This is a genomic window from Antricoccus suffuscus (assembly GCF_003003235.1).
Lineage (GTDB): Bacteria > Actinomycetota > Actinomycetes > Mycobacteriales > Antricoccaceae > Antricoccus > Antricoccus suffuscus.
Map to the genome: position 1 here is coordinate 1 of NZ_PVUE01000013.1, position 57,671 is coordinate 57,671.

52 protein-coding genes and 1 pseudogene (1 of these 53 running past the window's edge) are annotated in these 57,671 nt (G+C 61.7%); 23 read left to right on the plus strand and 30 right to left on the minus strand.

Going from position 1 to position 57,671, the window contains the following annotated elements; all coding sequences use genetic code 11:
- The 4 genes and pseudogenes from CLV47_RS14465 to CLV47_RS14480 all read right to left on the minus strand — a co-directional run.
- Positions 1 to 371 (minus strand): annotated as a pseudogene (locus tag CLV47_RS14465) (hypothetical protein); the annotation flags it as partial.
- A 284-nt stretch (positions 372 to 655) separates the two neighbouring features.
- On the minus strand, positions 656 to 1,927 hold the full coding sequence (locus tag CLV47_RS14470) for an acyl-CoA dehydrogenase family protein (protein WP_106349776.1): 1,272 nt from the start codon (positions 1,925 to 1,927) through the stop codon (positions 656 to 658).
- A gap of 19 nt (positions 1,928 to 1,946) precedes the next feature.
- Complete coding sequence (locus CLV47_RS14475; RefSeq protein WP_106349777.1) at positions 1,947 to 3,530, minus strand: acetate--CoA ligase; 1,584 nt, start codon at positions 3,528 to 3,530, stop codon at positions 1,947 to 1,949.
- Positions 3,531 to 3,640: 110 nt separating this feature from the next.
- Positions 3,641 to 4,651: a phosphotransferase family protein gene (locus tag CLV47_RS14480; protein WP_170111085.1), complete on the minus strand. Its 1,011-nt coding sequence runs from the start codon at positions 4,649 to 4,651 to the stop codon at positions 3,641 to 3,643.
- 240 nt (positions 4,652 to 4,891) lie between these two features.
- On the opposite strand from CLV47_RS14480, the gene CLV47_RS14485 reads away from it, so the two are divergent.
- Positions 4,892 to 5,413 carry a helix-turn-helix domain-containing protein gene (locus CLV47_RS14485; RefSeq protein WP_106349779.1) on the plus strand — a complete coding sequence of 174 codons (522 nt, stop codon included), beginning with the start codon at positions 4,892 to 4,894 and terminating at the stop codon, positions 5,411 to 5,413.
- Positions 5,413 to 5,622 carry a hypothetical protein gene (locus CLV47_RS14490; protein WP_106349780.1) on the plus strand — a complete coding sequence of 70 codons (210 nt, stop codon included), beginning with the start codon at positions 5,413 to 5,415 and terminating at the stop codon, positions 5,620 to 5,622. Before CLV47_RS14485 ends, CLV47_RS14490 begins: the two co-directional genes overlap by 1 nt.
- Positions 5,623 to 5,645: 23 nt before the next feature.
- On the opposite strand, the gene CLV47_RS22075 is transcribed toward CLV47_RS14490, so the two are convergent.
- Positions 5,646 to 5,894 (minus strand): hypothetical protein, encoded by a 249-nt coding sequence (locus CLV47_RS22075; RefSeq protein WP_170111086.1) that lies wholly within the window; start codon positions 5,892 to 5,894, stop codon positions 5,646 to 5,648.
- Between the two features lie 448 nt (positions 5,895 to 6,342).
- Here CLV47_RS22075 and CLV47_RS14500 point away from each other — a divergent pair, with 448 nt between their 5' ends.
- The 4 genes from CLV47_RS14500 to CLV47_RS14515 all read left to right on the plus strand — a co-directional run bounded on the left by CLV47_RS14500 (position 6,343) and on the right by CLV47_RS14515 (position 9,960).
- On the plus strand, positions 6,343 to 7,596 hold the full coding sequence (locus CLV47_RS14500) for a cytochrome P450 (RefSeq protein WP_106349782.1): 1,254 nt from the start codon (positions 6,343 to 6,345) through the stop codon (positions 7,594 to 7,596).
- 41 nt (positions 7,597 to 7,637) lie between these two features.
- Positions 7,638 to 8,048: a VOC family protein gene (locus CLV47_RS14505; RefSeq protein ID WP_170111087.1), complete on the plus strand. Its 411-nt coding sequence runs from the start codon at positions 7,638 to 7,640 to the stop codon at positions 8,046 to 8,048.
- A 34-nt stretch (positions 8,049 to 8,082) separates the two neighbouring features.
- Entirely contained in the window at positions 8,083 to 8,784 is a 702-nt protein-coding gene (locus CLV47_RS14510) for a DUF1707 SHOCT-like domain-containing protein (protein WP_106349784.1), read from the plus strand.
- 99 nt (positions 8,785 to 8,883) lie between these two features.
- Complete coding sequence (locus CLV47_RS14515; RefSeq protein ID WP_106349785.1) at positions 8,884 to 9,960, plus strand: alpha/beta hydrolase; 1,077 nt, start codon at positions 8,884 to 8,886, stop codon at positions 9,958 to 9,960.
- 103 nt (positions 9,961 to 10,063) lie between these two features.
- Here the strand turns inward: CLV47_RS14515 and CLV47_RS14520 are convergent, their stop codons facing one another.
- The 12 genes from CLV47_RS14520 to CLV47_RS14575 form a co-directional block, all read right to left on the minus strand.
- Positions 10,064 to 10,606, minus strand: coding sequence for a cysteine dioxygenase family protein (locus tag CLV47_RS14520; RefSeq protein WP_106349786.1), 543 nt, complete (start codon positions 10,604 to 10,606; stop codon positions 10,064 to 10,066).
- Between the two features lie 25 nt (positions 10,607 to 10,631).
- Positions 10,632 to 11,702: a molybdopterin-dependent oxidoreductase gene (locus CLV47_RS14525; protein ID WP_106349787.1), complete on the minus strand. Its 1,071-nt coding sequence runs from the start codon at positions 11,700 to 11,702 to the stop codon at positions 10,632 to 10,634.
- A gap of 22 nt (positions 11,703 to 11,724) precedes the next feature.
- Positions 11,725 to 12,513 carry an enoyl-CoA hydratase/isomerase family protein gene (locus CLV47_RS14530; protein WP_170111088.1) on the minus strand — a complete coding sequence of 263 codons (789 nt, stop codon included), beginning with the start codon at positions 12,511 to 12,513 and terminating at the stop codon, positions 11,725 to 11,727.
- Positions 12,510 to 13,709 carry a CaiB/BaiF CoA transferase family protein gene (locus CLV47_RS14535; RefSeq protein WP_202862601.1) on the minus strand — a complete coding sequence of 400 codons (1,200 nt, stop codon included), beginning with the start codon at positions 13,707 to 13,709 and terminating at the stop codon, positions 12,510 to 12,512. Before CLV47_RS14535 ends, CLV47_RS14530 begins: the two co-directional genes overlap by 4 nt.
- Positions 13,706 to 14,596: a MaoC/PaaZ C-terminal domain-containing protein gene (locus CLV47_RS14540; protein ID WP_106349790.1), complete on the minus strand. Its 891-nt coding sequence runs from the start codon at positions 14,594 to 14,596 to the stop codon at positions 13,706 to 13,708. The genes CLV47_RS14535 and CLV47_RS14540 overlap by 4 nt, the downstream gene beginning before the upstream one ends.
- Positions 14,596 to 15,510 carry an ABC transporter substrate-binding protein gene (locus CLV47_RS14545; protein ID WP_170111089.1) on the minus strand — a complete coding sequence of 305 codons (915 nt, stop codon included), beginning with the start codon at positions 15,508 to 15,510 and terminating at the stop codon, positions 14,596 to 14,598. The genes CLV47_RS14540 and CLV47_RS14545 overlap by 1 nt, the downstream gene beginning before the upstream one ends.
- Positions 15,511 to 15,732: 222 nt before the next feature.
- Complete coding sequence (locus CLV47_RS14550; protein ID WP_106349792.1) at positions 15,733 to 16,473, minus strand: enoyl-CoA hydratase/isomerase family protein; 741 nt, start codon at positions 16,471 to 16,473, stop codon at positions 15,733 to 15,735.
- Between the two features lie 43 nt (positions 16,474 to 16,516).
- Positions 16,517 to 17,776 (minus strand): CaiB/BaiF CoA transferase family protein, encoded by a 1,260-nt coding sequence (locus CLV47_RS14555; RefSeq protein ID WP_146135394.1) that lies wholly within the window; start codon positions 17,774 to 17,776, stop codon positions 16,517 to 16,519.
- On the minus strand, positions 17,773 to 18,795 hold the full coding sequence (locus tag CLV47_RS14560; RefSeq protein ID WP_106349794.1) for a CoA transferase: 1,023 nt from the start codon (positions 18,793 to 18,795) through the stop codon (positions 17,773 to 17,775). The genes CLV47_RS14555 and CLV47_RS14560 overlap by 4 nt, the downstream gene beginning before the upstream one ends.
- A gap of 13 nt (positions 18,796 to 18,808) precedes the next feature.
- The gene (locus CLV47_RS14565) at positions 18,809 to 19,681 is read right to left on the minus strand and encodes an ABC transporter permease (protein ID WP_106349795.1); all 873 of its coding nucleotides are present in this window, start codon (positions 19,679 to 19,681) and stop codon (positions 18,809 to 18,811) included.
- The gene (locus CLV47_RS14570) at positions 19,678 to 20,472 is read right to left on the minus strand and encodes an ABC transporter ATP-binding protein (protein ID WP_106349796.1); all 795 of its coding nucleotides are present in this window, start codon (positions 20,470 to 20,472) and stop codon (positions 19,678 to 19,680) included. The genes CLV47_RS14565 and CLV47_RS14570 overlap by 4 nt, the downstream gene beginning before the upstream one ends.
- Positions 20,473 to 20,572: 100 nt before the next feature.
- Entirely contained in the window at positions 20,573 to 21,286 is a 714-nt protein-coding gene (locus tag CLV47_RS14575; protein ID WP_146135395.1) for an IclR family transcriptional regulator, read from the minus strand.
- 425 nt (positions 21,287 to 21,711) lie between these two features.
- Between CLV47_RS14575 and CLV47_RS14580 the strand changes: the two genes are divergently transcribed.
- Positions 21,712 to 22,656: a CaiB/BaiF CoA transferase family protein gene (locus CLV47_RS14580; RefSeq protein ID WP_170111090.1), complete on the plus strand. Its 945-nt coding sequence runs from the start codon at positions 21,712 to 21,714 to the stop codon at positions 22,654 to 22,656.
- Positions 22,646 to 22,984, plus strand: a complete 339-nt coding sequence (locus CLV47_RS22615; RefSeq protein ID WP_272946799.1) for a CoA transferase — start codon at positions 22,646 to 22,648, stop codon at positions 22,982 to 22,984. Before CLV47_RS14580 ends, CLV47_RS22615 begins: the two co-directional genes overlap by 11 nt.
- A 118-nt stretch (positions 22,985 to 23,102) precedes the next feature.
- Here the strand turns inward: CLV47_RS22615 and CLV47_RS14590 are convergent, their stop codons facing one another.
- From CLV47_RS14590 to CLV47_RS14610, 5 genes are read right to left on the minus strand one after another with little or no spacing between them, the layout of a single operon-like run.
- The gene (locus tag CLV47_RS14590) at positions 23,103 to 23,810 is read right to left on the minus strand and encodes an ABC transporter ATP-binding protein (RefSeq protein WP_106349800.1); all 708 of its coding nucleotides are present in this window, start codon (positions 23,808 to 23,810) and stop codon (positions 23,103 to 23,105) included.
- A complete protein-coding gene (locus CLV47_RS14595; RefSeq protein ID WP_170111092.1) occupies positions 23,807 to 24,526 on the minus strand; it encodes an ABC transporter ATP-binding protein in 720 nt (239 codons plus the stop codon). The genes CLV47_RS14590 and CLV47_RS14595 overlap by 4 nt, the downstream gene beginning before the upstream one ends.
- Complete coding sequence (locus CLV47_RS14600) at positions 24,510 to 25,637, minus strand: branched-chain amino acid ABC transporter permease (protein WP_106349801.1); 1,128 nt, start codon at positions 25,635 to 25,637, stop codon at positions 24,510 to 24,512. The genes CLV47_RS14595 and CLV47_RS14600 overlap by 17 nt, the downstream gene beginning before the upstream one ends.
- Positions 25,634 to 26,515, minus strand: a complete 882-nt coding sequence (locus CLV47_RS14605; RefSeq protein WP_106349802.1) for a branched-chain amino acid ABC transporter permease — start codon at positions 26,513 to 26,515, stop codon at positions 25,634 to 25,636. The genes CLV47_RS14600 and CLV47_RS14605 overlap by 4 nt, the downstream gene beginning before the upstream one ends.
- 54 nt (positions 26,516 to 26,569) lie before the next feature.
- The gene (locus CLV47_RS14610; protein ID WP_106349803.1) at positions 26,570 to 27,769 is read right to left on the minus strand and encodes an ABC transporter substrate-binding protein; all 1,200 of its coding nucleotides are present in this window, start codon (positions 27,767 to 27,769) and stop codon (positions 26,570 to 26,572) included.
- Positions 27,770 to 28,002: 233 nt separating this feature from the next.
- Between CLV47_RS14610 and CLV47_RS14615 the strand changes: the two genes are divergently transcribed.
- The 3 genes from CLV47_RS14615 to CLV47_RS14625 are packed head-to-tail and all read left to right on the plus strand — an operon-like array spanning position 28,003 to position 33,375.
- Complete coding sequence (locus tag CLV47_RS14615) at positions 28,003 to 29,613, plus strand: AMP-binding protein (protein ID WP_106349804.1); 1,611 nt, start codon at positions 28,003 to 28,005, stop codon at positions 29,611 to 29,613.
- Positions 29,606 to 32,818 carry an acetyl-CoA carboxylase family protein gene (locus CLV47_RS14620; protein WP_106349805.1) on the plus strand — a complete coding sequence of 1,071 codons (3,213 nt, stop codon included), beginning with the start codon at positions 29,606 to 29,608 and terminating at the stop codon, positions 32,816 to 32,818. The genes CLV47_RS14615 and CLV47_RS14620 overlap by 8 nt, the downstream gene beginning before the upstream one ends.
- Positions 32,815 to 33,375, plus strand: coding sequence for a TetR/AcrR family transcriptional regulator (locus CLV47_RS14625; RefSeq protein WP_106349806.1), 561 nt, complete (start codon positions 32,815 to 32,817; stop codon positions 33,373 to 33,375). Before CLV47_RS14620 ends, CLV47_RS14625 begins: the two co-directional genes overlap by 4 nt.
- Before the next feature lie 60 nt (positions 33,376 to 33,435).
- Here CLV47_RS14625 and CLV47_RS14630 read toward each other — a convergent pair whose 3' ends face one another.
- Together CLV47_RS14630 and CLV47_RS14635 are read right to left on the minus strand one after the other, a co-directional pair.
- Complete coding sequence (locus CLV47_RS14630) at positions 33,436 to 34,068, minus strand: NAD(P)-dependent oxidoreductase (protein WP_106349807.1); 633 nt, start codon at positions 34,066 to 34,068, stop codon at positions 33,436 to 33,438.
- Between the two features lie 350 nt (positions 34,069 to 34,418).
- Entirely contained in the window at positions 34,419 to 34,862 is a 444-nt protein-coding gene (locus tag CLV47_RS14635) for a MarR family winged helix-turn-helix transcriptional regulator (protein WP_106349808.1), read from the minus strand.
- Between the two features lie 394 nt (positions 34,863 to 35,256).
- On the opposite strand from CLV47_RS14635, the gene CLV47_RS14640 reads away from it, so the two are divergent.
- Complete coding sequence (locus tag CLV47_RS14640) at positions 35,257 to 35,679, plus strand: PAS domain S-box protein (protein WP_106349877.1); 423 nt, start codon at positions 35,257 to 35,259, stop codon at positions 35,677 to 35,679.
- A 12-nt stretch (positions 35,680 to 35,691) separates the two neighbouring features.
- Here the strand turns inward: CLV47_RS14640 and CLV47_RS14645 are convergent, their stop codons facing one another.
- Positions 35,692 to 37,476 (minus strand): AMP-dependent synthetase/ligase, encoded by a 1,785-nt coding sequence (locus CLV47_RS14645; protein WP_106349809.1) that lies wholly within the window; start codon positions 37,474 to 37,476, stop codon positions 35,692 to 35,694.
- 136 nt (positions 37,477 to 37,612) lie between these two features.
- Between CLV47_RS14645 and CLV47_RS14650 the strand changes: the two genes are divergently transcribed.
- On the plus strand, positions 37,613 to 38,830 hold the full coding sequence (locus tag CLV47_RS14650; protein WP_106349810.1) for an MFS transporter: 1,218 nt from the start codon (positions 37,613 to 37,615) through the stop codon (positions 38,828 to 38,830).
- A gap of 108 nt (positions 38,831 to 38,938) precedes the next feature.
- Here CLV47_RS14650 and CLV47_RS14655 read toward each other — a convergent pair whose 3' ends face one another.
- The gene (locus CLV47_RS14655; protein WP_106349811.1) at positions 38,939 to 40,582 is read right to left on the minus strand and encodes an AMP-binding protein; all 1,644 of its coding nucleotides are present in this window, start codon (positions 40,580 to 40,582) and stop codon (positions 38,939 to 38,941) included.
- A 285-nt stretch (positions 40,583 to 40,867) separates the two neighbouring features.
- Here CLV47_RS14655 and CLV47_RS14660 point away from each other — a divergent pair, with 285 nt between their 5' ends.
- A complete protein-coding gene (locus CLV47_RS14660; RefSeq protein WP_202862602.1) occupies positions 40,868 to 41,791 on the plus strand; it encodes an SMP-30/gluconolactonase/LRE family protein in 924 nt (307 codons plus the stop codon).
- A 108-nt stretch (positions 41,792 to 41,899) separates the two neighbouring features.
- On the opposite strand, the gene CLV47_RS14665 is transcribed toward CLV47_RS14660, so the two are convergent.
- Positions 41,900 to 43,168, minus strand: coding sequence for an acyl-CoA dehydrogenase family protein (locus CLV47_RS14665; protein ID WP_106349813.1), 1,269 nt, complete (start codon positions 43,166 to 43,168; stop codon positions 41,900 to 41,902).
- Positions 43,169 to 43,580: 412 nt separating this feature from the next.
- Here CLV47_RS14665 and CLV47_RS22790 point away from each other — a divergent pair, with 412 nt between their 5' ends.
- Together CLV47_RS22790 and CLV47_RS14675 are read left to right on the plus strand one after the other, a co-directional pair.
- The gene (locus CLV47_RS22790; protein WP_420313797.1) at positions 43,581 to 44,207 is read left to right on the plus strand and encodes a TetR/AcrR family transcriptional regulator; all 627 of its coding nucleotides are present in this window, start codon (positions 43,581 to 43,583) and stop codon (positions 44,205 to 44,207) included.
- A gap of 186 nt (positions 44,208 to 44,393) precedes the next feature.
- On the plus strand, positions 44,394 to 44,792 hold the full coding sequence (locus CLV47_RS14675) for an MFS transporter (protein WP_106349815.1): 399 nt from the start codon (positions 44,394 to 44,396) through the stop codon (positions 44,790 to 44,792).
- A 285-nt stretch (positions 44,793 to 45,077) separates the two neighbouring features.
- Here CLV47_RS14675 and CLV47_RS14680 read toward each other — a convergent pair whose 3' ends face one another.
- Genes CLV47_RS14680 through CLV47_RS14690 form a run of 3 tightly spaced genes read right to left on the minus strand, consistent with a single transcriptional unit; the run spans position 45,078 to position 48,271 of the window.
- Positions 45,078 to 45,290: a biotin/lipoyl-binding carrier protein gene (locus tag CLV47_RS14680; RefSeq protein ID WP_238145450.1), complete on the minus strand. Its 213-nt coding sequence runs from the start codon at positions 45,288 to 45,290 to the stop codon at positions 45,078 to 45,080.
- A gap of 28 nt (positions 45,291 to 45,318) precedes the next feature.
- Positions 45,319 to 46,662 carry an acetyl-CoA carboxylase biotin carboxylase subunit gene (locus CLV47_RS14685; protein WP_106349817.1) on the minus strand — a complete coding sequence of 448 codons (1,344 nt, stop codon included), beginning with the start codon at positions 46,660 to 46,662 and terminating at the stop codon, positions 45,319 to 45,321.
- Positions 46,663 to 46,717: 55 nt separating this feature from the next.
- On the minus strand, positions 46,718 to 48,271 hold the full coding sequence (locus tag CLV47_RS14690) for an acyl-CoA carboxylase subunit beta (RefSeq protein ID WP_170111094.1): 1,554 nt from the start codon (positions 48,269 to 48,271) through the stop codon (positions 46,718 to 46,720).
- A 413-nt stretch (positions 48,272 to 48,684) separates the two neighbouring features.
- Between CLV47_RS14690 and CLV47_RS14695 the strand changes: the two genes are divergently transcribed.
- The 7 genes from CLV47_RS14695 to CLV47_RS14725 all read left to right on the plus strand — a co-directional run.
- Positions 48,685 to 49,845: a CaiB/BaiF CoA transferase family protein gene (locus CLV47_RS14695; protein ID WP_170111095.1), complete on the plus strand. Its 1,161-nt coding sequence runs from the start codon at positions 48,685 to 48,687 to the stop codon at positions 49,843 to 49,845.
- Positions 49,820 to 50,896 carry an ABC transporter ATP-binding protein gene (locus tag CLV47_RS14700; RefSeq protein ID WP_202862603.1) on the plus strand — a complete coding sequence of 359 codons (1,077 nt, stop codon included), beginning with the start codon at positions 49,820 to 49,822 and terminating at the stop codon, positions 50,894 to 50,896. The genes CLV47_RS14695 and CLV47_RS14700 overlap by 26 nt, the downstream gene beginning before the upstream one ends.
- Positions 50,889 to 51,905, plus strand: coding sequence for an ABC transporter ATP-binding protein (locus CLV47_RS14705; protein ID WP_202862604.1), 1,017 nt, complete (start codon positions 50,889 to 50,891; stop codon positions 51,903 to 51,905). Before CLV47_RS14700 ends, CLV47_RS14705 begins: the two co-directional genes overlap by 8 nt.
- Before the next feature lie 2 nt (positions 51,906 to 51,907).
- Entirely contained in the window at positions 51,908 to 53,491 is a 1,584-nt protein-coding gene (locus CLV47_RS14710) for an ABC transporter substrate-binding protein (protein WP_170111096.1), read from the plus strand.
- Positions 53,492 to 53,528: 37 nt separating this feature from the next.
- Complete coding sequence (locus CLV47_RS14715) at positions 53,529 to 54,467, plus strand: ABC transporter permease (protein ID WP_106349822.1); 939 nt, start codon at positions 53,529 to 53,531, stop codon at positions 54,465 to 54,467.
- A 1-nt stretch (position 54,468) separates the two neighbouring features.
- Complete coding sequence (locus tag CLV47_RS14720; RefSeq protein ID WP_106349823.1) at positions 54,469 to 55,389, plus strand: ABC transporter permease; 921 nt, start codon at positions 54,469 to 54,471, stop codon at positions 55,387 to 55,389.
- A gap of 127 nt (positions 55,390 to 55,516) precedes the next feature.
- A protein-coding gene (locus tag CLV47_RS14725; protein WP_106349824.1) for a helix-turn-helix transcriptional regulator crosses the window boundary here: on the plus strand, positions 55,517 to 57,671 show its 5' portion. 686 nt of this gene lie beyond the right edge of the window; the window shows 2,155 of its 2,841 coding nt (coding positions 1-2,155); the start codon lies at positions 55,517 to 55,519; its stop codon lies off the right edge, out of view.

The following is a 57,671-nucleotide window of genomic DNA, read 5'->3' on the forward strand; positions in this document are numbered from 1 at the left end:
GGCGCCGAGCAGTTCATCGCCTCCGACGCGAGCGGGTTCTTGCCCAACTCGACGGCGATATATGCATAATCGAGGTTGGACAGACCCTCACCGGTATCTGCATCAGGCAGGAAGAAGTTCCACAGCCCTTCCTCCTTAGCCTTATCCTTTGCCGTCTGCAGCACTTCGAGCTGTCCCGGCGCATACGTCCAGCGGTCGGCGTGTCCCTCGCCTAGACGCACGAACTCCTCATACATCGGCTCCACGGTCTCGGCGATGAATTTCTTGACGTGCTCGAGCAGCGGTTGCGCCTTCTCGGACATCCGCAGGTCGTTCATCGCATCAAATGGATCCATCGTGCCGATCGACGCGGACGTCGTAGTTTCGGTCATCTTGTGCTCCGCTCTATCGTGCGTTGGGGTCTGTTACTCGCCAAACTACATCCATAGCTCCATGAGCAGCCCAGTCAGGTGGAACGGTAATTTTGCCCAGATCGTAGCGCTACAAACATCGAACTCTCTCTGGCACTGCAATTCCAGCGGCGTCCAGGAGCTACCCGAACTCCGGGCCGTGGATGTTGTGCTGAGGAGGTCGCTCAGGTGACCCTGAAATTTCTGCCCGTCATCGCCACACTTGAGCGCCCGATCTCTTTAACGCAAAGTATCCGGACGTTCTGTTAGCCGCTGATGCCGAACTTCTCACGCGCCGCCGCCGCAAGGTCGTCGCGCATGTACGACGGGAACTTCGCGTCTGTCGCGGCGTACTCGCCGAGCACCTCGCGCGCGACGACGCCTTTGTGTACCTCGGTCGGCCCGTCCGCCAGCCCGACGTGGAAAGAGTTGATCACCCACTCCGCGAACGGCATGTCATGGGTGATGCCGAGGGAACCGTGCAGGTGCAGCGCGCGAGAAGCGATACTCTGCAGCAATCCCGGCATGATCGCCTTGACGGCGGACACGTTCTTGCGGATCGCCTTCCAGTCCTTGTTCTCATCGGCGAGCCACGCCGTCTCGAGGACCAGCAGCCGGAATTGCCGCAACTCAATCCAGCTGTCCGCGATCTGCTCCTGCACCATCTGCTTGCGGCCGAGGACCTCGCCCTTGGTGGTGCGCGAGTTGACTCGCTCGCACATCAGCTCAAACGCTCGAGTGGCTTGCGCGATGGTGCGCATCGCGTGATGCATCCGCCCGCCACTGAGGCGCGTCTGTGCGACGACGAACGCGTCGCCACGGCCGCCCAGCATGTTTTCCTCGGGCACCCGGACATCATTGAGCTTTAGGTGGGCATGCGTGTCATCGGGTTCGCCGTAGAACCCGTAGTTCTTGACGATCTCGATCCCCGGGGTCTCCGCCGGCAGGATGAACATCGACATCCGGCGATGCGGGTTAGGTTCGTCCGGTTCGGTCACGACCATCATGATGTAGAACGCCGCATAGCGCGCCTCCGAGGCAAACCACTTCTCGCCGTTGATGACCCACTCGTCGCCATCCTGAACAGCGGAGGTCGTAAACACGGTCGGATCCGCGCCGCCCTGCGGCTCGGTCATCGAGAAGCAGGACACGATCTCGTTATCCAACAGCGGACGAAGGTAGCGCTCCTTCTGCTCCGCGGTCCCGTAATGCGCCAGGATCTCGGAGTTGCCGGTGTCCGGTGCCTGCGCACCAAACACAATCGGCCCGAAACGCGACATGCCGAACTTCTCGTTCATCAGTGCCAGCTTGACCTGCCCGTAGCCCTGCCCACCTAACTCCGGCCCGAGATGGCACGCCCACAGCCCCCGTTCCTTCACCTGCTTTTGCAACGGGCGAACGAGACGCTCGAATTCCGGATCGTGGATGTTGTGCTGGCTGCCCAGCACGTAGTCCAGTGGCTGCACCTCCTCCCGGACGAACGTGTCGATCCATTCGAGCTCTTTCTGAAACTCCGGTTCAGTACCAAAACTCCACATATTGCTGCCCTTCGTACGGTTATTGATGGTCGTTGTCAGACTGCGTAAGAGCCGCGCGGAGGTCGAGGCGCCGCAGTTTGCCGCTCGCCGTACGCGGCAACTCGTCCCACACTTGGATCCGTCGGGGCGCTGCGTGGCGGCCTACCCGTTCGCTCACCCAGGCACGTAGTTCGTCGGCGAGGCCTTCTGGTTCGGGACCGTTGAGTACGACGTGCGCCGTGACGATCGAGCCCTTTACCGGATCGGGAAGGCCCGCACAGCCGGCATCATCGATCAACGGATGCTCGAGGAGTGCGCTTTCGACCTCGGACGGGCCGACGTTCATGCCGGAGGCAACGATGACGTCGTCACTGCGCGACTCGAACCAGTACCGGCCGTCAGCATCACGTCGTACGACGTCCTCGGTGATGAACCAGTCACCATCGAAACGTGCCTTCCAGTCCGCTTCCCGGTTCCAGTAGCCGGCCGTCGCGAAGTATCCGTTCTGCCTAATCGCGAGCCTGCCGGATCCTTCGCCGTCGACGGTGGTGCCGTCCTCGGCGCGCAGCGCGACCTCCCAGCCCGGTACCGGCGTACCCATCGATCCGGGAATCGGCGGCTCTGCTGAGGTACGCAAATTGCCCACGACCATCGCGACTTCGGACAGCCCGTAACAGTCGTAGATCGTCACGCCTGCGTGTTGCTCGAACCAGCGCGCGATCGTGGCGTCGAGGGGTTCGCCGGCGCTGGACGCTCCCGTGAACACCGCGGGGATCTTGTCCGCCCCGGCAGCCGCCAATTGGCGAAATGCCGTGGGCGCGACGGCCATAACGCTCGCGCCGCTTTGCTCCATCGCGCGCCACCAGCCTTCTGGGCTGAACCGGCCCTCGAAGATCACTCGCGGGTTCTTGCGCGAGAGCGGACCGACACCCGTTGTGAAAAGGCCGAATGACCAGCCGGCGTCGGATCCGGCGAACAGCACCTCGCCCTCGCCCAGCCCGAGACAATTATCCATATATGGCCGCAAGTTGGCGATGATCCGATGACTCATCATGCAGCCCTTCGGCTTCCCCGTCGTACCCGAGGTGTACATGATCGTGGCGAGATCATCGACGTGTGAGTCGAAGGGCTGATAGCCCGCCGGGTCCTTCGTGAGATCGCCGAAAAGCTGTCCGCTTGGATCGACGACCACCATCTTCAGGCCCGGAAACTCGTCCTTGACGGTGTCGAGACCAGACAGGTTCGCCCCATCGGTGACGACCGCGCTCGCGCCACTGTCCTGCATCCGGACCCGAATGCCGTCCCCGCTGAACCCAGAGAACAGCGGCACGTAGACGCCGCCGATGTACCACGTCGCGAGAGCCGCGGTGAACGACTCCGGGCGCTTGCTTAGCAGACCGGCCACACGATCCCCCGGCCGTACGCCGAGCCGCTCAAGCTCGGCGGCAAGCTGCATCACCTGCGCACGGACCTCCTTCTTGCTCAGCTCGATCATCGAGCCGTCGTCCCGGCACCAGATCAGCGCGCGTTCTTCGGGCAGGTCGATCCCGGCAATATTAAACCGGCCGTTGGCGTCCACCCCGGCCTCGCGCGCGGCTTGGTCCCATGAAAACTGTTCAGGCACTAACTCTCCTTCGTTCGGCGTAAGTGACGGACGCTCCGGGCGTCGTACTCAAGTAGACAAATCGCGTCTGCACGGCGGTCATCTCACCGCCGGTTGTCGGCTGTGAGCGTTCAGGAATCGACGACCTCGAGGCCGCGCTGGAACAACACCGGGACCGAACTGGCCATCGTCTCGTAGACCGGATCGGGTCGCCGCCCGGTGCGGTGCAGCCGCACGTTGTACGCCGCGATCGTGCCGAACCGGTACGCCGCATAGGCGCGGTACCAGCCAAAGTGCGGCAATTCGACCCCGGCGTACTGCTCGTACCAGCCGTGGATCAACGCCGGGTCAACATCGATCTGCACGACCTCCCGGTACTCCGGTCCCCAGAAGCTCTTGTCCAGCATGAACGACAGCCAGCCCACGTCCATCCCAGTGCGGCCGACGCCCGCGATCTCCCAGTCCACGATCGCCAGCACATCGCCGCTCGCGTCGTACAGCACGTTGTTGGGTTGGAAGTCGCCGTGGAACAGTCCCCGCCGATCGCCGGTTGGCTGCGACTCGATCAACTTCGCGCGCACCCGGCCGGCAAGCTCCAACACCTGCGGATCAGCGGCCTTGTCCAACAGCCGCTGCCAATAGGCCAGATCGTCCTCCACTGAAACCGGCGTACCCCAGCCCGGAAGCAACGCCTCCCAGTCCACCGCGTGCACGCGAGTCAACGCCTCGACCGCGCGTTCCACATAGTCGTCCGCGGTGCGACCGGGCGCCAGCGTCCCCACCGCATTCCGGCTCAGCGACCGGCCTTCAAGCCGCCGTTGGGCGATCGCATCCGTGCCGAACGGGCTGGACTCATCGCCATGCCACAGCAGCGGCGCGACCGGCACGTCGGTCTGGCCCAGCGCCTGCAACAGCGGCACCTGACGCAGTACGTCGGTATTGCCGCTGCGTCGTACCCCAGGCGGCGCCAACCGCACCACCACCGACTCGAGCACCGACTCGCCGGACGAGTAAATGTCGAATCCGAAGCTCAGCCCGGAGTTCCCAGGCATAGGTCCAAAGTTGCGTACGCCGGCGCCCTCGCCGTACCGCTGCGTGACCCACTGCTTGGCCCGGGCCTCGAAGTCAATCGGTTCATCCATCGGTGGCGCGTTCCTCTCAGAGTGCTGCTCGTTATTGCTCAGTGGACTGCATGGGACCTGGGTCATTCCTGGGTCGCGTCCTCGATGCGGTCTCGAAGAATCAATGCACCTTCGATCCTCGGTCACATAGACGATCCCATTTTCTGCGGCACTCGGTATCGCCCGACGCGCGCTAAGAACGACAAGTTCTTCACAATCCTGCCCTTTTGCAGACAGTATCTGATCGGATACGATGGGGCGATGGGTGCCAGACGTCTACTTGTGCAGGCCCGCGAGGCGGCGGGGCTGTCTCGGGCTGCCCTGGCTGTTGCTGCGGCGACGTCGCGGCCCACCTTGTCGGCCTACGAGCACGGTCGTAAGTCGCCGACTCTGGATACCGCATCGCGGATCTTGCGGGCGGCGGGATACGAGCTGGCGTTGGCTCCGGCTGTGGAATTCGTCGAGATCGCGGCGGATCGGGGGAGGCGGATCGTGGTGCCTAAGGTGCTGCCACGGCTCCCGGTTGAGGATGCTTTGGCGACCGTGAAGTTGCCGGTGCATTTGAACTGGTCCGACCGTGGTCGACAGTTCGACATGCGTGACCGGCGCCAGCGTGCCCGGGTCTACGAGATCGTGCTCAGAGAGGGCGGACCTGAGGATGTGCTGCGGTACGTCGACGGCGCGCTGTTGGTCGACCTGTGGGATGAATTGGTGCTTCCGGCGGCTGTCCGTAGCTCGTGGAACGCCGTGGTAAGCGGCGGAGCCGATAAGGTTGTGGCGTAGTGGAGGGCGAGAACCGTCCCACGACCTTCCAGGTCCACATCGGACGCATCTTCTTCGGCCTCAAAGACTCGCACGGGTTCCTTGTGGCTGGCGGTGCCGGACTCCTGGCATCGGCGCTGATCAGCCGCTCGACGCAAGACATCGACCTGTTCGCTTCGACTCCGGTGACGTCTGTGCTGAGGCGAAGACGTCCTTCCTTCGCGCTTTGAAACGACGTGGCTATGACGTCGAGTTAATTCACGACAGCCCGACGTTCTGCCGCCTCCTCATCACCAATCGGGATGACCAACTCCTGATCGATCTGGAAATCGACTCGCCACCACACGATCTGCCGACTGTCACAGTGCTCGGGCCGACCATGGGACCGCGAGAACTTGCGGGGCGCAAACTGCTGGCTTTGTTCGGCCGGGCAGAGGCGCGTGATTTCGCTGATGCGTATGTCCTGGCGCAAAGGTTCGGCAAAGACCTCCTGCTCGGTCAAGCGGCTGAGTTGGACGCGGGTTTTGACCGCGGTGTACTAGGACAGATGCTGGGAACTATCGGACGCTTCACCGACGACGAAATCCCACTCCCGGGTGCAGATGTGTCGGCGGCTCGCGCGTATTTCGCCGCCTGGGCAAGCGAGCTCCAAGAGTACGACGGATGACCGCTTTCCCAACCATGCCTGAACTTTCGGGCATTTGAGGGCGACGTAGTTATCCAGGATCAGGTACATATCCAAGCCGTCGGGACGTGCGTGGCACCTTTGTGCGGAGCTCGCAACAGCGATCGTGTGCTCACTGGGTTGCCGGATTGCCAACCGTCACAGTAGATTTCGCGGGGCAGGTCCGGACTCGAATGGTCCCACTGTCATTCGGAGCCGCGCACCAAGTCATCGTTGGCGTTTCACCAGCCGCGACGTCAACGACCCACCTTGAAGGAGTACGACGATGACGACCAGCACTCGAATCCCGATCGATCTGTGGCATTCCTCGTCGTACCGTCAGGGGCATCCCATCGACCAATATCATTGGCTTCTGGACAACGCGCCGGTCTACTGGCATGAGGCACCCGAGGAGATTGGCGGCGGCTTCTGGGCGGTCACCAGCCACAAGCTGGTCAAGGAGATCAGCCTGGACAACAAGCTGTTCTCCAGCTACGCCGCCGGCACCATGCTGTACGACATGCCTGAGGAGCACCTCGGCGCCGTACGGGCGATGATGCTCAACATGGATCCGCCGCAGCACAACCGCTATCGCAAGCTGGTCGGACCGCAGTTCCTGCCGAAACGGGCCGCCGAATGGCAGGCGGATATCGCACAGTTGGCGTCGCAAATTATCGACGAGGTGTCCGAGCGGGGCGAGTGCGATCTCGTGCGAGACATCGCCGGCAAGCTCCCGTCGTACGTCGTGGCGCAGCTGCTGGGCATACCGCTCGAGGTCGGCGTGCGCCTGTATGACCTGACCGAGGTCATGCACTCGGCGATGGACAGCGTCACCGACGAGCGGCGCGCCCAGGTCGCCAGCGACTATCAAGCATTCACCGCCGAGCTGCACGCCGAGAAAACCGCCAACCCCGGCAACGATCTGGCCTCCAGCCTCGCGCACGCCGAACTTGACGGACAGAAGCTGACCAGCCAGGAGTTCCAGGCCTTCATCACTCTGCTGGTCAATGCTGGCGGCGATACCACTCGGGGCTTGGTCGGGGGCGGCCTCGTTTCGCTCGTACAGCGCCCCGAGATCCTCGAACAGTTCAGGGCGAACGTCGATGAGCTCATGCCGACGGCTATCGACGAGTTGTTGCGGTTCCAAAGCCCCGTCGTACATATGCGCCGCACCGCGACCGAGGACACGACGATCGGCGATGTGAGCGTCCGCGCCGGAGACAAGGTGGGCATCTTTTATGCGGCCGCGAACCGGGACCCTGCGGTGTTTGACAACCCGGACGACATCATCCTCGACCGCAACCCCAACCCGCATGTCGCGTTCGGCGGCGGCGGTCCGCACTTCTGCCTCGGCTCGCACTTTGCCAGAATCGAGATCGACACGATATTCCGGCAAATCCTTACCCGCCTGCAAAACATTGAACTCACCGAAGAGCCGACCTGGGTCCCGTCCAACTTCACCTGCGGACCGCAACACGCTCCGATCCGGTTCACCCCATCACCCAAGGCCGCAGACCTGTCGCATGAGCCGTCACGCTGAATGCGGTAGTAAGTCTGAATTAACGAATGGAGCGCGATCGCATGCCTGAATTCACTGGAGTTAGCCATCTCGAACTGTCGGTCACGAACGCCGAAAAGAGCGCGACGTGGTACGCCGACGTACTTGGTCTCAAACGACTTCAACGTTCGGAATCAGAAAACTATGTCGTGGAGATGCTCTTTCACCCACCCACCAAAATGGTGATCGGGCTACTTCAGCACAATAAACCAGCTTCCGACCGGTTCGATGAGAAGCAGCCCGGACTTGATCACGTCGGTTTCGCGGTCGCCGAGCGTGCGGAACTGGATGACTGGCAGCGGCGACTCGCCGAGCTCGGCGTGGAGCACTCGCCGGTGACCGATGCGCCGTCCGGATCCGGTACGGCGCTGGTCTTCCGGGACCCGGATAACATCCAGCTTGAGTTCTGGTGGACCGCCCCGCGGCAGAAGTAACCCAGCCCGTAACTAGTCGCCTAGGCTGGACCGCATGTCTGAGCCTGATGCACCGCGTCCACCGGACGATCCCGATCGGCCACCGCCCGCAGCCCTACCCGCGGAATCGGAGCGTGCGGTTCGCCTGCGCGCCGGTGATGCCGAACGCCATCAAACCGCCGCGCTCCTGCAGGATGCCCTAGGCAAGGGGCAACTTTCGCTCGACGAGTTCGAGGAGCGTACGACGAGCGTCTGGTCAACGGTGTACCGCGACGAGCTCGAGCCGCTGACCGCCGACTTGGTCGCACCGCCGGCCTCCACGCCTCGACCGGCCACGTCGCACGCGGTGGCGACGCCGGGCGCTCCCGCTGCCGCCGACCGAATCACAGGCGGTGAGGGGCCGACGTTCTCAATGGCGATCTGGTCGGGATTCACGCGCAAGGGCGCGTGGACTGTCCCAGCGAAGTTCACCGGGTTCGCGTGGATGGGCGGCGGGGAGCTCGACCTTCGTTACGCCAACTTCTCCCAGCGGGAGGTGACTATCACGGTCGTCGCCATCATGGGCGGGATCGAGATCGTCGTACCGGACGACGCCCACGTGAAGGTCAGCGGTATCGGTTTCATGGGTGCCTTCGAGGACAGCCGCAAATGGGACGACGGCCCGCAACCGACCCCGCCGCCGGATGCACCGGTCATCACGATTAATGGGCTGGCGCTGATGGCCGGGATCGCGGTCAGTCGCAAGCCGACCCGATAGCCACACGGGGTCGAGCCAAGTCGAGTCCCTTGTTCGCCCACGTGCCGCGTGATGTACTTGCGACAACTGTCAACTGCATCACACTTACGGGGGAATCCGATGACCAATCCCGAATTGCCCGGACGTCTTGGCGACCCGGAGCGCACGCTCGCCACCGACCCTCGGATGGATCCGAGGCTGCTCGCGACGCTTGCCGCCTTCGGGCTGGACAACAACGGTGAGCCGCCACCGCTCGGACCCGACGCGCCGACCGCCGACATCATCGCGTACGCCGACGCCGCCGAGGAGGGGTTCGGTCAGCTGTTTGCCGCGGCGTTCCAGAACGTGCCCGCGGTCGAAGGCATCACGCACGACACGCTGACGGTGCCGGGCGGGGATGACAACGAGATCACCCTCTACGTGCACCGGCCCACCAACGCGACAGGCCCACTCCCCTGCGTCTACCACATCCACGGTGGCGGCATGGTGCTGCTTGCCGCGTCGAATCCGGAGTACGTTTGGTGGCGCGACCGCATGGCGGCCACCGGATTGGTCGTCGTCGGTGTCGAATACCGCAACGGCGCCGGCAAGTTGGGGCCCTACCCCTACCCGGCCGGATTGACTGATTGTGTCGCCGGGCTGCAATACGTCCTCGATCATGCCGACGATCTGGGCATCGGTCAGGTCGTCGTGTCCGGAGAATCCGGCGGCGGCAACCTCTCGCTGGCGACCACGCTGACCGCGAACCGACAGGGCTGGGTGCAGCGAATCGCCGGCGTCTACGCCGAATGCCCATATATATCCGGCATGTACGCCGATCCGCCGGCCGAGCTCACCTCCTTGCATGAGAACAACGGGTTCTTCCTACGCACCGACATGATGGGTCTGTTGGTGGCGGCGTACGACCCGGGCGGGAAGAACGCGACCGAGCCGACGGCCTGGCCGCTGCACGCATCGACCGAGGATCTGACCGGCTTCCCGCCGACCGTCATCTCGGTCAACGAGCTCGATCCGCTGCGCGATGAGGGTCTGCACTTCCTGCGGAAGCTCTGGGCCGCCGGAGTCAGGGCGCGGGGACGGATCACGCCGGGAACGACGCACGCCGGCGACATCCTGCTCGCGCCGGTCAACGCGCCCGAGGTGAACGACGCGACCGCCGAGGACATCCGCGCATTCTGCTACTCGTTATCGTCGTAGCGATCGTGTCGTAGACGGTGCAATCGCGTCGCCTGCGGCACATCGACATCGATCACTGTCTGGACCTCGGCTACTTAGACCGACGCGTCACGACCAATAGCCGCTAGTCGGTATCGCCCCAGTTCGAAACAAACCAGTCAACTCGACCGGTTTCGGGCTCATATGAGCGTCGTTCAATGGTCCCAATGTTGCCGCCGTAGATGTGAATGCCGATAACAGGTGCGTCACCTTCGCAGCGCACTTGGTGTACGTCGTCGTCCGTGGTGCAACAGACGGTTACCTCGCCGGGTTTCCAAACGTGCTCTCCGTTAGCTATCAGCGGGACGTCCGGTACGGTCGGCTTAACGAAGCTGAGCTCGTGCTCTTGGCCTGAATAGATGCCGACCACTCCCCACGTTTCATGTCCGTGCACCGGGGTGCCCTGCCCGACGTCCCAGACTGCGGAGGCTATTGAAAAGCTTTCGTCGTCAGCGATGTAAAGCGGGTACATGACGTAGCGGTCGGGGTTCGGTCTCGTAGTTGCGGCGGGTAGGTCGAGGCCACGCGCCAGCGCTTCAGTGAGCGCCTCCGCCACTTTTGGCGTGAGCACGTGTTCGTCGGGGTAAGCCTCCACAATTCCGGCGACCCGGTCTATCAGATCCTGCATTTCGAAGCTCCTGCCTTTTCTCGAACTACGCCTCGGCTGGTCGTGACGGCAGAAGTTCGATTTCGATAGTGTGAATTCCGTTGTTTCCGTAGCCCAATCGATTCATTGCCGGCTGCCAGGATTGAGTTCGTCCGTTTATGTCGGTCGCACGCACTGCCAGGCGGCGCCGACCTCGCGGAAGTCCGGTCGAAATAGCTGCCCTATAGCGTCCCCACGCAAAGGGTGTGGGCGCAGCTTCCACGACGGTCGCGCTGGTCCACGAGGCCCCGTCGTCGACCGTCAGTTCGACAGCGGCCACTGGAGTCTCGCCGGCCCACGCCAGAATGGACACCTCGGTGTCGTCAAAGACCTCGTCATTACTTTCCGGTGCGACTATCACGGCACGAGGTAGGTGCTCCGTAACCGGCGCAATGATTGTGCCGTCGGCTGTCTGGTACGTATAGCGTTCGTGCTGCCAAAACTCCTTGTAGGGCCTGTCTGTCAGCGCTAGCGACTTGACCCATTTCGCCCACCAAATTCCATACCAGCCCGGCACAACCAGCCGGACCGGTGCGCCATGGTTCCGTGGCAGATCCTGTCCGTTCACCTGCCACGCCAGAATCGTGTCCGGGTGCAGGGCTTTGGACCGCACCAGGCCCTTGCCAAACTGAGCGTGGACGTTCTCCGGCATAGCAACGCCCTCGTCACTGGACTGGACAACAAGGGTCGTCCAGTCCTGCTGGCTGATGTCATCGTCGCGCAAGATGTCTCTCACCGACACGCCCCGCCACTTTGCCTGATGAAAGAGCCCGAGGCCGAACTGGTTTCCGGGCGCCCGCTGCGCAAGGAAACCGCGCCCATTGCCTGCGCATTCAAGGACAGCTGTCACTTCGCGCGTGGGCAGGCTCTTGATCGTCTCGATATCGATCGACCTGCTCGTGCCATCCAAGGACGTGACGACCAGCGTTTCCTGATCCGCTACCTCGGGTTGGTCATAGTGGTGCACGATGAACTGCGCCTCTGAAAGGCCGCCTCGGTGGGCAATTAGCGGGACCTCGGCCATCTGCAGCGCGCCTGACTTATCGTAACTGCGGGGGTGCAACGCAAGTCGTTCCATGTCCGTGACTCCTGTCCGTCGGTTAGAAGGTGGGTTTCGGTGCCGTTGGTACGTCGTCCGGTTTGGGTGGCTGCGGCCGAGCCGAGGCCGCGAATGCAGCGATGCGGTCTTTGATTCCTGGCCTGCCCGCGATAGATCTCACGAGATCGGCAAGCGCCCTTGCGTAGTCCAGGTGTCTTGCGGCCTCGCAAAGGTCACGCGCGGTGTCAGCCGACAACGCCTCGATACCGGTTTGCAGTTCGGTGACGAGCGCCTCGATATCCGAGTTATTCGGCACCATTCGTACGACGCCGAGCCCGGCCGCCTCCGCGCACGGCAGGGTCGCGTTCGTGCTGACCAGGCGGAGTGCCTCAGACTCGCCGACCAGGCCGGTAAGTCTGAGGGTTCCCAGCACAACTCCAAAGCCCGCCCCCGGAAACCGGAAGGAGGCATGCGGCGTTCCGATCCGATGGTCACACGCCAGGGCGACGTCCGCGCCCGCCCCTACTGCCGCGCCTTCCATAACCGCGACCGTGAAGAAGGGCGCCCGAGAGATTTGCTCAAGCAGCAGCCCGATACGCGCAAAGCGCAGCAGTAGTGAAGCGTCGTTCTCGTGTTCCAAGGAGCCGAGGTCGAAGCCGCTACTGAACACGCGGGTGCAACTTCGTAGTACCACCAGTCGAACCCCGTCGATCTCCGCCTCGTGCAGTGCGATCAAAAGCCCGTCGACCAGTGCACCCGACAACGCATTGCGCGTGGCGCCCCGATTCAGCACCAGATCTCGACGGTCGCTCGAGACTCGGTCAATAAGGACAGGCGGATCAAGACTCACGACTCGGTCCATTCGCGAAAGACATCGTGGTTGTGTTCGCCAAGGCGCGGTGGCGCGTTGTAGATCTTCGATGGGTGCTCACCGATGCGCGCCGGAAACACGACCATCGGAGTCGGGCCAGCGACCGGTACGTCGACATCCTGCACGAGTTGGGTTGCGGTGATGTGCGAATCGGCCAAGATATCCCCGAATGAGTTCACCAGGCTTGCCGGTACGCCGCGCGCACTGAGTTCGGTTACCCACGCGGAGGCGGGCTTGTTGCTGAATCGCTCCTGCAGTACCTCTGCTAGGGCGACTTGATTCGCGGCGCGATGTTCTTGGTCTACGAACCGCGGGTCATCGGCCAGATGTTCCAGGTCCGTTACGTCGCACACGGCAAGCCATAGCTTGTGGCTGCCGGCCGCGACAATGAAGTCCCGGTCAGAAGCCTGGTAAGCCTGGTACGGCGCATTTCGAGGATGCGCCGATCCAAGTGGTAGGGGTTCTTTGTGACTCCCCCAGTACTCGCTGGTCTGAAGCGCCGACGCGCCGAGCAGACAGTCCAGCATTGGGCAGTCGATACGAGCCGAGTGACCGGACCCTCGGACTTTGGGGAGCAGCGCGGCGATCGTGTATGCGCCGTACAGGCCGCTGATAAAGTCCGCCACCGGAACGCCCGCTTTCACGGGCTTTCCGCCCGGTTCACCAGTAATACTCATCAGACCGCTCATGCCTTGGATAACGACGTCGTAAGCACCGTTCGATACGTACGGACTATTGAGCCCGAAGCCCGAGATCGAGCAGTAGACCATCCCCTTGTGACCGTGAGACACCGCGTCAAATCCAAGACCAAGGCGGTCCAAAGCGCCGGGCCGATAATTCTCGACGATCACGTCAGCCTCTCGGGTGAGCGCAAGGATTTCAGCAAACTCCTTGGGATCCTTCAAATTGGCCGTAACACTGCGCTTGTTGCGGTTCACCGAGGCGAAGTTGTGGCTAAACGTCTCCCGTTCGTCGCTTACGAGAGGCGGCCAGGATCGCATCTGGTCACCAGAAGGAGGCTCGACCTTGACCACATCGGCCCCAAGGTCTGCAAGAAGCGACGCGGCAAACGGGCCGGCGGCGACGTGGCCGAACTCAAGCACCCGGACACCGGTGAGCGGTCGCGATAGGTCCTCGTCCACGTCTGCAGACTCACCTGTCTTTTTCGACTTCACACCGCGCATTCAAAGGTCCCTTTCGACACGACCGTGACTCCGTCTCTGGGACGCAGAATCTCGTAGCTGCCCTTATCGGCTTCACGCCATATCCGTGTGGTGAGATCGTCTCCGGGAAATACCGGAGCTGAAAGCTTCCCAGACAGGGCACGAAGTTTGCTCGCGTCGCCGCTGCACACCTCGTCGATCAGGTGCCGCGCGGCAAATCCGAGCGTGCAGCGCCCATGTAGCAAGGGCACCTGATAGCCCACTCGCCGAGAGACGGTCGGATCGGAGTGCAAGGGGTTTCGACCGCTTGCGAGTCGGTACAGCAGGCACTGATTCTGCGCGATCGAAAACGCTACCGAGGCATCAGGCGCGCGGCTGGGCACGGCCGATCCTACCGGCGGTTTGCGCATAGCCGCGATTTCGCTGTCCGGGCGCGCGACGTGGACCAATGTTCGTGACCTGGTCGTAAACATCGGTCCGTGGTCGGCACCGTCAACAACCTCGTTCTCCACCGTCACCACGTAGCCACGCGGATGGTCAGCCACTGCCACGACCCGTCCCGTCGACTTCGCCGACCCGGTGGGCCGAATCGGCCTAGCGAGCCTTATGGACTCCTCCATCAGCAGGACATCCTGACCGCGCACGCCTAACGGCGCAAAAAGTCCAGGTCCGACAGTGCACAGCGTGATCCCGAACGTCGGTATCACTTGCAGCGTCACGCCCTCGGAGTTCTCTGTGGTTAGGTTCAACTCTCGGCACGGGTCAGCATTTCCAGCACCGACACCGATGGCGTAGAGCATGCAGTCGTCCTCCGACCACGTGGCAGCGCCAGGATGAGGCTCGAGGGCTTCGAGTGAGTTGCGGTCAATGACAAGTGTGCTGGCTTCGTTGGTCTGCATTACGGCTTCCAGTTCTGGGCTTGCTTCTTGACCGCGTCGGCGTCGAACTTGTTAGCTTCCTTATTGAGACTTAGGTCCACGACCTTCTTCGAGTCAAGGCTCGCCTTCAGCACGCCGTACTTCACCATAAAGTCGATGCTGTCCTGCACGTCTTTCATCGGGACGTCGCCGATAAGACCAGACGGGCCAGGGACAGACCCGCTCTTGAAGCGCGACTCAACATTTGGCAGCACAGACTGGATCGCTTCCTCAGTCGACATCCCCTTCGGCTTTTGCTCGGGGTATTCGGCCCATTGGATCTGCTCGGCCGCACCAGGGTTCGTCGTACTGAAAATGTAACCCTTGTAGGTACCGAGCAAAAACTTGACGATTGCGCTCTTGTGCTCTTTGAGGAACTGTTCCGTAGTTGCGTAGCCAGACAGCCCAGAGACCTTGTCCAACGGGGTCGGCAGGTTGATCAGTTTCTTGCCCAGCACGCCCGAGACAACGCCGGTTGGTCCGTCGTATGACGCGTACGCCGCGACCGTCCCGTCCTTGATCGCCGCTGCAGCTTGACTTCCAACGCCAATGACTAACCACTTCACGTCCGAATCGGGATCGAGGCCCGAGGCTTGGACGGCGGCACGACCGAATAGGTACGACGCGGAGCTGAGCGACTGAGTGCCGATCGTCTTGCCCTTGAGGTCGTCGATCGATTTGATTTTGCTGTCCTCAGGCACCGCGATCTGCCAGAAGTTCTCCGCTTGCAGGCTCACAAGCCGGATCTTCGGATCGGCCGCGGCCGCTTGGTACAACGAAGAGGTGCCGCCCGCGATGATGTCGGCCTTGCCGGCAGTGAGCAGCTGAGCGGACGCCGTCGCGCCGGCGGTCGGCTGAATCTGCACGGTGAGCCCTTGGTCTTTCCAATATCCCATGGCTTTCGGTACGGACCCGTACGGCGCGGTGCTGTCGAGAAGGACGGGCGCACCAGTGGCAAAAACGATGCTGTCATCTTTTGACTTTGAACTACCTGACGAGCTGTCAGATCCACACGCAGCTAGTCCGAGCACTGCGATTGCAACGGTCGCGATTGCGGACGTTGCTTTAATACCAGTAGTTTTCAGTGACATTTTGATATTCCCATCTAGTCCGGATTCTCAGATTCCTTGAAATGAGGGCTGCCGCTTTTCCAGGAACGCGGCCTTGCCTTCCTGTCCATCGCTGCTTCGGCTGACCTGTACCAACTGGCGACGAGCATGGGCCGCCTCTTCGGAAGGACTCAATGGAACAGTGCGATCCGCGAACTGTTTGATCGTCGACACCACCAGCGGCGCACTCTGTGCGATGGTCTGCGCCATCTGAGTCGCCACCTCCAGTTGAGTTCCCAGCGGCACGACCTTGTTGACCATCCCCACCTCATAGGCGCGTTGCGCGGTCAGCGGCTCACCTAGCAGCAGGAATTCCATCGCAATCTTGTGGGGAACACGGACGGCCGCGCCCGAACACAGTCCCCCAGTGAATCCGACTCGCGCCTCGGGATACATGAAGACGGTGTTGTCGGCGACGACCGCGAGATCACTGTGCTGACTAAGGATGTAACCGCCTCCCACGCAGTGCCCGAACACCGCGGCGACAACCGGCTTGGTGACGGAAACCCCCACTCCGGGTACTGCTTCCCACATTTCCGCGGGCGGATCGCTCAGATCGGCTCCGACGCAGAATGCGCGGTCCCCTTCCGAGGTCAGTACTGCGGCACGGTCATCGCTTGCCTCAAACCGCATCCAAGCGTCGCGAAGTCCTTCCACGACATCGTTGTTGAGAGCGTTCAACTTGTTACCGCGACGGATCATGATGGTCGCGACGTCTTGGTGAGACTCGTATGTGACTGTTTCGTTCATGGGGTGCCTTTCGTTTGACGGATGGTCGGATATGGGTCGTGCGCTACTGGTCGAGAAGGCCGAGCACGCCCCGGCGTCCGAGGTCGATGATCTGCTGGTCGCTGAGGCCAACTACCTTCGTCATCACGGCCGCAGTGTCTTCCTTAAATCTGGGCGCGGGCGTACGCGTCCCGATGCGTTCGCCATCGATGCAGATGGGCAGCCCCGGGTAGCTGTGCGTCCCGACGCTCTCCAGCTGCAGTTCCTTGAAATACGCGGAGTGCGCAAGTTGCGGATCCGCGCAGATCGCCTTTGCCCCTTGCATCGGGGCAGCGGGGACGCCTAACGTCTGCAGATCCTGAGCGCCGGCTGCTGCATCAGCGATTGCTGCCGCGTAGGTCCGCAGCGCGTCATCGATCTGCCTCGCTGCACCCTCACGTTCGCGAAGAGTCTCAATGCCGGCGAGGTTCGCGTCAACGTCCACCAGGACCTCGCGTAGCTTGCGCCACTGCGCGTCGCTGGTAGCGGCGATCGCAAGCCATCCACCGTCTCCCGTGCGATAGAGCCCATGTGGCACGAAGCGGCGGTCAGCGTTAATTTCCTCGCGGATCGACTCTCCGACGCTCTCGGCGAGGTAATACTCACCGAGCAGAGGCATCATCGCCTCAGACTGCGCGAGAACGATGTGTCCCGGCGCGCCGGTACGGTTCCGGCGAAGTAGAGCGGTCACGACGGCGTTCCCGGCCATCAATCCCGCAGCCGGGTCCCCGATTGCATAGCCGGTCAACAGCGGACCATCCTGACCACCTGTGAGTGTCGCGGCACCTGATTGCGCATCAAACTGCGCACCAAACGCAGGCGCTGCAGCCTGAGGGCTGTCGGCGGTGTATCCCGGCATCTCGACCAGCACAATCTTCGGGTTGATGACCTTGAGCTCATCGAACCCGAGTCCCATCCGGTCCAGGACTCCCGGTCGATAGTTGGCGATCACCACATCGCTGGTGGCAACGAGTTGGCGCGCGATGTCCATGCCCTCGGCTGTTTTGAGGTCGACAACAACGCCCTTCTTATCGACGTTCTGGGTGTTGTACCAGGCATTGCGGTTGATCGAGTCCTCGCCGGGTGTGAGGTTTGGATATCTCAGCGCGACATCCGTCTTGTTGCCGCGTAGCGCGTCTGGCTTATTGGGGCTCTCGAGCTTGATCACCTCGGCGCCCAGTCCGGCAAGCACCCGCGTCGCCATGGGGCCGGACCACACATGCGTCATATCCATGATCCGGACGCCGGTGAGCGGCAGCTTGTCGGGGCTCATTCTTTTGATCACGCGACGACCTCGCTCGCAGAGATGTGAGGACGGCCGCCGTCCACGGTGTACGGCGCCGCCGGGACTCGCCCTTGCCGACCATCCATTTCGACGTCACACCATGCACCCCGTTGCGAGAGTGACTCGTCGCCGAGAGCAGCCTCAGGCGAACGGATGTCGGTAATCGCGACGTTGTACTGCGCACCAGCGCGGCAGGCTTCGGCGACAGTCTTGTTCGAGGCCCACTCATCCAGAACTATCCCCAGTGTCGCCATGTTCTCGAATCGAGCGCTGTTGTCGACGAACCGTGGATCCTCGAGAAGGTCCAGGCGGTCCAGAGTTTTCGCGATCGGCTCCCACGCGAACCCGGCGTACGACACGATGAATCCATCAGTACACCGGCTAACAAACCGTGGCCCGCTTTGCTCTTTCGTCGACTCGACCTTGTTGTACTCGTATTGCGTGGTGAGGTACGGAAGCAGCGAGACCACGGACTCAAAATTCGACACTCTGACCCTCGGGGTGGTGTACGACTCTTCGAGCGGCCCGTTCAAGTCGGCCTGCAACAGGCACGAGCACAGTGACTGGTAGAGGTACATTCCGGCCAGGTATTGAAACCTGTCGCCGTACCCGTAGACCGGCTCATCGTCCCGCGTGAAGGTGTACCCGGTAGCACCGCCGAGTGTCGCGTAGACGAGTTCGGTTCCGCGCCAGCCTGCGTATGGTCCGTCTGTCGCGAATGCGTCAACCGTGCCAGTGACGGCAGACACGGCTGCATACAGCGTCCAGTCGATATTCGAGTCACCGATGACAACGTCGGCGCCGGCAACCATCTCCTGAAAACCAGTTTTGCTCAGCGTTTCGCTGTCCTGCACGACCTTGTGTGTGTTGAGGTAGGCATCACTCCATTTGTCGGTGCGTCCTGACGGCGTGCGCTGCCCGAGCCGCGTGACTGCGGCCCCGTTCATCGCGAAGATCCAGCCACAGAAACGCACCGCCGGCTCGTCGCCGACTTCCAATACTGTTATGCCTTCAAGCATGATGTCCTCTCGCCTACTTGTTTTCTGATTTGGGTACGACGCTCATCGGCAGCAGTCTGCGAACGAGCGTGATCACGGTGTGCATCAACGCGCCGAGAATGGCGAGCAGGATCAGTACGCCGTACATTCCCGCGACATCGCCGTATGCCTGTCCCTGCGAGAGCACGTATCCGAGGCCCCCTTGAGCGCCGATCAATTCTGCTGCGACAGCGCCGAGCAGCGCGCCGATGAGAGCGACGTCGAGCGATGGAAATACGTACGACATGGCATTAGGTATCCGTAGGTAGCGCAATTCGTCCAATTTGCTGGCACCCATTGCCTTCATGAGGTTGAGTTCGTCCGGGTTGACCTCACCGAGGCCGGCGGTCGCGCTGGTCATTACCGGGAAGAAGGCCAGCATTGTCGCGATGATGACCTTGGGAGTCAGGTCATAGCCAAAGGCGACAATCAAGAGAGGAGCGATCGCGATCTTCGGGAAGCTCATCAGCGCAATCACGTAGGGATAGAACGCCGTATGCAGCGGCTTAACAAATGCGAACAACGCTCCGACTATCAGCCCAAGTGCGACACCGATGACAAATCCGAGCGCGGTCTCCTGCATCGTGATGCCGATGTGCGGCCACCACTGCCCCTGGATCAGCCCCGCTTCGAAGGCATCAAGAACCGCGCTGAACTTCGGAAGCAGAAGCGGTGTAACCCACTCGTTTTGCGCCGCGACAATCCACACGCCGATGACGACGACGAGAACCCCAACCTGCATCGAGAGATTCCGGATCCGGCTATGGCGTCGGGCCGTTCTCCGCTGGGCCGCCGCGATCGTCGCGTACTCTTCTTCAGTCCGGTCCGGCGTTGTCATCGTGAGATGCTCCGCTGCTGTGGTCGTCATGCGGCACCTACGCGCGACTCGGTCTCCTCGTGCATGGGCCCGATAAGCCCCCGCACTCGCCTGACGATGTCGTAGAACGCGGCATCGGTGCGCAACTCCGGTGACCGCGGGCGCGCGAGCTTCACCTCGACGATCTCCTTGAGCCGGCCTGGTTTCGTGTTCATGACCCCGATTCGATCGGAGAGGTACACCGCCTCGGTGATGTTGTGCGTGATAAATAGGACCGTCTTCGGACGCTCGGTCCACAACCGCAGCAACTCGTCGTTGAGAGTCTCCCGAGTAAACTCGTCAAGTGCGGAGAACGGTTCATCCATCAGCAAGACTGTTGGGTTGTTGACGAGCGCCCGCACGATGGCCGCACGTTGTTGCATTCCACCGGAGAGCTCGGATGGATAACGATCTTTGAAATCGCTCAATCCCGTAAGTTGCAGCAGATGATCGGCCATGTCCCGCGTCGATGTGCTGATCGCGTTCGCGACCTTTGCTGGTAGGAGTACGTTTTCGTAAACGGTGAGCCATCGAAGGAGCGTTGCCTTCTGAAACACGATGCCGGTGCTTGGGTTGGGTCCGGTCACCGGGCTTCCGGCGATCCGGAGCGATCCGCTTGTCGAGTCAAGCAAACCAGCGACCATGTTCAGGATGGTTGATTTGCCGCATCCGGACGGCCCAACGAGCGAGAAGAACTCGCCCTCGTTAAGAGTCAGGTCGGTGTGCGTCAAGGCTTTAACCGGCGGAGCGCCGGGACGGTCGTAGGTCTTCGATACGCCGTCGATCTCGATACTTACGCTCATGGAGTGTTCCTTTCGGAGCAGCTGTACCCCAGCACTGGGGCTAAGGGTGTTGTGGTTCGCAGTTCAGCAGTGAGTCACGGAGCCGGCAGCGAAGTGTGGGTCAACGTGTGGATGTGGCCTTCTTGAGTGCTTCTAGGAGCTCGGCAAACTTGTTTTGGATACGTTCGAGCGGACCAGAGAAGCCAATCGCGGCGATAACGTCTCCGAGCGGTGAACGAATTGGCACCGCGATTCCTCCGACTTCGGCGCGATACTCACCGCTGTTTACGGCGTGCCCTTCATTCCGGATCTTCGCGAGTTCGTCGCGCAGCTCAGAGGGCTCGGTCATCGTGGTCGCGGTGAACTTTGTGAGGTCACCGTGGATGAGCCGGGTGATCTCCTCGGCCGGTCGGGCCGCGAGCAGCACTTTTCCGGTAGCCACGCAGTACGCCGGCGAGCGCCCCCCAAGCTTCGTGTAGCTACGAATAGGGTGCCAACCGTCGTGTTTCCCTATATATACGGAAAACCCTTGGTCATAAACCGCAAGATGGACGGTTTCACCGGTCTGGTCGCCGAGGCGATTTACCGTTTCCGCCCAAATTTCGCGCAGGTCTGTGGCTTCATGTGAACGAACGCCGATCCCCCACAAGCGCGTAGTGAGCCCGTACGTGTCATCGGATTGGCGGCGTTCGAGCCATCCCAGGAGGTCCATCGTGTGGACGATCCGGTAGGCCGTTTGCCGCGGTAGGCCAAGAGCATCGGCCAACTGCCGCAATGTGAGCCGCCCATCCGCGAGAACTTCAACCGCACCAAGCCCGTTGGACAGAGTATTCAAAAAGGCTGAGTCGTTGGCAATTATTGCTGCGTCGGCTCGGCAATACACTATTTGTATTCACCACCTCGAGTAATGTATGAACATACTGCGGGCGGCTAAACGCGAATGTCAAGAGATTCGACAAAATTCGCAATTATCAAGCTTCCGAATCCAAGCCCCATCTCACGCGGCTTCATCTTCGTCCTAACTTTCCTACCATAGCGGCGATCGCGTGCTGTTCGTCGATCCCCCATCTGAAGCCACTGACCCAATGGCAAAATGCGGCGTCTTCGCGAATGCGTCTTGACACCGCTCGAAAGACACGGCATATTACGACCGGACTAATCGTTAAACGCTTTGGGCAATACGCATATTGTATTGCCGCACGATGGTTGGGTGGCCTATTTAACGGGCGCCGAACAATCGATTCGGAAAAGAGGCTTCGAATGCTGCCCGATTTCTCGGCGCGCGCAACAGCTCAACAGAATCAGATCGAAGATCATCAGCCATTCGCGGGCATCCGCATCTTGGACTTCACTCGCTATTTCGCTGGACCGTTTGGCACATTTCAGGTCGGCATGCTCGGTGCCGACGTCGTCAAGATCGAGACAGCCGAGGGTGACGAAAGCAGATACTCGTACTCAGCTGCAAGCTCGGACGATCGCTGGGCCACCGCTGGTATTTCGCCAAGTTTCATGGCCCTGAACGTCAACAAAAGGAGCATCGCGTTGGACCTGAAGCAGCCAGGCGCGATGGAAGTAATCAAGCGGCTGGCTCGCGATGCAGATGTCGTGTGGGAAAACTTCCGACCCGGTGTTATGGATCGCCTCGGAATCGGCTACGACGCTCTCGCGCAGATCAACCCCCAGCTGATCTACTGCTCGGTCTCGGGTTTCGGCAACAACGGTCCGGAGCGGAACACGGCGAGCTTCGACGGGAAGATTCAAGCTATGTCCGGCATCATGAAAATTAATGGTGACCCTGGAGGCGGTCCGATGCGCGCCGGGATTGCCCTTGCCGACGCCACCGCGGGCCTCACCGCCGCCTTCGCCGTGGCCAGCGCCCTATATCAACGCACGGTCACTGGCCGCGGACAGTTTGTCGATGTCGCGATGTATGACTCGATGCTGAGCTTGATGGCTGATCAAGTCGCGAACTACACCGTGCTCGGCCAGCTAAGTCCCCAAGCCGGAAACCAAGCGGTGTCGGGCAAGCCGACTGGACACCGATTCCGGTGCGGAAACGGTTACGTCGTCTTGGCCGTCGTAACCGAGCGCCAGTTTGAGTCCTTGGTCCGGACACTGGGACGTCCCGAGATACTCGACGATCCGAGATTTGCGACATGGGGCCGCACGCGGCGAAAACCGCGAAGAACTCCGAGTGTTGATTGAGTCCGCGATGGAGACGGGCGATCCATACGACTGGGAGCAACGCTTCGGCGCGGAGGGTGTCCCGTGCGGTGCTGTGCGTTCACTCGCCGAGGCACTACAGCATCCCCAACTCGCCCACCGAAACCTGCTCCAGGACGTCGAGACTCCACTAGGAACGGTCCCATTAGCCGGAATCGGATTCGAGCTTGCGCACGGAAGCGCGGCCGTGACTCGGCCGGCACCTCTGGTAGGTCAGCACACCGAAGAAGTCCTCCTTGAGGCCGGATACAGCCGGGAGGCGATCGCCAACCTCCAATCTCAGAAGACAGTCACTCTCGCGACTATCTAAACCCCAACGCGCAGTGTAAACAGTACAAAATACGCCGTAGCGTCTCTGGAAGGTATGAGTGACGCGTACACCAGTTATCACGGTCCGAGCGCGATCATTGCGCTGAAGGCCCGCTGGTCTAGATTCCCAGGTAGGCGTGCACCACCCGGTCATCGGACAGCACCGCGTCCGGCGAACCACCAAGTGAAATCGCGCCTTCCTCGATAACGACGATTCGGCTAGCGCAGATCGACGGAATGGTGAGGTTCTGTTCGACGACCAAGATCGTGGTGGTCCTCGCGATTTCGTTAATCGTCTCGGCAAGTTGATCGATGATAATCGGCGCCAAACCCTGTGATGGCTCGTCCAGCATGAGTACCGAGGGCTCGGTGAGCATTGCGCGCGCGATCGCCAACATCTGACGTTCGCCACCTGACAGCGTGCCTGCCGCCTGGTTCCTCCGCTCTCCCAAGCGCGGGAACAAGTCGATGACAGCAGCAATCCTGTCCGTGGTGTCAGTCGCCGACTTCGCCCGGACACGAGCGCCAAGCTCAAGGTTCTCGAACACCGACATCGCCGGAAACGACTGCTGTCCCTCGGGGACGAGCACCAATCCTTGCTGCACTCGCCTATGGGCGCGGGTACGAGTGATATCGCGTCCTTCGAACCGGATCTGCCCTGATGTCGCCGGCTGTAGTCCGGCAAGTGTGCGCAACAAGGTCGACTTGCCGACGCCGTTCGTGCCGAGCACGGCTACTACCTCGCCTTGCTCGACCTCCAAGTCGATGCCGTGGATGATCGTCCGTTCGCCATAGCCCGCGACGAGTTGCTTCACAACCAGGCTCATTCGTGGCTCCCTAAATAGGCGGCAAGCACGCGTTGATCACGTTGTATCTCCTCAGGCGAGCCCTCTGCGATGACCATTCCACCCTCAAGCACGACAACGGAGTCGACGGTGTTCATCAAGAACCGCATGTTGTGGTCCACCAGCACAACGCCCGTACCGTCATCGCGAATACCGCGAATCAGGTTCGCGAGCATCGTCAGATCGTGACCGGTTAGCCCGGCTCCCGGTTCGTCGAGCAGGATGACTTTAGGTGCGGTAGACAGAGCGATGGCAACGCCCAATCTCCGCAACTCACCGAACGACAGGCTCCCTGCAACTTCGTGGGCTCGTCCGCCCAGGTCCACTCGATCGAGGATCTGATGTGGATCAACAGGCCTCTTCGAATTGAGTCCTCCGATCGAGACATTCTCAACGACGGAAAACTCGCGGAACACCGTGGAAGCTTGGAATGTTCGCGCTACCCCGGATCGCGCGGCCTTGCCGAGGGTCCAACTTCGGTGCACGCCATCGAAGCGTATTCGCCCGCTGGTTGGCTGGATCAAACCACTCAGTACATTGACGAGCGTTGTCTTCCCTGCCCCGTTGGGACCGATGAGTCCGAGTACGCTGCCGCGACGTACGGCGAGGTCGACATCCTTCAGCGCCACGATACCGCCAAAACGAGCAGTGATCTTCTCGGCGGCGAGGACAACAGTTTTGTCAATTGTCTCGGTCATTGCCATCCTTTGTTTGGCTCGTGTCCGCAGGCCGACGAAAACGCCGCACCGCCCATCGCCATCCTTGTTTGAAAAGGCCCCCGATCCCGCTAGGCATCAAAAGCATGACGAACAGCAGCAGTGCGCCGTACGCGAGTGTCGACAGGCTCTGCAGGCCGCGAAACATCTCGGGCAGCCCCGCTACGACGACCGCGCCGATGACCGGTCCGGCAATCGACCCGCTGCCACCGATCACTACCATGGCGAGTGGTCCGAAGGATGCGGTCGCAAAGGAGAAATTCTCCGGAAGCACATAACCGAGCCAGTGACCGTAAATAACACCGACCAGCGCCACGAGAACTGACGCCAGGACGAAAGCGATCCGTTTCCCTTTCGCAACGCCGATTCCGACGCTCGCGGCCAGGGTCTCATCTTCGCGAATGGCCAACCACGAGGCGCCAGTTTTCCGCCGTAGAATTACAGTGGTGGCCAGCAGCACGAGGGCCAACACGACTGTCCCGAGGACCAGGTAGCTCTGATCTTCATCGATTGTGAACGGCCACAGCCGAAACGGTTTCGCCGCTCCACCGAGCGCTATCGGTCCAGAGGTGGACACCCCGGCCGTGCCTCCAGTGACAGACGTCCACACCTCGGCGACCTCGTACGCGACGAGGGCGAGACCCGTGGTGAGTAGTGCAAAATACAGTCCACGGGCGCGAAAGATCACCATGCCCAACAACAGTGTGATGATCGCGGCGGCTGTTCCGGCGACCGCCAAGGACACCCAGCCGCTCCAGTCAAACCGACCGGTTCCGATGACGCCGATATAGGCCCCTAGTGCGAGAAAAGCGCCCTGCCCCAGCGCAAGTTGGCCCGCCAGTCCGAACACAATGTTCAAGCAGGCAGCCACCAGCGCCCACATCACGATGACCGTGATCAGATAAATCTCGTGACTTGACGACTGCGCTCCGACCGCGATCGTCAGAGCAGAGCACACGAGTGCAATCAGCAGACGCCACCGCATTCGCAGCCCAAAGTCATCCCAGATGAGACTTCGCCGAGCTGATGACCCTGTTCCCGCCGGGGACCCGTTCTCGCTAGCCACGCGACCTTCGCGCACGGTTTGTGTCATAACGTCACCTTCTGCACCCCACCCTGACGGATGGCCCCTTCAGGTCGGACCGACAAGAACACGACCAGTAGCGCGAATACCACGATGCCCTGCGCAACATGGGAGATATAGCTTCCCGCCAGCACCTCGATCGCCGCGATCAAGAAACCACCGAGGACGATCGACAACATGCGGCCTCCCCCGCCGACCACGACCAGGATCATGAACGCGACGAGCGTCGGGTGAAATCCCATCCGCGGCTCAATGGCGACCGTCGGTGCGAGCAGCGCACCAGCGATCCCGGCGAGCCCCGCTCCTAGCGCAAATGTGATGGTGCCGATGCCACCCACGTTGATTGCGGTCATCTCCGCGATCTCGCGGTTCTGCGCCAGAGCCCGTACCTGACGCCCGTACGACGTCCGATACACCAGCCATCCAGCGATCGCGGCCACGACCATCACCACGACGATAATCAGCAGTCGGTAGGTCGTGATCCTGATCCCGCCGATCTGAACCATTCCCTGCATCGGCGCCGGGACGGCGAGAACGTCTTTACCCCAGACCATCACGAGTAGTTCCTGGATCACGATGGACAACGCCAACGAACCCACTAGAACGGTGATGAGGGTGCGGCTGGCGAGCCGTCGAAAGACGCTAATCTCCAGCAGCGCACCGATGACTGCGACGCCGACGGCGCTCAACGCGACGCCGACGAAGAAGTTCATCCCGAGCCCGACGACCAAGGTGTATTGCAGGAAGGCGCCCAGCGCATACATTTCACCGTGGGCGAAGTTCGGTATGTGCAGAGCGGTGAAAACGAGGAACAGTCCGAGTGCGATGAGGACATAAGCCCCACCGAGGACGAGTCCGTTGACAATCTGTTGCAGGAGCAAGGACATCCCTGGGTCTCTCCTATCTACCTGATTCGAGTCTGGATCCGACTTCTCGGCGTCTTACTTGGTGTCTTTGACAACGACCCAACCCGTTCCCATCTGCCAGACAGCGGTTATGGCAGGCACGCTCACGCGGCGGTCCTTGAAGACAAGTCCCTTGGCTTGTGGGGTGAACTGGTTCAAGGTGGTCTTGTCGAGCTCGTCGGCCTTGAGGCCCGCAAGCGCCTTGGACAAGGACTCTTTATCTACCCCGTCGGACTTCTCGAGTGCCGCGATGACGGTCATCATGGCGTCGTAGGCGAAGGCGCTGTAGCCACCTGCCTTGTCACCCAGCGCCTTGTTCAGCGCGACGGCGGTCGGATTACCGTCCGCGACGAACGTGTCCAAGCTGTACGCCGGGGAGGACCGCGTCACGTTGGTCATGTAGTCCTCGCCGCCCATGATCTTCAATTGTTGGGCGTTGGTCAGCGTGGCGACCCACATGATCTCCATCGTGCCGCCCAATTGGCGCATCTGCTTCGTGATGAGCGCGGCTTCGGTCGGATTCGCCCGCAGGATGTACAGATCGGCCTTGGCACTGATAACTTCCGAGACCTGTGAATTGAAGTCGGTGTCACCCAACTTCTCGGCCTGGTCGGCGACAATCTCCCGGCCTGCGCCCTTGATCTGCTTGATCAGCTCGTCGTGCGACCCCATGAGCGCCGTGTGCGTCTGGTCGGTGATCACAGCGATCCGCTTCAGATCAGGATGCGCGTCGAGATAGTCCACAAGCCCCTTGTTCGCCGCATCTTGGTCCCCCGCCGTCTGGAAGACATTCGGGTTGGCGGTAGCGCCCTCGACGGTGGCGGAGTAGAGCAGCCAGGCTGCATCCGACTTCCCCATCGATGGCTGAACTGCCGAGGTCGATCCAGAGTTGAACGGGCCAAGAATGATTGAGTTTCCGTCGTCGAGTGCCTCGTGGCTGACCGCTACGGCTCCCTGCGCCTTGCCTTCGTCGTTGTAAACGCTCAGCTTCAGCTTTCGCTTCTTACCGGTTACCTCGACCCCGCCATCTTTGTTGACCTTATCGACAACGTGCTGGAACGTCGCCACGACTGTCTCGCCGTATACGGCCGACGGTCCGGTCATCGGCGCGATAGAAGCGATCTTGATTGGCCCATCGTCGTCACTGCCCGAACTTCCTGAGCAGCCCGTGAGGGCAAGAGCAAAGGCGCATGCGACAGCGATCAGCATTCCTGTGCGTGATCGAGATTTCGACATCGATCTTCCTTTCAAGAACCCGGCTAGGTGCGCCGCGCGCGCTCGTTTCGTGTCCGGGGTTGCGATCAATGTAGAGCAAACCTTACAGTGGAGTAAAGTCCGGAATGAGAAACTTTCCAACAATCATTTATCGTTATGATGCGCTTGAACCGCACAGCCCATGGTGCGCGCGCAGACTGCACGTCGTCACCGGCGTACGCCGTTACCCATCTATGTAAGGGATCTATAGCTCAATGTGTGAGTTGCCACCGATTTCTAAGCGAACCCTCAGCAGTGCATTCGACAAGGCCCTGAAGACGTGCCCGGACAATATTGCGCACGTCGCGGGTGGTGACGCATGGACGTTTGCGCAAAGCTACGAGCATGCAATGCGGATCGCCGGCGGGCTCCATCAGCTCGGCGCGCAACGTCAGCAGACGATCGCCCTCATGCTGGACAACTCAATGGACGCCATGCACGTGTGGACCGGCATCACCCTCGGCGGCGCTATCGAGGTGCCCATCAACACGGCGCACAAAGGCCATTTCCTGAGCCACGTGCTGAACGATGCACAGACCTCGATTGCGATCGTGGAAGACACGTATGCCGAACGCGTCGAACGAGTCGCCGAAGAGCTGACAAATCTTCGCACGTTGGTCGTGCGCGGTGACATCTCCGCGGCAGATCGGCTGCGCGAACGCTTCAGAGTCATCGGTCTCGATGAGGTCGTCAGCGCCGACCCGCTGGAATCTCGGCCGAACCGGCATGATGACCTCATCGCGTACATGTACACCTCGGGCACGACCGGGATGTCCAAAGGCGTCGAGATCTCCCATGTGCACGCCTATACCTACTCATCACGAGAAGATGGGCCGCGGGGACCGAGCCCGTCTGATCGGGTCCTCGTGACCCTTCCGATGTTTCATCTCGCTGGACAGTGGGTCGGGTGCTATCAGTCGTTGATCCACCAAAACACCTGCGTCATCGAGCCGGGCTTCTCGGCGAGCAAATTCTGGTCCGTCGTACGCGAAAACAAGATCACCTACACCACGCTGCTCGGCGCCATGGCGGAGATATTGCAGCAGCAACCCCCGCAGGCCGACGACGCGGACAATCCCCTGAAGTACGCCACGATGCACCCGCTCGCGTCCGACGTCTTGGGGTTTGCCGAGCGGTTCGGCATCGAGATCGGCACGGGCTATGGGATGAGCGAGATCGGCGGGGTGATGACCGGTTCGTGGGAGTCCCTGCAGCCGGGCGAGGCCGGGCGGGCCCGTGACGGGTATCAACTGAGGGTCGTCGACCCCGCTGGCGCCGACGTACAGCCAGACGAGGTCGGCGAACTGTGGGTGAAGCCCGACGACCCGCTGATGGTCATGAACGGATATCACAACCTCCCGGACAAGACCGCTGACACGATCGTGGATGGATGGGTCCACACCGGTGACGCCTTCAAGACCGACGACGACGGACACTTCTACTTCGTCGACCGGATGAAAGACGCGCTGCGCCGGCGGGGCGAGAACATTTCCAGTTTCGAGGTCGAGAAGGTCATCAACGAATACCCGCAGGTGTATGAGAGCGCGGTCGTCGCCGTACCGTCGGACCTCACCGAGGATGACATCAAGGCCGTCATCGTCACCCGAGAAGGACAGTCAATCGATCCGGTCGAGCTCATTGAGTTCCTCGTCGATCGGATGCCGTACTTCATGGTGCCGAGATATCTGCAATTTGCCTCGTCCCTGCCGCGTACGCCGACACAGAAGGTCCAGAAGCACCTCCTCAGGGACGCCGACGCCAATCAGGACGTGTGGGACCGGGAAGCGGCCGGCATCACGATCACGCGGGAGGGTCGTCGTGCATAAGCTCCTGATTGCCAATCGCGGCGAGATCGCCGTCCGCGTCATCGAATCGGCCGCCGCGATGGGAATCGCCACGGTCGCGATCGCACCCGAGGATGATGCCAGTTGCCTTCACGCTGACCGTGGCGACGAGTTCGTGCAGCTCCGAGGGTCCGGCGCATCGGCGTACCTGGATATCGAGGCAATCACGCGGGTGGCTGTTGAGATGTCCTGCGATGCAGTGCATCCGGGGTATGGATTTCTGTCCGAGAACCCCGACTTCGTGCGAAGCCTGGACCGCGCCGGGATCGGGTTTGTCGGCCCGTCGGTCGACGCCCTCGAACGGTTCGGCGACAAGTCGAGCGCCCTCGCGGTGGCGCGCGAGCTCGGCGTACCGGTCCTCGCCGGTACGACGGGCGCCACCACACTAAGCGAGGCCGAGGACTTCATCCGCCGGCTTGGACCCGACGCCACCGTCATGGTCAAAGCCTTGGCTGGCGGTGGCGGCCGAGGAATGGCGCCGGTCCTGCAACCGGGCGACCTCGAGGGCACGTACGCCCGGTGCTCCGCCGAGGCCACCATGGCCTTTGGGCGCGCCGATCTGTACGTCGAGCAGCTCCTCAACCGTGCCCGTCATATCGAGGTCCAAGTGCTCGCCGACGGCCAGGGCGGCGTCGTCGTGCTGGGCGACCGTGACTGCAGTGTCCAGCGCCGGCGCCAGAAACTCATTGAGGTCGCGCCTGCCGTCTGGACAAGTGCCGCTACGCGCGGGCGCCTGCACGAGGCGGCGATCCGCATGATCGGCTCGGGCAATTACTCCGGGCTCGCGACCGTGGAGTTCCTCGTGCAGGACGATGACTATTTCTTCCTCGAGGTGAACCCGCGGATACAGGTCGAGCACACCGTCACCGAAGCAACCACCGGGCTGGACCTGGTACAGGCGGCGCTGCGGATCTCAGACGGCGAATCCCTCGCGTCCCTCGGTCTAGACGAGACACCGCCTGCAACGGGGGTGGCGATTCAGGCCCGAGTGAACGCCGAAGTCCTGCGTCCCGATGGCACCGTGCATGCCGGCACCGGCCAGCTGACGACGTTTCAGCCGCCGCTCGGTCGCAACGTCCGCGTCGATACGCATGGCCAACCCGGATCCGTGGTTAGTCCGCGATACGACTCACTGCTCGCGAAGGTGATCGTCACCGAACGCGACATCGCTGCAGCCCGCGACAAACTCGCCCGCGCGCTTGCCGATTTCAAGATCCGCGGCGTACCGGCAAACCTTCCGGTGTTGCAGGCGCTGCTCGCCGGCGAGCAGTTCGTCACCGGCCAGATCACCACGTCCTACGTCGACGACCAACTCAAGGAAATCCTCGAGGGACTCCCGCCGAGCCAGTCCGAACCGGACGAGCGCGGGCAAAGTGCTGCCCCGGCAGCCGAGTTCACGGTGGACGTCCCACCGGACGCCTTCGGGCCTGGATCGCACCTGCAGGGCGTTATCGTCGAGATACCGGTCCGCGAGGGCGACGACGTCGGCGTCGGCACCGAGCTGTGCATCCTGGAAGCAATGAAGATGCAGCACGTGATTACCGCCGACCGAGGTGGCGTCGTCACCGCGATCACCCGCGAGATCGGCGATCTCATCGATATCGACGACGTCGTGGTGTGGCTGCTTCCCGGCACCGACGAGATCGGCGCACAGAGTGTGGCTGCCGAGATTGACCTCGAGACGATCCGGCCGGATCTCGCCGAGTCGATCGAGCGTCACCGGATCGGGCTCGACGAGGGACGACCGACCGTCGTCGACTCTCGACACCGGCAAGGGCGACGTACCGCCCGCGAAAACATCGACGCCCTAGTCGATCCCGGATCGTTTGTGGAATACGGGTCATTGGCAATCGCCGCGCAACGCCGCCGGCGTACCGAACAGGACTTGATCGAACGGACCCCCGCGGACGGCATCGTGCTAGGCACCGCCATGGTCAGCGGTACTCCGATCGCCGTCTTTGCCTACGACTACACCGTGCTTGCCGGGACGCAGGGTTACACGAACCACCGCAAGATGGACCGGCTGTTCAGGGTCGCAGACCAGCTCAAGCTGCCGATCGTCATCTTCGCCGAAGGCGGTGGCGGACGACCCGGGGACACCGACAAACCGAACGGGCCGGGCTTGATCGGCGAGACGTTTCTGCTGCTCGCCGCGATGGTCGGCAAAGTCCCCATCGTGGGCGTCGTCGCCGGCTACAGCTTCGCCGGCAATGCCGCGCTCGTCGGCTCCTGCGACGTTGTGATCGCCACGAAGGACAGCAGCATCGGCATGGGCGGTCCGGCGATGATCGAGGGCGGCGGGCTCGGCGTACACGATCCCCGCGACATCGGGCCGATGCGGGTGCAATACCCCAACGGTGTGGTCGACATCGTCGTCGACGACGAAGTGCAGGCCGTACGACGCTGCCGTCAAGTGCTGCAGCATCTGACCTCATCGCGGCTGGATGAGGCGTCCGGCGAATCGCCGGCCGATCAGCGAACACTGCGGCATTTTGTGCCCGAGAACCGCTTACGTAGCTACGACATGCGTCCGATAATCGACACGCTGGTCGATCCGGGTTCGCTGATCGAGCTGCGGCAAGGGTTCGGGGTAGGGATGATTACCTCGCTGGCTCGGGTAGACGGCACGACCATCGGGATCCTCGCGAACAATCCGCACCATCTTGGCGGTGCGATTGACGCGCAGGGGGCGGACAAGGCGACTCGTTTTCTCACCATGTGCCAAGACATGAAGATCCCGCTGCTGAGTTTGTGTGACACGCCAGGGTTCATGGTCGGGCCCGACTCGGAGCGTGACGCGACGGTCCGGCGGTTCGGGGCGTTCTTTGTCGCGGGCGCGCGGCTGACCACGCCTAAGATCATGGTCGTGACACGTAAGGGATATGGATTAGGCGCGATGGCGATGGCTGGCGGCAGTCTTCTGACGCCGCTGTTCACGGTCGCGTGGCCGACAGGAGAATTTGGCGGGATGGGACTGGAGGGCGCCGTACGCCTCGGGTTCCGAAAGGAGCTGGAAGCGATCACCGATCCACAGCGGCAGGCACAACGCTACAACGAACTACTCGAGGACATGTATCAGACCGGCAAAGCGACGAACATCGCCGCTGTCTATGAGATCGATGACGTGATCGATCCGGCCGACACCAGGGCGTTGATATCTCAGTCGTTGAAGATCGCCCTCAAATGAAGGACCGGCGACGGTCGATCGCGGAGGCCGCGGAACAGGTGTTCGCCGTACTGGGGTATGCGCAGACCAGTATCGGCGCGATCGCCGAGGCCTCGGGCGTGACTCGCCCGACTGTCTATTCCTACTTCGACTCCAAGTACGAAATCTTCAGGACCGTCGCCGAGTCCGTGCGGGACGAAGTCCTTGCCACACAAGAGAACGCAGGCGATGATCCCCGCACCATCCTGCAGCGCACAACTAGTGAGTATCTCAATCAGTGGGTTCGTCATTACGGCGTACTCACCGTCATCGCGCACGAAGCGCTCAGCGACCCACAGTTCGCGAAACTCCTCGACGACGTACTCGGCCGGCCCGGCAACCGCCATAGGAAATTCATCGAGCGTCTGGCCGCCGAGGGGCGAGCGAGCCCGCGGTTGTCGGCGCAGGAGATCGTTCACTTGCACGTAGGCGCCACAATGCGCATGGCTCAAGTGGTAGTGCGTAACCCCAACCGCGAGAAGGAATGCGCCAAGACCCTATTCAATGCGCTGCTGATCATGATCAACCTGCACGACTGACGAGTCGACTCAAATCGGGTTTCTTACAGCTCGGGTGCTTTGGGTCTTTGCATCGGCGACCTATTTGGTGTCGGTAACGACGACCGTCTGACCGATGAAGGTTCCTTCCACCGCGGCGCGCAGGAGGAAATCGGCGACGTTTGCGCGAGATGTGGTGGGGTAAATCGGCAACTTTGTCACCTTCTCGAGCGCAACCGCGGCGTAACGGCCGCTGTCTCGGTTGTTCAACGCCCCGGGGTATTCGAGCGTCCATTTCAGATCGCTGGCCTTCAAGAGCACTTCGGACGCGGCCTTGTCTGCGTAGACCTTCCGAAGCAGGGTGCGAAATATGGGGCTCACGAGGAATGAGGCTTTGGCGAGGGAGTCGCCGACTCCGAACGCAGACAGGACAACGAAACGGTCAACACCTGACGTCTTCGCCGATGCGATGACTGCACGAACGGTGTCGGTGATCAGCGTGGGCGTTTCGCGGGCACTTTTCACCCCAAGCGTGCTGATGATCGCGTCGTGTCCGCGGGCTGCGTCCGCGATCACGGCGGCGTCGGTGACATCGCCGCTGACGATTTGAGCGCGCGGATCGACGGTGGCGTCGGCCCTTCGAACGAGCGCGGTGACCTGGTGTCCCTGGTCGAGTGCTTTTTGGATGAGGAGTATGCCGGTGCGGCCGGTGGCTCCGAGGACAAGAAACTTCATGATCTTTCGCCTTCTATCGAGGGATGAATGGGGGTGTTGGTGTCGCGACCGTGGGCACGGTGCCCGACTAGTGGCGCGACTCGGTGAGGCCGTTAGGAGCGGCGTACGCGCGGCGGTGCATCGGGATTGAGTACCAGGCGCGTGTGGCGAGCCGACTATCAGGCTTCGAACTTGTGGTAGCGCGACTCCTCCCGCGGCACTCGCCCGCCTCGGAAGTTCTCCGGGACCATTGCTTGAATATTAGTCAATAATGTTGACTATGTCAATTCGGCCGTCGCGTGCTGACGAACGCCGAATTCGAAGGCACCACCAAACGGGACTCAGGGGGCGCGCGACTCGGCGCGACCGGTCTATCGACCGTAGGGATCGGTGATCTCGCGGAGCTGATCCAGGATCTGGTGCAATAATGTGAAGTTGCGGGTGCCCAGATAGGCCTCCCATTCCACGAGGATCTCGTCGAGAGTCGCCTTGGCCACCTTGACCGCCCGCAGACCACGTTTTTCGAACACGATCAGCCGGGCGCGGCCATCCATTGGATCGGCGACCCGACGGACGTAACGCAGACGCTGCAGTTGATCGACGAGTACGCCGGCGCTCTGCTTACTCATTTGTGCCTGGTCAGCGAGGTCTGTGAGGCGCGATCCGTCGGGGGCGATGCGCTGGAACACCCGACACTGAGCAAGGGTCCAGTCGTCGAACCCGGCATCCTGGAGGGCCCGAAAAATTCGGTCCTCGGTGTATCGGTACGGGATGAACAACGCCACCCCTAGATCGATCCGATGCTCGTCGTCCATGCCGCTCTCAGCTCCATTCGCCCACCCGATCCCACAAGACTTACACGCTACGTCGGTGCTGCCGAGCCAATCCGCTGCCGACCCGGGCGCAGACTGACACACAGTTTCCGCTGCTCGGCGCGTTCCGCTCGCACCGTCGCCCTTAAACGGCTTGGCCCGCTTGCTGCTACTTCGGTGCAATCGCATTTCTACAGTACTAAACATATTTGACTAATTGGAACAATGAGCGGACGCGCAGTCCTGCTAGGACCGGTCGAGGACTACGTGCATGGTCAGGCTGACTCCCCGCGCCTGACACTCGCCCTCTCGTCGGCCCGTTCGCGTAGATATCATCGGCGTGAGCCGCAAAGTGGAAGCCGATGCTGATCTGTTAACGGAAGACGAAGGAGCGCAGATGACCGACGCTAACGAGTTACCGGCGATCGAGATCCTTGCCGCGATCGCCGACGCGGTCATTTATGCCGATCGGGACGGCACCATCCGCCTGTGGAACGAGGGTGCGACGGCGGTCTTCGGCTTCTCCGGTGAGGACGCGATCGGCCAGAACTTGGACCTGATCATTCCCGAGAAGCTGCGCCCGGCGCACTGGAAGGGGTTCAACGCCGCGATCGAGCGTGGCGCGACCACCGGCGGACGACGCGCCCGGTTGACCCGCGGACTGCACAAAGAACCCGACCGCCCCTTGTACGTCGAGATGTCGTTTGCCGTCGTGACCGGATCCGACGGCTCGACCGCCGGGTCGGTGGCGATCGCCCGCGACATCACCGAGCGCCACCTCAAAGCCCGCGAAGAACGCAAACGCGCCGCCCAGGCCTGAGCCTGAGCCAACCTACCGACCCGCGGCGTACATCGCCTCGATCTGGTCGGCGTACTTCTGCGAGATCGGGCGGCGGCGCAGCTTCATCGTCGGGGTCAGCTCGTCACCGGAGGGCTCCCACTCGTGCGGCAACACCGTGTACTTCTTGATCTGCTCCACGCGAGCTAGCCGCTCGTTCGCGTCGTGTACCGCCGTATCGATCGCGGCCAGCAGCCGTTCGTCCTTGGCGAGCTCCTCCGGGGTGGAGGCGTCGATCCCCTCCGCGGTCGCCCACACCGGCAGGGACTCCGGATCGAGCACGATCAACGCGGTGTTGTACGGCCGGTTGTCACCAATCGCGACGGCCTGACCGATCAGCGGTGACGCGGCCTTGAGCCGGGACTCGATCAATGCCGGGGACATGTTCTTGCCCATCGCGTTGATGATGAGCTCCTTCTTGCGGTCGACGATCGTGATGTACCCGTCGTCGTCGATCGTCGCTATATCCCCAGTGTGCAGCCAACCGTCCACGAGCGTGTCGCGGTTCTGTTCGGGTCGGTTGCGGTAGCCGAGCATGATCGCGTCGCCACGCACCAGCAGTTCACCGTCCTCTCCGAGCTTGGCCTCGATACCGTTAGGCGCCGTACCGACCGTCCCGACGCGGATATCCTCCGGCGGGTTCGATGCACCGACGCCAGCTGTTTCACTCATCCCCCAGATCTCGCCGAGTGGTACGCCGATCGCGAGGAAGAATTCGATCACCTCGGGCGGCACGGGCGAGGCTCCGACGTTCGCTACCTCGACCGCGTCCAGCCCGATGCGCGCACGCAGGCCGGCGAACAGCGCGGCGTCGGCCTTCTCGACCGCTGCCGCGAGCCCGGCTGGCACCGGTTGCTTGGCTTGCTCGAGCCTGACCTTCTGGATGCCGGCCTGCACCGCGGCACGGGCCTGCTCACCCTGCTCGCCCGGGATCGCGGCCAGTGCCGCCTCGAGAGCGGACTTCATCTTCTCCCACACACGCGGTACGGCGAAGAACCACGTCGGGCGCACTAGCGGCAGGTATTCGCCGACCAGCCGCGGATCCGGGCAGGTGGTCACTTCCGAGCCGAACTTCAGTGGCAGATAGTGATGCGCCATCCGCTCGGCGACATGCGCCGCCGGAAGCCAGCTGATCAGCCGGGACGGGTCCGGGAATACGGTGCGGCCCTCGGTCGCGCGGAACGCCGCAGTCACGTTCCCGTGCGTGAGCTGCACGCCCTTGGGATCGCCGGTCGTACCCGAGGTATAGATGAGGGTGAGGACGGTGCCTACATCCAGGGCCGCGACGGACGCGTCGAGATCAAAGTCGCTATGGCGCCCCCGCTCACGTACCTCGTCGAGGCTCAGTACGCCGTCGGGCGCCTCGCCATCGATCACGATCACGTGCTGGATCGACGGAACGTTCGCGCGGACCTGCTGGATGACCGGCAAAAAAGCCTGTTCGGTGAACACGACTTTGACCTCAGCGTCGTTCATGACGTACTCGATCTGCTCTGGCGCGAGCGTGACGTAGATCGAGGTCGTCGCGGCCCCGAGCATCACTCCGGCGAGGTCACATAGGTGAAACTCGGGCCGATTGAGCAGCATCAGCGCGACGACGTCACCGGGTGCCACGCCGAGTTCATGAAGTCCCTTGGCGAGTACGTCGACCTCCTGGCGCAGTTCGCCCCAGGTGTAGGCGAGTCCTTCCTGACCGTCGCGGGGCAATGAGCGAAACGCGACCTGGTCGAGGCGCTGCGCGGCGGTGGCACGGAACAGGTCGGCAATGGTGTCGGGCATGGCGGGCTCCCCCTGGGCTCGGCGACTAGTGCACCTAAGTTACTTCACTCACACTCCCGTCGGCTATTGCAACACCTAGCAACGTCCTAGCCCGGGTGACCGCGAGACGCGGAAAAGTGTTTCGTACTGTTAAGCAATGGCATTCGACGGTTACCGGCATGGCGAGGCCGGCTTCCGGCGTGTGTCACTCGCGCTGTTCGCCGGCTCCCTCGCATCCTTCGGTCTGCTGTACTGCCTGCAGCCGCTGCTGCCGGAGTTCACCCGCGCCTTCGACATCACCCCCGCCCAGTCGACGCTGAGCATCTCGATGTGCACGGCCGGCCTCGGGGTCGGTCTGGTGTTTCTGGGCCCGCTGTCCGATTCCATCGGCCGCACGAGAGTCATCCGGTGGGCCCTGATCGGGTCCTCACTGCTGACCGCGTTATGCGCCGTCGCACCGAACTGGACGTTCGTGCTGATCATGCGGGCCCTGACCGGCGTCGCCCTTGCCGGCTTCCCCGCCGTCGCGATGGCCTACCTACGTGAAGAAGTACACGCCGGATCCCATGCGCGCGCCACCGGACTGTACGTCGGCGGCAACGCGCTCGGCGGACTCAGCGGGCGGCTGATCACCGGCGGCCTGGCCCAGCTCGGCGACTGGCACTTAGCCCTGATCGGCACCGCAGTATTCACCCTGGCGTGCGCGGTCCTGGTCGTCGTCGTACTCCCCGCCTCCCGCAACTTCCACTCCACCAGCCGAGGACTGACCGAATCAGCGCGCGCCTACAAAATCGTCCTACGCGACCCGGTGCTCCTCGGCTACAACGCGATCTCCTTCACCGTGATGGGGGCATTCGTCGCGATGTTCAACATCACCGGCTTCCGGCTCGAAAGCGCGCCGTACCTCCTGCCGGTCGGCCTCGCCGGCCTCATCTACCTGACCTACCCGATCGGCTCAGTGGCCTCCGCCCTCGCCGGACGATGGTCCGACCGCATCGGCGCCCACTCCATCATCCCGATCGGCGCCATCATCGCCATCATCGGCACCACACTGAGCTTCGCCGCCCCACTGTGGATCTTCGTCATCGCGGTGACCGTGGTCGTGATCGGCTTCTTCGTCGTACACGCCGCCGCCTCCGGCGCCGTAGCGAAACGGGCACACACCAATGCAATGCCCGTCGGATCAGCATCCGCGGCATACCTATTCAGCTACTACCTCGGCTCATCAGTGTTCGGTACGACGGCCGGAACCGCCTGGCATGCCGGAGGCTGGAGTGCCGTGGGCTGGATGAACCTCGCCCTGCTCGTTGTCTGCCTCAGCATCGCGATCCTGATCCGGCTTCGCGCCCGAGAACCCGCACAGTTGTCCTCCTGATCGCTGCCGCCGTTTACATCGACAGGTGCGGCTCAAAAAGGGCGCCGACGACGTTGACGTACTCGCGATCATCATCGCCTCAAGGCATTAGACCCGGGATCCGCAGCATTAGCCGCAGATCCGGCCGCGCTGCCCCGCGAGCTCGGCTTCGGCCACGACCTTCGCGGTCTTGTGGTCGGCTTTGCCGTTGGGCGCCCGAGGCACATCGCCGACAAACACGACATGTCGCGGCGCCTTGTATCCGGCGAGCTCCTTCTTGACGAAGCCGACGATGTCTTCGCGGGATACCACGGCGCCGTCCTCTACGGCGACGACCGCGCTCACGGCTTGACCGAACGATTCGTCGGCAACGCCAACCACGAGGCAGTCGCGTACGCCCGGGACGCGCTTGACGGCCTCTTCGACCTCCTCACGGAACACCTTCTCGCCGCCGGTGTTGATCACCTGGCTGCCGCGACCGAGCAACGTGATCGTGCCGTCCGCCTCGATCGTGGCCATGTCACCGGGGAACGAGTAGCGCTCGCCATCGATCTCCCGGAAGGTTTCGGCCGTCTTGACCGGGTCCTTGTAGTAACCGACCGGGACACGGCCCCCGGCTGCCAGCAGGCCGACCTCGCCCGATCCGGGAACGACCTCGCGATTGTCATCGGTGAAGACCTTGGTAGTCGGGTTCGGGATGAACCGTGCCGTCGCGGCCCCACCCTCCCCGGTCGTCACCTGGGTCGCCATCGCGCCCTCACTGGCGTTCATGATGTCGGTCAGCGCGATGTGCGGCATCCGCTGCAATAGCGCCTGCTTGACCTCGGACGACCACATTGTGCCCGACGAGTAGATATTGCGCAGGCTGGACAAGTCGTACGCGCGACCGTCTGCGCCCTCATCGATCGCCCGAATGATCGGCTTGGACAATACGTCCCCGACGATCGACATGGTGGTTACCCGATTAGCCTCGACCGCGCGCAGCAGCTCGTGCCCGTCCAGCGAGCGATTAGTCAACGTGACCACAGCGGCACCAAGCGTCTGAGGCAGCAGCGCGCCGTAGGTCAGACCGGTGCCGTGCATCAGCGGTACGGCGGGCAACGTAGCGAGCCGCTCCTCGGGCTCCATCGAGGCCACCACCGACGCCAGCTTGTCCAGCGGGGTCTCCGGGTCGCGACCGGCCAGCATTAGCGCTGCCACCGGGAACGTCTCGGCCCACGAGCTGAGCGCAAACATCACGCCCTTGGGCAGCCCCGTCGTCCCGCCGGTGTACAGCAAGAAGATGTCGTCACCGGAACGGTGGATGCGCGGCATCGGCTCGTACGCCGCGGCGAAGCTCTCGTAGTCCACCGCGCCGTCCAGCAGCGGTGTGTCGTCGTCCGGGACCTGAACGAAGACCTTCATTCTGGTCATCCGCTCGCGCACTTGATCGACGGTAGCCGCGAGCGACGAGTGGAAGAACAGCGCCTCAGCATCGGAGTTGTCCAGCAAATAGGCGAGTTCGGCGTCGCGGTAGCGATAGTTGATATTGACCGGCACGAACCGCGCCTTCATCGCGGCAAGTTGCGCTTCGACGTACTGCGGCCCGTTGTACAGGAAGAACGCGACCTTCGACTGCACGCCGAGACCGGCAGAGCTCAAGCCCGCAGCGATCTGCGCTGAACGTCGATCCAGCTCGGACCACGTCCGGGTGAGCTCGCCGTGCACGAGGGCTGGTCGGTCGCCGACGGCGTCCGCGATCGACTCGTAGATGTTAGCCAGGTGTGGTTCCATGCTCGTCTCCGTTTGTCGTAGTGAACGCCCGCTAAATTTATCGCCGCCACGCCAGGCGTCAGCGTCACCAGCCACCTTGCGCCGCGATGAAATCCGGAACTAGTTCCCGACACAGCGCGGTATCGCAACGATTCGCCGATGTTGACTGAGCGCCCGTTCAGCCCTAACGTGCAGTTACTCGCTCCAGCATTCATACGCCAAGGTCGCGGATCGATCGATAGGTGGGAGGCGCAGCACTGGACACTCAGCCGAGTCGCCCCAGTCGTTAAGGACAAGGAGCACAGAGTGAGTCAATTCGAACTAGTTACAGACAACCTGAATTTCCCTGAAGGCCCGATCGCCACCGAGAACGGTGATGTGATCGTCGTTGAAATCAAAAGCGGAACTCTCGCCCGCATCTCCCCAGCCGGCGAGGTGACCCGTATAGCCGACTGCGGCGGCGGACCAAACGGCGCCGCGATCGGCCCGGACGGGATGATCTACGTGTGTAACAACGGCGGGTTCCAGTGGCATGAGATCGGCGAGATGAGCGCGCCTGGCCAGCAACCCGATGATTACATCGGCGGGCGGATTCAGCGGGTTAATCCGAACACCGGGAAGGTCGTCACTCTCTACGACCGAGTTGGTGATCACCCGTTGCTGGGACCGAACGACATCGTTTTCGACCAGCATGGCGGTTTCTGGTTCACCGATCTAGGAAAGACTCGCGACCGGGACATGGACCGAGGCGGGCTCTACTACGCCAAAGCAGACGGTAGCCAGATCCAAGAAGTGGTTTACCCGCTCATGACCCCCAACGGCGTGGGTCTGTCCCCGGACGGGGATCGCGTCTATGTATCCGAGACTCACACCGGGCGCGTCTGGTCGTGGGATGTACCTCAACCCGGCCAGGCAACTGGCACCGGAATTGGACCTTCCGGCGCGACGCTCCTCTGGGGCTTCGACAAGTTCCAATTGCTGGATTCGCTGGGAGTGGACGGCGATGGCAACGTCTGCGTCGCAACGCTAATCACGTCCGCTATCAGCGTCATCAGTCCCGCAGGCGAACTTCTCGAGCAGGTCGTCGTACCGGGCGCGGACCCATTTGTCACAAACATTTGCTTCGGCGGCCCTGATCTGCGTACGGCGTACGTGACTTCGTCGGGTTACGGTCGTCTCTACAAAGTCCAGTGGCCGCGCCCCGGTCTGCAACTGGCCCACAATCTTTAAATATTCCGCAGATACATTCGGTCATTCGCGACGTGCCGTCGCAGACACCGCGGTTCGGCCCGGGTCATTTTCGCCGTACTGTCAGACCCGGGCCGTTCCGGTCCCGGGCTAGCCGGTGACGCCCTTAGGTGCCTGCTGCTTCATAAAGCCGAACATATAGCCGGCGACGCGACGCATCTGGATCTCCTCCGCGCCTTCGGTGATCCGGTAGCGACGGTGGTGACGATAGATGTGCTCGAACGGCTTGTACCGCGAGTAGCCCATGCCACCGTGCACCTGCATCGCACGATCGGCGGCCTCGCACACCAGGCGGTTCGCCCAGTAGTTACACATCGAGACCTTGTCCGACACGCTGAACGCGCCATCCTTGTCCATCGCCCACGCGGTCTTGTGAATCAACGCGCGCAGCATCTCGCATTGCGTCTGCAGCTCCACCAACGGGAACTGGATGGCCTGGTTGGTCGCCAGCGGCTTACCGAACGGCTTACGCTCCTTGGCATACTGCACCGACTCATTGATGCAGTACTGCGCGGCGCCGAGGCTGGATGCCGCCTGACGAATCCGATTCTCGTTGAAGAAGTGCTGCACGACCTGCAGACCCTTGCCCTCGCCGCCGAAGATTGACGAGTGCGGCACCCGAATGTCCTTGAACGAGACATGCGCGTGATCGGTCGGCATGTTGAAGGTCCAGAGGTACTCCTCGACCTTGAACCCCGCGGAGTTGGTCGGCACCAAGAACGCGGTGATGCCGTCGCCGTCACCAGCCTTGCCCGACGTACGGGCCATGATCATGTCGTACTGCGCCTTGTGGATGCCGGTGTTCCAGGTCTTCTCACCGTTAATCACCCACTCGTCACCATCGCGCACGGCGGTGGTCTCCATGTGGGTGGCATCTGAGCCGTGGTTCGGCTCGGTGATGCCGAAGGCGAAGCCCCGCTTGCCGGTCGCCAACAGCTCGACCCACTCCTCCTTCTGCTCCTCGGTGCCGTAGTTCAGCATCAGCAGCAGTCCAACGTTGTTACCGACGATGGAGTGCTCGTTCTGCAGGTCGTTGTGCAGACCCAGCCCCTGGCTGGCGAAATGCTCGCGAATGATCGCCATGCCCAGGTTCGTGCCGTCCTGCCCGCCGTACTGCTTGGGCAGCGGGTACCGCAGGTGACCGGCAGCATCCGCGCGGCGCTTCGCCTCGGCCAGCAGCTGCTCCCACTCCTCGTTCGGCAGGCCGTCGCGATCCCAGTCAGTGCGCGCGTCCTCGCGACGGTGATCGAAGAAGCGATTGTTGTCGTCCTGCTCCTGCAGCGGCTTGATCTCCTTCTCAATGAAGTCATCAAGCACACCCAGATAGTCCTGCAGTTCCTTCGGGATATCGAAATCCATTAGTAGCTCCTGTGTTAGTAGGTGGAAGTTAGCGAGAATTTGCCAATAGCCCGCAGGTGATGTGCACATCTTCGAAACGTCAGAACAGGCCATTGCGGAGCCTTCGTAGCGCAGCGCGCTAGGAACGCTTCGTGCGGCATTCGCCGGGACACCACCATCGTTTCGATAGCCAGCATCTATCTCCCTCCAGGCCCTCGCTACGCGAGTTTCGTTTCGCGGCAGCGACGGTCTCCTTACCGGCGCGCACTCATCAGCTCGACACGATGACCGGCTTCACGAAATGAACGTTTGGTCAGACTGTAACGGATCTTCCGCTCAGCCGACAATACTCAGATATATCGAGATTATCTTACTATTCGAGAGTCACGGCTTGATGTGTCATGACCCAACGTTCATTGGCCGATCGGATGACATGAAAGAACCCACTGCCCGGGCCACTGTCGCATACGGCAGACTCCCGCCGGCAACGTGTTCTCTCGAACGCTCCGACGACAGGCCCAACGTCGGGAAGATCCTCGAAGCCGCCATCGTGGTGATCGCGCGGTTTGGATACCACGGAACATCCATTCGAGACATCGCGAAGGCCGCCGAAATTAGTCCTGGCACTATCTACAACCATTTCGAATCGAAGCACGAACTGCTCGTCGCGATCATCAGCCGCGGCAGAGCAAGCCTGCTGGAAGCTACAGAACAAGCACTATTCGAGACGCCCAAACATCCTGCTGCCCAGTTCAGGGCGATCGTGGGAGACCATGTCCGCCGACACGCAACATATCCGCTCGAGAGCCTGATCGGGAACTCTGAGCTGTGGAGCCTCGACCGAACATCGCGAAGACTTGTCGTTTCGTTGCGCGACGGTCAACAGCGGATGTTCGAACGCGTCGTCAGCGATGGGATATCACAAGGGTCGTTTCCCATAGACGGACCAATCGAAGCGGCAAATCATCGAGCGGTATCAGCGTCTTGCTTTGGACCTCGTCGGATACAAGGAGCAGGGTCGCGTCTAGGCTCCACCCGCCCGCAAGGCGCCAGCAGATGACCAACCGCAATCGGACATTGCGGAGTTACTTCTACCGGCCCACCCTCGATGTCGGCGATCAAGACTTCGCAGAACAGTTCTTTACTTCTACACTCCGGCGGTATCGCGGCGCCCGCACGCGAAGTCAAACGATGACCTCTCAATATGCCAAGGCGACAGGTGTCGGAATTTGAGCGTGCAATCCGAATGGCCCGCTTGGTGAATCTGGCGCTGGCGAGGACTGACCGATTCGGCGCCATCATCGCCATCATCGGCACCACACTGAGCTTCGCCGCCCCACTGTGGATCTTCGTCATCGCAGTAACCATGGTCGTGATCGGCTTCTTCGTCGTACACGCCGCCGCCTCCGGCGCCGTAGCGAAACGGGCACACACCAACGCAATGCCCGTCGGATCAGCATCCGCGGCGTACCTATTCAGCTACTACCTCGGCTCATCAGTGTTCGGCACGACGGCCGGCACCGCGTGGCACGCCGGAGGCTGGAACGGCGTGGCCTGGATGAACCTCGCACTGCTCGTTGTCTGCCTCAGCATCGCGATCCTGATCCGGATCCGCGCCCGCGAACCCGCACAATTGGTCCCTTGAGGTGGCTTCAGCGGATCACAGGCATCTACGCCAATTGCCCGTACATGGTGGACAGATACGCCGATCCATCGACCGAACCCACGTCACCGTACGAGAACAATCGCCACCTTCCGGCGCCGACATGACTACGCTGCTTCTGGAGGCCTGCTTACCGCGGCAGCTAGGTTTGACCGGAGCGAAATATGTAAACCGGGCCGAGTTGCTGCCCGCTGCACGCTTCGACCGACGGTCTGACCGCTTTTCCCCATGCGCCAGCCAGAACGCAAGACCCGTCTACGCATTGGGCTACTTGATGACAGCCAAGACATCGCCCTCGGCCACCGACTGGCCCTCGACTACCTCGAGTGCGCTAATTACGCCAGTCTCCTCGGCGACTACAGGTATCTCCATTTTCATCGATTCGAGGATGATCAATTCGCTGCCCATTTCCACCTCCTCCCCCGGTGCGACCAGGACCTTCCACACGTTTGCCGTCATCTCTGCCCGTACTTCAATCACCGTTCGATCCTCACATTTCCCGTGTTGGTCACTGCTGGATTTGAGTCAGCAGCGAAGTGTCATAGTTGCCTGTATAGAAATCGTCGGTGCCTAAGATCTCGGTCACCAACGGCAAGTTGTGTCCGAGTCCCCCTATTCGGAACTGACGCGCCGCGGAGAGCAACTGGAACATCGCCTCGGCACGGTCTCGGCCCCAGACGACGATCTTGGCGAGCAACTGGTCGTAATCGGCCGTTACCGCGTCCCCTGCCTCGTAGCCGGAGTCGACCCTGATCCCACCCGCCGCAGGCTCGATCCATTCTCGAATCCTTTCGGGTCTGGGGCCGAGGTAGATAGGTTCTTCCGCATAGATTCGGAACTCCATTGAGTGGCCGCTGGGTCTAGTCGGTACCAGTACGCCGACCGAAGGAGGCTCTCCAGACGCGAGCAGGAGTTGCTCGTGAACAAGGTCGAGTCCGGTCACCATCTCGGTGATCGGATGTTCCACCTGCAATCGGGTATTCATTTCAAGGAAATAGAACTCGCGGGACTCCACATTAAGGATGAATTCCACCGTTCCAATACCTCGGTAGTCGACCGCGCGCGCGACACGAACGGCGGTCTCGTACAGCCAATCACGCTGCGTGTCCTCGAGCCTCGGCGCCGGAGTCTCTCCCAATACTTTCTGATGCTGGCGCTGAACTGAACAGTCGCGTTCGCCCAATGCCACAGTGTGCCCGGAGCGCAGCCCGACGATTTGAACTTCGATGTGCCTGGCGTGTTCGAAATATTTCTCCGCGATTATAGGGTCCGAAGTCGACATCCGTGACCGGTCGGCACGTGCGGCTACAAGGGCAAAATCCAGATCGCGTGCAGACCTTGCAATCTTCGTGCCTCTGGGGCCCCGTCCCGCCTTTACGACGAGCGGATAGCCGATGTCGCCGCAGTCGGGCGCCCGGGCGGAAGAATCACCCGACGGCAACTTCCGCCCCGGTACAGCCCGAACGCCAGCAGCCTCCATCAATGCCCGTGCACGAATCCTGTCTCGCAACGTCTCAATTACGTCCGGCGATGGCCCCACCCATGTCAAGCCGCTTCGGATAACGTCACGCGCGAACTGGGGATCCTCCGACAGGAACCCGTATCCGGGATGGACCGCATCCGCGCCGGAGTCAATAGCCGCGGCCAACACACGTTGACGATTCATGTAGGAATCTCCGGGGTCGGCGGACCCCACACATATCGCGATGTCGGCCATCCGCACGTGCTTCGACTCGGCTTCAGCCGCCGAATACACCGCTACAGTGCCGATGCCGAGCTTCCGGCACGATTCAAATATGCGGCACGCGATCTCGCCTCTATCGGCAACGATCAATCTTGTCGGCAGGTTCATTCCCGCAGACCCAGGTCAACTCTCGGAATACGACGAGTAGGGCTTGAATCGGTACTCACGGCCGGAAAGGCATTGCGGGAACGCCGACCTGCGTTGCGAGAACCCGTTGCGCATCGCGAACGAACTCAACCAGACGTTCCCGAGTCTCTGCCGGATCGATCAAGTCTTGGCCGGTTGCCTCCGCGGTACGGAACGGCGACGCGATGCCTTGAAGTTCCGCCTCAAGCTCCCGCAGTTTCGCCTCCGGGTCGGCGGCCTGGGCGATCGTACGTTTGAACGCCGCTGCCGTACCACCCGAGATATGCATCGATCCCCAGCGAGCGCTTGGCCACGCGTACCTCCGGTACATGCCGGACGGCCGGTGGTGGCACTGGCCGGCGACGCCGTACAACCTCCGTATGACGAACGTGATCCAGGGCATTCGGCTGCTGACCGTCGTCCACACAAGCTGCGCTCCCGCGGTCTCAATACCCTCTAGCTCCACCGCGGGCCCGACCATGAAGCCGGGCTCATCGGCAAGGGACACAAGCGGCAGGTGGAACAGGTCGCACAACTGGATCAGCCGCATCGCTTTCTTGCCGGCAGCGACGTCGGTTGAACCTCCCAAGTGCTTAGGGTTGTTGGCCATAAGGCCAACTGGGTAGCCGTCCACCCGAGCAAGTCCTACGACTCGTGATCGGCCGTAATCGGGCGAAATCTCAAAGAAGGATTCCTCGTCGACGACCGCGTCGATGAGCGTCCGAACGTCGAACGGGCGGCGTGGGTCATCGGGTACGAGACCCCGTAGATCAGTCGCGGCACGCCGCGGTGCGACCGACGATGACCGAGTCGGCATCTCATAGACGTTGGATGGCAGGTAAGAGAGAAACGTGCGGATTTGCTGTAGCGCATCTTTCTCGCTGTTCGCGACGTTGTTCACGACGCCACTGCGCCGGGTATGCAGGTCCGAACCTCCGAGCTGCTCTTTGTGGATATCGATTCCCAGCGCAGCTTTCACCACCGGCGGGCCCCCCGGGAACAGTTGGGCGGTCCCCCGAAGCATCACATTGAAATGCGATAAACACGCGTTGATCGCCGGTAGACCCGCAACCGAGCCCATCACTGCGGAGACCACGGGAACATGTTGCAGCAGCTCGACCTCCGTGGCAGTCCATGTATTTCCATCCGGGAGATATGTGCGACCCATCTCCAGAAAACTACTCACGCTACCGCCGCTCGCGTCGAGAAGCCGAACGAATGGAAGCCGCCATTCGAGTGCGCGCTGCGCGACTCGGAGTTCGGTACCAAGTCCTCCATGGATACCGGCGGCCGAGCCGCCCCGGACTGTGAAGTCTCCGGCGCTGACAAACACCCGACGACCATCGATCTCGCAACTACCATTGACTTCGCCTTTGGGCACAAATGAGGCAAGCCGTGCGCCGTCGTACGTTGCATTTCCCTCAAGGTATCCAGTCTCGCGGAATGTTCCATTGTCGGCGAAGATCTCGATACGCTCCCTCACCGTCAGTTTGCCGTTATCGTGCTGACGTTTGATCCCTTCGGGACCCCCCATGCCTTCGGCGAGTCTGCGCCGACGCGCAATTTCTTCGATGTCGTCCTGGCCGTTCATCAACAAAGCACACCTTCCGGAAAAGCCAATCGTGCGCCGACGCACGCCAATCCTGGCTATCGATTGAGTTGACGCTATGCCCAGATGCGCTCCCAATAAAAGACGCCGGCTCCCTATTGGCATCAACTCAGTCCCTTGTTCTAGACATGCCCGAGCACCGCTGGGTGCGTACTTATGCCTGCGCAGCGACAAGCAGCATCTGGAAATAGGGTTGCACTTCCGCTGCAGGGAGATCCCTAATCCTCACCCCGAGGTGTCACTTGGGGGAGCTTCCCTCTATCGGGGTAAACCCAGCCGCCGATAGCGTCCGGGCTACGCCGATCCCAAGCGAATTGGACCCGACGGCACCGCGCAGAGGCCACGAGACATGCACGGGCCGCAACGTGCACAACGAAGGTAGTGAGGACGAAAGCGTGAGCGCTCATTCCAGTTTGGCCGGAACCCGAGTCATCGAATTGACTCATGCAATCTCCGGTCCGCAGTGCGGACAGATCCTCGCCGACCACGGCGCGGATGTCATCAAAGTCGAGCCGCCGGGTGGAGAACTTGCCCGAGAGGCGTACCCGCAACTAAACAGCGAGAGCGTCTACTTCTCCTGCCATAACCGCGGCAAACGCAGCATCGTCCTCGACCTGAAGACACCGGGCGACCTCCAGATCCTGCACGATCTGGTGAAGAGCGCTGACGCGGTCCTGACCAACTACACGGTCGACGTCCCGCGCCGCCTCGGTTGGGGATTCGAGGTCCTTAAGGAACTCAACCCGTCAATCGTAATGGCTCACATCACCGGATTTGGGTCCACCGGCCCAGACCGCGACCTGCGCGCGCTCGACGGCATCATCCAGGCGATGAGCGGTGTGCCGTCGTTCTCCGGGACACGGGAGTCCGGCCCCATCCTGGCGGCGGCCTTCGTCGCCGACCACGTGGCCAGTTACCACGCCGCGCTCGGCCTGATGTTCGCCCTCTATCGCCAAAAGGCGACCGGCGAGGGTGGATTCGTCGACATCAGCATGCTCAATTCCTACGCTTCTGTGTCCGCGCACGCGATTGGGACATCAGTCGCGGGCGAACCGCCCGAGCCCTTGGGAAACCGAATCGCCTCTTCTTTCGGCAATACATTCCAGGCGAGCGACGGAATCGTATTCCTCTCACCAATCGGGACCGTGAAATGGGAGAAGTTCTGCCATGCGATCGGCCGCCAGGACTGGGCCTCTGACGTCTCATACGAATCAGCAATATACGAGATGCGCGACTATGTAGAGCGCGAGATCAACCAGTGGTGCGCAATCCGAAGCCGGCTGGAAATTAAGGAAGTTCTCGCTGAGTACGGTATCCCGTGCGGTCCGGTCCAGTCCCCAGCCGAATACGCGAATCACGCAATCGAGACCGACTCCGGTGGCGTCGTAGAGGTTCGATCCCCTGCCGGCCAGACGTTCTTAGTCCCCGGACCAGTGGCTCCCGTCGGGTTGACCGACGATCCGAACCGATTCGTCGTCCCACAGATAGGCGAGCACACCGCGGAGGTCCTCGCCGAATTAGGTATCACTCGTGAGCAAACTGTCCACGATGGCTGATGCCCACGCGCCAACCTCTACATCCACGGTCCCGCTGCTGGAGGTCACCGACCTGGGCGTCTACTTCGTCCGTGACGGTGAGGAGTCGCGCGCCGTCGAGAACGTTTCGTTCTCAATGACAGAGGGCGAAATCGTCGGGCTTGTGGGCGAGAGCGGGAGCGGAAAATCGGTCACCGGACTGGCACTTCTCGGACTACTCCCCGAAAAATCTAGCCGGGTCACGGGAACCGCACGAATCGCCGGGACCGACTTACTCGCCGCCGAACCCGCCCAGCTGCGGAGGTTGCGCGGCAACGAGATCTCGATGATCTTCCAAGACTCGCTCACTGCCCTCGACCCTGTGTTTCCTATCGGCAATCAAATATCGGAGACGATCCGCACCCACCGAGAAGTGAGTAGGTCTGCCGCTAAAAAGCAGGCGACAGATCTGCTGGAGAGCGTGGGTATCCCTGAACCTTCGAAGCGATATCGCGACTACCCGCACCAACTGTCCGGTGGAATGCGGCAGCGAGTCATGATCGCGATCGCGCTCGCCTGTGAACCCCGGTTACTCATCGCCGACGAGCCGACAACCGCCCTCGACGTGACTATCCAGGCCCAGATCCTCGACCTCATTCGCGATATTTCGAAGGACCACGGCACCGCGGTCATGTTCATCTCACATGACCTGGGCGTGGTGTCCGAGTTGTGCAGCCGAGTGATGACTATGTACGCCGGCGAGATCGTCGAGATGTCAGCCGTCGATGACGTTCTTGAACGGCCGCTCCACCCCTACACGTCCGGACTCATCCAGGCCATTCCAAGTACGAACCCGGTGCGACGACGTCTCCAGAGCGTCCCGGGACGAGTACCGTCACCCGACGAGCTACCTGCCGGCTGCCTGTTCGAGCCGCGGTGCTCCTTCGCCGAGGATGCGTGTCGTGCAGTGCACCCACCGCTGCGCGATTACCCCGCAGATCGGCTCGTGCGCTGCATTCGTGCCGACGACCTCAATCTGACCGGAGCCGTTCTTCCAACCGAAGCAGTAGAGAGCGGGGGCCAACGTGGTTGATCTGCTTGATACCCGCGGAGTGAGCGTCCAGTTCACTATGAGCGGCAAGCGAGTGCTACGCGCCGTAGACGACATCTCCATCGAACTGCAGCCCGGAAAGACACTCGGCATCATTGGCGAGTCCGGCTCAGGAAAGTCCACGCTGGGCCGGGCCATCATCGGACTAGCGCCGGTGCACACCGGAGAGATCCACCTTGATGGGACGAGAATCGACACACTGTCGTCACGGCAGCGTCGGCGTATCGCCAGCCAGATACAAATGATCTTCCAGGACCCAATGGAGGCCCTGGATCCGCGACTTAGCGTAAGCGCATCCATCGCGGAACCGCTGATTGTCCGGGGCGGATTATCCCGCCGTGAGATCCAGCGCCGCGTGGACGAACTGCTCGACCTGACTGGGCTGAGCCCCCGCCAGGGCTCTCGCCGGCCCCACGAACTGTCCGGCGGTCAACGGCAGCGGGTAAATATCGCCCGCGCTCTCACCCTTGACCCACGGATACTGATCTGTGACGAGGCTGTCTCTGCTCTCGATGTATCGATCCAAGCGGACATTCTGAACCTGCTGGTGGATATCCAAGAACAGCGCGGACTCGCGTACCTGTTTATCTCACACGACATCGGCGTGGTCGCACGAGTCTGCGACCGCATCGGCGTTATGTACCTGGGCCAACTCGTCGAGTACGGCGACACTGCCGACGTGATCGGCAAACCGCTACATCCCTACACCGAGGCATTGCTGTCGGCCGAGCCACAAGCCCTGCCGTCCCGCCTGCGGACCACCGAGCGGATCGTGCTCAGTGGTGAGTTACCTAGCCCGCTGCATCCTCCCGAAGGCTGTCGCTTCCGCACCCGATGTCGCTACGCCACCGAGATCTGCTCCACCCCACCGCCGGCAGTTCAGCCGGGCTCACCCGGTCATTCGGCCGTTTGCCATTTCGCGCGCGAGCTCGAGCTCGTCGGCGCCAAGCACGCGAACTCCACCCAAGCTTCACCCAGACAAAGGGGATAACTGTGACAACAATCAGATTTGGGGTCTTCAGGAAGGCTCAAATTCCCGCATTAATGGCGATCGTCGCGATGGGCCTCGCCGCGTGCGGCGGCGGCAGCAGCTCTAACGAAGGTGCTAGCGCCTCGACGTCGTACGGCAAGCCGACCCCCGGAGGCGACCTGACCGTCGCGTTCTCGGCGTCACCAACATCGCTGGATCCGATCTCGGGCGGCTCCGGGCTCGATCACTCCTCGCTCTACCCGATCTACTCACGCCTCGTAAACTTCACCCCGGACCTGCAGGCGAAGCCCGGCCTTGCCAAGTCATGGGAATACCCGGATCCGCTCACGCTCGTCCTCACACTTCAGCCAAACGTCAAGTTCCAGGACGGCACCGCGATGGATGCGGCGGCGGTCAAGTTCAACATCGATCGCGCCAGGACGCTGCCAACCTCGACGGTGAAGACAAACCTGGCGACTGTCGCGAGCGTCGACGCGACATCCCCTGACACGGTGACCATTCACCTGACCGAGCCCGACACGTCGTTGCCGCTAATTTTCGCCGATCGGGCCGGCATGATGGTCTCGCCGACCGCGGTGCAGAGCGAGGGTGCCGACTTCGCGTCCCATCCCGTGGGTGCGGGCCCGTACAAGTTTGTCAGTTTTGCGCCGGGCGATTCGCTGGTTCTGACTAAGAACACCGACTACTGGGAACCAGGTAAGCCGTATCTGGACAACCTGACCATCAAGTACATCGCAAATGGTCAGACGGCCAACAACGCACTGGTCGACAAGCAGATCGACTTCGTCAATGGCGTCAGCCCCCAGCTCGTGGCGAGCCTCAAGGCGAAACCGGGCATCGTGGCGAACAGTTCCTCATCTGTCTCGATGAACGGCTGTTACTTCAACTTCAGGAAGCCGCCGTTCAACGAACTCAAGGCCCGCCAGGCCATCGCTTATGCGCTGGACAACGGGGCACTCAACAAGGCGCTCAACTTCGGTCAAGGCGGCGAGGCTGCGACTCAGCTGTTCCCCTCGAGCTACTGGGCGTACAACAAAGACCTCAAATACCCGTACAAGCACGACGTAAAGAAGGCGAAGCAACTCTGGTCAGAAGCTGGCATGGACGGCGTCACGGTTCAAGCAATTGGCTACAACGCACCTGGACAGCAGCGGAAGCTCGAGATCATTCAATCTGAGCTCAAAGAAGCGGGTATCACAATGACCGTGGATATAAAGGATGTCAGCGCTGCGAACCAAGAGATGTACGTCGATGGGGGCCCCGCAACACTCTACTGTTCCGGCTGGAGCGGCCGACCTGATCCCAATGACACCTTCACCAGCCTCACCTCGCCGAAGTCCTTCTACAACCCTGGCGGATTTGCAGCGCCAAACGTGGAAGAACTGATTGCCGCAGGAAAGAAGGAGTCGGACACGGCCGCTCGTGCCAAGGCCTACCAACCGCTGGCGAAACTCGTCCAAGACTACGTCATCTGGCTGCCGATCAACTTCAACCCGCTGATCGTCGCGTACCAAAGCAAGGTCAAAGGCTACGTGCCCGATCTATACGGGAAGCCGGACGTCAGCTTCCTGTGGATCACCAAGTAAGGGGTCCGAGAGGTATGTATGAGGGCGACACGAGAAGATGTTCGGTTCGATAATTCTGCGGCGCCTCGGGGCAGTCATCCCGACGCTGCTGATCGCGAGCCTGGTCGTGTTCATGCTCGTCCAGATGATTCCGGGCGACCCGGCGATTACGATCGCCGGGGAGTCCGCGACTCCCGAGCAGCTTCAGGCCATTCGCCAGAGCCTGGGTTTGAACGATTCGCTGCCGGTGCAGTTCTGGAACTGGCTGACGAACCTCGTGCACGGGGACCTTGGCCGTTCGCTGATCAACGGCGAACCGGTGCGATCTGCGTTGATGCGCACCACCGGGGTGACTCTGACGATCGTCGCTACCGCGATGCTCATCGCGCTCGTAATTGGACTCGCCGCAGGAATCGTGGCCGCGCTTCACGCCAACGGCCTGGTCGACAGGGCCGTAACGGCGCTGGTTTCCCTGGGGGTCGCAATGCCGGGTTTCTGGATCGGGCTCATCCTCGTGATCGTCTTCGCCCTCGGGCTCGGGTGGTTCCCAGCGACTGGCGGCATGAGCTTCTTCGCCGACCCCGTGACAGCGCTTCAGCACGCCGTTCTTCCGGGCCTCGCCATGGGGATCGTCGGTGCTGCCGAAATCGCCCGGCAGACCCGCGGGGCGATGATCCAGGCCATGTCTGCCGATAGCGTGCGAACCCACCGAGCCAAAGGATTATCCGAACGCGCGATCGTCTGGCGGGCGCTGAAGAATTGCTCCGTGCCCATCCTGACCATCGCGGGGCTCCAGCTGAATTCCTACCTGGGCGCCACCGTCGTGATCGAAGCAGTATTCGCGATACCCGGTCTGGGCGGGCTGATCCTGAATGCAACGCTTCAAAAGGATTACCCGATCATCCAAGGCGTCGTACTTGTCATGGCGCTGATCGTTATCACGGTGAATTTGCTCGTGGACATTGCGTACCGCATCGTCGACCCGAGGATTCGATGACATGACTGACAAAGTTACGAACAAAGTGCGCACACCGGATACGACCGTGACGCAAACTCCACGGCAACGACGCTGGTTACGGCTGCTTCTGGCCGACAAGGTGTCGCTAGTCGCCGCTGTTGTGATTGTGCTGATCATCCTGGCGGCGATCCTCGCGCCACTTCTCGCTCCGTACAGCCCATCTGACCAAGACCTCAACAGCATCCTTTCCGGGCCGTCTGGTGCCCATCTGCTTGGGACTGACGACCTCGGCCGGGATTTGCTCAGCAGGCTCATCTACGGCGCGCGAGTCTCTCTGGAAGCCTCAGTGATCGCCGTAGGGGTGGGGCTACTGATTGGCGTGCCGGTCGGTCTTGCGGCCGGATACTTCGGACGCTGGATCGACGCGATCCTGATGCGCATCGTCGACACGCTCCTCGCGTTCCCCGCGCTAGTGCTCGCCATCGGGGTCGGTGCTGCACTCGGTCGAGGCCTTGTACAGGCCATGATCGCGGTCGGAATCGTGTTTGCACCGATCCTTGCGCGCCTCGTTCGCGGCCAAGTTCTCACCTTACGCAAGCGCCTCTTCATCGAGGTCGCAACGACGTACGGCACCTCGACAGGCAGAATGATCCGGCGGCACGTAATACCTAACGTGATGCGTCCGGTTATCGTTCAGGCCACATTCCTCCTTGCGATCGGTCTACTCGCAGAAGCGAGTCTGAGTTTCCTCGGCTTAGGTGTCCAGCCTCCGACGGCGAGTTGGGGAACGATGCTCCAAAGCTCATTTCAGTTCATCACCGTTGCCCCAAGCCAGATATTCGCGCCCGGCATAGCTATTGCGATAACCGTCTTGTCATTCAATCTCCTCGGCGATTTCCTGAACGACGTACTGGATCCCAACACACCACTACGGCCCCGGAGGAAGCGACGCCGGGCGTAGGTCGAACATCCAGCCGACATGGTCGCCGTATAGCCACCGTGCTGCCGCCGTATAGTCGCCGTACAGCGAAAGGTGATACGGGGTCAGACACTGCGATCTCGCACTTGGAAAGTTGGCACGACAGCGAATGGCGAATATTTCCGGCGGGCAGGAGCTCTCCGGACGCACCGGGGAGCTAACCGCCCTGATTGGACTCCTGGATCGCCTGCAGAACGACGGCGCGACCTGCTGCATTGTGACCGGTGATGCTGGCATGGGTAAGACGATGCTCACTAGGCAACTAGCGCAGATCGCAAGGACTCGTGGGTATCTCACGCTTGAAGGGCGTGCGCAAGAGTACGACCGAAGCCATGCCTATTCCACGCTCAAGGACACCTTGTCCTCGGTCCAGGAGACAGACCTCGCGACGGAATCCGCCAAGTATCTAAAGCTAGTCGGACAGGCGATCGCAGAACCGCACTTCTCTCCGGTCGAAAGCTCGCCGAACGCACCCTCCGAACAGTCGACACTCGCCCGCCTTACCCAATTTCTCCGCTCAGCAACGGTCGATCAACCATGCGTCCTCATTATCGATGATGCTCACGCGTCGGACGACGAGACACTTCAGACCCTGTCTTTGGCGTTCCGCTATCTTTCCGTGCGTCCGATCCTCCTAGCCTGCGCCGTGCGAAGTGACAAGTGGCTCGCAGATAGCAGCTTCGCCACCACGATCGGACGGCTCACGGAGCACAGTCAGCACTCCATTATCGACCTGAGCGCCCTCGACGACCTTGCGCTAGAGCGCCTGGTCCAGGACGTGACCGGAGGGACCCCCGACAGTCACCTGCTGGCCTACATCCAAAGGCAGAGCGCGGGGAACCCGTTGTTCGCTAAGGAAGCGCTCCTTTCCCTACAGGCCCAGGGAGCGCTGCGTATCAGCGGCGAGACGGTGGTCCTTCCGGAAGCTCCACCGAACATAAGGGTTAGCCGTCGCGGCGCCCTCCTCCAGCGGATCTTCCGACAGGACCAGCACTGCCTAGAACTGGCAAGACTGTTATCCGCGTTTGGCGAGGTCCACCTGGACCAGTTTTCCCTGATCGCCGATCTAACGGGCTTTAGCCAGCCGTTTCTCGAATCGGCGTTCGACAGTCTCGTAGAGGCGGGAATTCTCGTCCTCGGCTCGAGGAACGTCTACCAATTCGCTCATCCTCTAATGGCCGAGGTGCTCTACGAAGATCTAGGGCCTACAAAGCGACGACGGATTCACTATGCGATCGCGAGCCGGTTACCGGCGGACGCGCCGCAGATGGGACGGACTCGCCGAGCCACACATCTGGTCGAGTCGGCTGAGATCGGCGATCTGTCCGCGATAAATGCGGCGATCGAGGTCGCTGAGACGATTCGCCACTCTGCTCCGCTGTCTGCCGCCGTTTGGTACGAGCGGGCGCTCAACCTCGTCGGACCCACTGACCCCGACCTGGCCGTGTCAACGCTCGCTGCCAGGGCATTAGCTCTATGGAAGGGAGCGCGACCTGAACTCGCAATTCGGGACGGACTTCAAGCGCTGTCCAGCCTTCCTCCTGGCAAGCTGCGCGACCGCACACTGGCCGTCATCGTCAACGCCATGTACGCGACGAGCCGGCTGGATGAGGCACTGGAGCTACTGGACGGCATGACGGTGAACGCCAGCTTAAGCATCCCTTTTCGCTCTTTACGCCCGGTAATTCTCGCCCAGGTCGGTCACCCGACAGAGGCCATCGAGGCTCTCGATGAAATCACCAAGGTGGTCGAGGACCACGGAGATAGTACCGATGTCGTCACCTTCACCCACCTCGGTCAGGCTGCAGGAACCCTCGGGGTCTGGAAGGAAGCAGAGGAATGGATCCATCGCCTAACCGACATTGGCTTGGACGGGTCGGACCAATACTCCAGCGAAATGCGCGTCGGCGCGCTCGAATCAGCTGCCTATCTCCTCAGTGAAGCGGGCTTCGTGATGCGATCGAGCACGGCAATTGCTGAGGCATTCACAGTCGCCACCGGACCCCTGCGAAACTCTGGTGGCCAGACGGAGCACCACCAGATCATCAACTATTTCTTCCGCGGCGAATGGACGCGTGCCCTCGAGACCCTTCGCACCACCTCGGTGCGGCTCGAATTCTCTGGGATGACTGCCATTTTAGGACGCCTACAACTTATCGAGGGCGAGATTCTCCTTGGGCAGGCGCGCTACTCTGAGGCTGGTCAACTGCTTTCCGCGTTCCCCAGGTTCTCGACCGACGACCGCATCAGTTGCGAACGAGAAA

Excerpts from the sequence above, each read along its gene's own strand:
- CLV47_RS14470 (WP_106349776.1), bottom strand. The coding sequence starts at position 1,927 with ATGTGGAGTTTTGGTACTGAACCGGAGTTTCAGAAAGAGCTCGAATGG.
- CLV47_RS14480 (WP_170111085.1), bottom strand. The coding sequence starts at position 4,651 with ATGGATGAACCGATTGACTTCGAGGCCCGGGCCAAGCAGTGGGTCACG.
- CLV47_RS14485 (WP_106349779.1), top strand. The coding sequence starts at position 4,892 with ATGGGTGCCAGACGTCTACTTGTGCAGGCCCGCGAGGCGGCGGGGCTG.
- CLV47_RS14500 (WP_106349782.1), top strand. The coding sequence starts at position 6,343 with ATGACGACCAGCACTCGAATCCCGATCGATCTGTGGCATTCCTCGTCG.
- CLV47_RS14505 (WP_170111087.1), top strand. The coding sequence starts at position 7,638 with ATGCCTGAATTCACTGGAGTTAGCCATCTCGAACTGTCGGTCACGAAC.
- CLV47_RS14510 (WP_106349784.1), top strand. The coding sequence starts at position 8,083 with ATGTCTGAGCCTGATGCACCGCGTCCACCGGACGATCCCGATCGGCCA.
- CLV47_RS14515 (WP_106349785.1), top strand. The coding sequence starts at position 8,884 with ATGACCAATCCCGAATTGCCCGGACGTCTTGGCGACCCGGAGCGCACG.
- CLV47_RS14520 (WP_106349786.1), bottom strand. The coding sequence starts at position 10,606 with ATGCAGGATCTGATAGACCGGGTCGCCGGAATTGTGGAGGCTTACCCC.
- CLV47_RS14525 (WP_106349787.1), bottom strand. The coding sequence starts at position 11,702 with ATGGAACGACTTGCGTTGCACCCCCGCAGTTACGATAAGTCAGGCGCG.
- CLV47_RS14540 (WP_106349790.1), bottom strand. The coding sequence starts at position 14,596 with ATGCAGACCAACGAAGCCAGCACACTTGTCATTGACCGCAACTCACTC.
- CLV47_RS14545 (WP_170111089.1), bottom strand. The coding sequence starts at position 15,510 with ATGGGATATTGGAAAGACCAAGGGCTCACCGTGCAGATTCAGCCGACC.
- CLV47_RS14550 (WP_106349792.1), bottom strand. The coding sequence starts at position 16,473 with ATGAACGAAACAGTCACATACGAGTCTCACCAAGACGTCGCGACCATC.
- CLV47_RS14560 (WP_106349794.1), bottom strand. The coding sequence starts at position 18,795 with ATGCTTGAAGGCATAACAGTATTGGAAGTCGGCGACGAGCCGGCGGTG.
- CLV47_RS14565 (WP_106349795.1), bottom strand. The coding sequence starts at position 19,681 with ATGACGACCACAGCAGCGGAGCATCTCACGATGACAACGCCGGACCGG.
- CLV47_RS14570 (WP_106349796.1), bottom strand. The coding sequence starts at position 20,472 with ATGAGCGTAAGTATCGAGATCGACGGCGTATCGAAGACCTACGACCGT.
- CLV47_RS14580 (WP_170111090.1), top strand. The coding sequence starts at position 21,712 with ATGCTGCCCGATTTCTCGGCGCGCGCAACAGCTCAACAGAATCAGATC.
- CLV47_RS14590 (WP_106349800.1), bottom strand. The coding sequence starts at position 23,810 with ATGAGCCTGGTTGTGAAGCAACTCGTCGCGGGCTATGGCGAACGGACG.
- CLV47_RS14595 (WP_170111092.1), bottom strand. The coding sequence starts at position 24,526 with ATGACCGAGACAATTGACAAAACTGTTGTCCTCGCCGCCGAGAAGATC.
- CLV47_RS14600 (WP_106349801.1), bottom strand. The coding sequence starts at position 25,637 with ATGACACAAACCGTGCGCGAAGGTCGCGTGGCTAGCGAGAACGGGTCC.
- CLV47_RS14605 (WP_106349802.1), bottom strand. The coding sequence starts at position 26,515 with ATGTCCTTGCTCCTGCAACAGATTGTCAACGGACTCGTCCTCGGTGGG.
- CLV47_RS14610 (WP_106349803.1), bottom strand. The coding sequence starts at position 27,769 with ATGTCGAAATCTCGATCACGCACAGGAATGCTGATCGCTGTCGCATGC.
- CLV47_RS14615 (WP_106349804.1), top strand. The coding sequence starts at position 28,003 with ATGTGTGAGTTGCCACCGATTTCTAAGCGAACCCTCAGCAGTGCATTC.
- CLV47_RS14625 (WP_106349806.1), top strand. The coding sequence starts at position 32,815 with ATGAAGGACCGGCGACGGTCGATCGCGGAGGCCGCGGAACAGGTGTTC.
- CLV47_RS14630 (WP_106349807.1), bottom strand. The coding sequence starts at position 34,068 with ATGAAGTTTCTTGTCCTCGGAGCCACCGGCCGCACCGGCATACTCCTC.
- CLV47_RS14635 (WP_106349808.1), bottom strand. The coding sequence starts at position 34,862 with ATGGACGACGAGCATCGGATCGATCTAGGGGTGGCGTTGTTCATCCCG.
- CLV47_RS14640 (WP_106349877.1), top strand. The coding sequence starts at position 35,257 with ATGACCGACGCTAACGAGTTACCGGCGATCGAGATCCTTGCCGCGATC.
- CLV47_RS14645 (WP_106349809.1), bottom strand. The coding sequence starts at position 37,476 with ATGCCCGACACCATTGCCGACCTGTTCCGTGCCACCGCCGCGCAGCGC.
- CLV47_RS14650 (WP_106349810.1), top strand. The coding sequence starts at position 37,613 with ATGGCATTCGACGGTTACCGGCATGGCGAGGCCGGCTTCCGGCGTGTG.
- CLV47_RS14655 (WP_106349811.1), bottom strand. The coding sequence starts at position 40,582 with ATGGAACCACACCTGGCTAACATCTACGAGTCGATCGCGGACGCCGTC.
- CLV47_RS14665 (WP_106349813.1), bottom strand. The coding sequence starts at position 43,168 with ATGGATTTCGATATCCCGAAGGAACTGCAGGACTATCTGGGTGTGCTT.
- CLV47_RS22790 (WP_420313797.1), top strand. The coding sequence starts at position 43,581 with ATGAAAGAACCCACTGCCCGGGCCACTGTCGCATACGGCAGACTCCCG.
- CLV47_RS14675 (WP_106349815.1), top strand. The coding sequence starts at position 44,394 with ATGGCCCGCTTGGTGAATCTGGCGCTGGCGAGGACTGACCGATTCGGC.
- CLV47_RS14685 (WP_106349817.1), bottom strand. The coding sequence starts at position 46,662 with ATGAACCTGCCGACAAGATTGATCGTTGCCGATAGAGGCGAGATCGCG.
- CLV47_RS14690 (WP_170111094.1), bottom strand. The coding sequence starts at position 48,271 with ATGAACGGCCAGGACGACATCGAAGAAATTGCGCGTCGGCGCAGACTC.
- CLV47_RS14715 (WP_106349822.1), top strand. The coding sequence starts at position 53,529 with ATGTTCGGTTCGATAATTCTGCGGCGCCTCGGGGCAGTCATCCCGACG.
- CLV47_RS14720 (WP_106349823.1), top strand. The coding sequence starts at position 54,469 with ATGACTGACAAAGTTACGAACAAAGTGCGCACACCGGATACGACCGTG.